Source organism: Arthrobacter sp. C152 (assembly GCF_054890965.1).
This window is the reverse complement of the sequence record NZ_JBTZSU010000006.1, coordinates 57672-113738: the sequence shown is the minus strand read 5'-3', so window position 1 is coordinate 113738 and position 56067 is coordinate 57672. Positions and strand designations below refer to the sequence as shown.

Sequence of the window (56067 nt, the reverse complement as noted above, 5' to 3'; positions counted from 1 at the left end):
ATCAGGTTTTCGTGGTCCGCGCCAAGCTTGGCCCGCAGCCGCCGGACATGGACGTCCACCGTGCGGGTGCCGCCGTAGTAGTCATAGCCCCAGACTTCGGTGAGCAGCTGCTGGCGGGTGAACACCCGGCCGGGATGCTGGGCCAGGTATTTGAGGAGCTCGAACTCCTTGAAAGTCAGGTTCAGCGGTGCCCCGTTGACGCGGGCCGTGTAGCTTGCCTCGTCGATGATGACGCCCGCGGCGCGGATTTCGCTGGGAGCGTCCTCCTGCTCGGGGACGGCCCGGGCCACGGAAAGACGGATGCGGGCTTCCACTTCGGCCGGGCCGGCTGAATCCAGGACGATGTCGTCGACGGCCCAGGCCGAGGAAACGGCGGCCATGCCGCCTTCGGTCAGGATCAGCACCAGGGGGGCGCTGAGGCCGGTGGCCTTCAGGAGCTGGGTGAGCGAGCGGGCCCCCACAAGGTCCTTGCGGGCGTCCAGCAGGACGATGTCGCAGGGGTCCGTTTCCAGGAGGGCGGTGGGTTCGGCGGGGAGGATGTGGACCCGGTGGTTCAGCAATTCCAAGGCAGGCAGGATGTCCACCGAAGAACCGGTGCTGTTGGTCAGTAACAGGATGTGCGACATTGTTCCTCCAAGGGCCGTCCGCGCATCATTGGGCGACTGAACCGGATTTCCACCGGCCGGTACTGGCTTCCCGCGGGAGGTTTTCGGCCGCTGGCCGGGACGCCTCCGCAGGGAGCTTAGCTGAACCTTGAGTATACCCGGCAGTGCGTTCCGGACCACAGATCCACGCCCGGGCGGAGGCCGTTTTGCGACATATGCCGTTCACATAAGGCAGGATTGGACCAGGGCGGACCAGCCCTGCCATGAGGGGGCCGACCACCCTTCGGGCCGACGCGAGGATGGGAAACCAGCGCAGTGAGTGCACAGACGAAGCACAGGCCGGGCCCCGCATGACGGCGGAATTGCAGGCCCCAGTGCGTTCGCTCGGCTCATGGGCGGTCGGCGTCGTCGGGATCGCCGGACTCATCGCCATCATCGCCGGCGTGTACGCCTCGCCGCAGGTCCTCGCCGGGGTGGGCGTTCTGATCGCCGCGGCCGTGGGCCTCGGCTGGCCGCACTTCCTGAGGATTCCGGCCAAGAAGACCCTTGCCGCGGTCATCGCCCTGCCTGGTGCAGGTGCCGCCGTCGCCGCCGCCGTGGTCCCGGCGCCGGGCTACCTCAACTGGACCCCTGCCTTCGTGGCACTGGGAATGATGGCCGTCTTCGTGGTGCAGCTGATCCGCGGCACCGGCCAGGCGCAGCGCCTCGAATCGACCCTCGGATGCTGCGTGGGCGTGCTGCTGTCCTGCCTGGGGGCCGGCTGGATCGCCGGCGTCCGCTTTAACGGGGTCCGCGAAATGCTGCTGGTGGCGGCCATCAGCGCCGCGGTGGCCCTGCTGGCCGGGCTCATCCGGTGGCCGGACAGTATTGTGGCGCCGCTGGGAATCGTCCTTGCCGGGCTGGCCGGCCCGCTCGCCGGGCTGGTGCTGTCGGATATCGCCGTCCTCCCGGCCGCCGTCTTCGGCGTGGTCGTGGGGGCGGTGCTGGCCAGCTTCCGCAGGCTCGCAACTCTTCGCGGCGCGCCGCTGAACATCCTTGCCGCCCTGGGCATGGGCCTGGCGCCTGTCTCGGCGGTGGGATCCCTGGCCTACTTCATAGACAAACTACTCATCTACTAACGGTTAGGATGGCATCATGTCCGTACTTGCATTTGAAATTTTCTTCCTTGTCCTGCTCGGCATTGCGAGCCTGTCCATGGCCTGGTTCGCCGGTTTCGTGGTCTACCGCCTTTTCAAGGGCCAGAAGTAGACAACCCTCTTCCGGAGCACCCGGCAGTATCTCGAGGTAAGACCAATGCCCATTGAGATTCCTACGGATCTGACCCCTGAACTCGTCCCCCTTTCCTGGCTCATTGGTGAGTGGGAGGGCCGTGGCCGGCTTGGCAGCGGTGACGAGGACTCCGAGCACTTCGAGCAGCACGTCTCCTTCACCCATAACGGCCTGCCGTACCTGCAGTACCGCGCCGAAAGCTGGCTGACCGACGACGAAGGAACGCGCCTGCGGCCGCTCACCGTTGAGACGGGCTTCTGGGCTTTGGAGCGCAAGCAGTTGGATGCCGACGGCGGCCCCGGCCTGGTGCCCGCAGACATCGTTCCGGTGCTGAAGAGTGCCGACGAGGTTGAGGCCCTGCGCAACAAGGACGGCGGGTTCGACATCTCCGTCTCCATTGCCCACCCGGGCGGTATCAGCGAGCTCTACTATGGCCAGATTAAGGGCCCGCAGATCCAGCTGACCACCGACATGGTCATGCGCGGCAGCCATTCCAAGGATTACAGTGCCGCCACCCGGATCTTCGGGCTGGTGGACGGGAACCTTTTGTGGCGGTGGGACGTCGCAACAGGAGGAGAAGCCGGGAAGGGGCTGGAGGCCCACGCCTCGGCCTTCCTGAAGAAAGTCTCATAACCCCAAAGGAGCGGTGCCGTGGACGATGCAGGGAAACCCGGGAACTACAGCGACCTTAAGGCCGTGTTTTTCAATGGCACGCTGAAGAAGTCGCCGCAGACATCCAACACGGAGGGCCTGATCCGGATCAGCCGCCGCATCATGGAAAAACAGGGTGTCACCACCCGGGTGATCCGCACGGTCGACCACGACATTGCCAGCGGCGTCTACCCGGACATGACCCAATACGGCTGGGCCACCGACGAATGGCCGGACCTCTATCCCGCGGTCCAGGAGGCCGACATTGTGGTGGTGGCAGGCCCCATCTGGATCGGGGACAACTCCTCCCAGACGAAGAAGCTGATCGAACGCCTCTACGCCCATTCCGGGGAACTGAACAGCAAGGGCCAGTGGGCGTTCTATCCCAAGGTGGGCGGCTGCCTCATCACGGGAAACGAGGACGGCATCAAGCACTGCTCCATGAACGTCCTTTACAGCCTGCAGCACATCGGCTTCAGCATCCCGCCGCAGGCGGACGCCGGCTGGATCGGACCCGTTGGTCCCGGTCCCAGCTACCTCGATGAAGGCTCCGGCGGCCCCGAGAGCGACTTCACCAACCGGAACACCACCTTCATGACCTGGAACCTGCTGCACCTGGCCCGGATCCTCAAGGACGCCGGCGGCTACCCCGCCTACGGAAACCTGCCCAAGGAGTGGTCGGCCGGAACCCGTTTCGATTTCGAAAACCCGGAATACCGCTAGCCACTGGAGACTTCTACTTCATATGACAACCCCCAGCCCTCTCTTGTCGCGTCCCGGCGCCGTCGAGGCCGCAGGCCCGGACGCCGGTGTCGCCGCCCACTACGGTGAGCCGCTGCGCGAGCAGCGCGCCCTCGCCGCCGGAACCGCCGTCGTCGACCTTTCCCACCGGGGCGTGGTCACAGTGAGCGGGCCGGACCGGCTGAGCTGGCTGAACACCCTGTCCTCGCAGCAGGTCGCGGCGCTCAAGCCGGGCGAGTCCAGCGAACTGCTGCTCCTGAGCGTGCAGGGCCGGATCGAGTTCGACGCCCGCGTGGTCGATGACGGGGAAACCACCTGGCTGATCGTGGAGGCAGCAGAGGCTACACCGCTGGCCGAGTACCTCAACCGCATGAAGTTCATGCTGCGGGTGGAGATCGCCGACGCTTCCGCGGACTGGGCAGTGGCGGGCAGTACGCGGGCCGTGCCCGAATGGTCCGGCTACCTCGCATGGCAGGACCCGTGGCCCCACGTTTCCGCGGGCGGCTACTCCTACGCCACCGTCCCGGAAGAGTCCCACCCGGGGATCGAACGCCCCTGGTTCGAATACCTGATCCCGGAAGGGGAACTCGCGGACGCCGTCGCGGGGCACGCCCTGGCCGGCGTGCTCGCCGCCGAAGCCCTGCGCATCGCCGCGTGGCGTCCCCGGATCGGCGCCGAAACCGATGACAAGACCATCCCGCACGAGCTGGACCTGCTGCGCACCGCCGTGCACCTGGCCAAGGGCTGCTACAAGGGCCAGGAAACCATTGCCCGGGTGCACAACCTGGGGCACCCGCCGCGGCGGCTGGTGTTCCTCCAGCTGGACGGATCCCAGCACACGCTGCCCCAGGCAGGAAGCCCGGTGATGGCGGGGGAGCGGAAGGTGGGGACCGTGACGTCCGTGGCCCAACATTACGAGATGGGACCCATCGCGCTGGCGGTCATAAAGCGTTCGGTGGCCCCGGATGACATACTGACGGTCCTGGACGGGGACGAGCCGTATCCTGCCGTCCAGGAACTCATCGTTGCCCCGGACGCCGGCCAGGTGGTGGGGCGCCAGACCGGATTCCTGAAGGGGCCACGCTGATGACAGACACCACCGGTACCGCCGCGGACGCCACGGAACAGGGCGCCACGGAACAGCACGACGACGACGCCGTCGCCTTGGCGCACACGCTCTTCCAGGCCGCCCGCGAGGGCGACGACGCGATGCTGGGTGCCTACCTCCAGGCCGGAGCACCCGCCACTTTGACCAACGCCGCCGGTGATTCGCTGCTCATGCTCGCCGCCTACCACGGCCACGCCGCCACCGTGCAGCTGCTCCTGCAGCACGGTGCCGACGCCAACACCGCCAACGACCGGGGCCAGACCCCGCTCGCCGGGGCGGCATTCAAGGGCTACACGGACGTGGCCCGTGTCCTGCTGGACGCCGGCGCCGATCCGGACGCCGGTGCACCGTCCGCCCGGGCCGCAGCCCAGATGTTCGCCCGCACGGAGATCCTGGACCTGCTCGGCTAGCAGTTCCCGGGTCCAGCCGGGCCTCCACCACCACCTCCGAAGGATGATCGAGTGGAAAACGTAGCGAAGCCCTGGCCGGCCCTGTGGTCCCTGGTGATCGGGTTCTTCATGATCCTGATCGACACCACCATCGTGTCCGTGGCCAACCCCCGGATCATGGAAGGCCTGCACGCGGACATCAACTCGGTCATCTGGGTGACCAGCGCCTACCTGCTGGCCTACGCTGTCCCGCTGCTCATCACCGGCCGCCTCGGCGACAGGTTCGGGCCCAAGAAGCTGTACCTCTCCGGCTTGGTGGTCTTCACGCTGGCCTCGCTGTGGTGCGGCCTGTCCGGCGACGTCCGCGTCCTGATCGCCGCCCGCGTGCTCCAAGGCCTCGGCGCCGCCATGATGACCCCCCAGACCATGGCGGTCATCACCCGGATCTTCCCGCCGGACCGCCGCGGCTCCGCGATGGCAGTCTGGGGCGCAACGGCAGGCATGGCGACCCTCGTCGGGCCCATCCTCGGCGGCGTCCTGGTGGACGGGCTCGGCTGGGAATGGATCTTCTTCATCAACGTCCCGGTTGGCCTGGTCGGCTTCATCCTGGCGTGGCGCAACGTGCCGGCACTGAGCACGCACCCGCACAAGTTCGACATCCCCGGGGTCCTGCTCAGCGCCGTCGGCCTGTTCCTGCTGGTTTTCGGCATCCAGGAAGGCGAGACCTACAACTGGGGCACCATCACCGGCCCCATCAGCGTCTGGGGCCTGATCATCGCCGGCATCGTGGTGCTGGGGGCCTTCGTGGCGTGGCAGCGCTTCAACAAGGGTGAGCCGTTGCTGCCCCTGGCGCTTTTCAAGGACCGGAACTTTTCGCTCGCCAACATCGGGATCACCACGGTGGGCTTCACCGTGACCGCCTTCAGCCTGCCGCTGATCTTCTACTACCAGCTGGTCCGCGGCCTGACTCCCACCCAGTCCGCCCTGATGATGGTGCCCATGGCCCTGATTTCCGGTGGACTCGCGCCCGTCGTGGGAAAGCTGGTGGACCGCGTCAACCCGAAATACATCACCGCCACCGGGCTCGTGCTGATGGCTGTGGCGCTGCTCTGGAACTCAGCCCTGATGCAACCGGACACACCTATCCTGATGTTCCTGCTGCCCAGTGCCGTCCTGGGCTTCGCCAACGCAGGCATCTGGGCCCCGTTGAGCACCACGGCCACCAGGAACCTGCCGCCGCGCCAGGCGGGCGCGGGCTCCGGCGTCTACAACACCACCCGCCAGTTCGGTGCGGTGCTCGGCAGCGCCGCCATCGCCGTCCTTATCCAGTCGCGGCTCGCAGCCGAGCTCCCGCAGGGCGGACCGGCGGCATCAGCCGGTGAAGGGATGGCCATGGGCGGCACGCTGCCGGAGTTCCTGCATTCCGGGTTCTCAGCCGCGATGGCACAGTCGATCCTGCTCCCTGCCGCCGTGGTGCTGGCGGGTGCGGCCGTGGCCTTGTTCTTCGCCAAGCCCAAGCCCGTCCAGGACTGGAGCCCGGCGTCACCGAAGGTGGACGCTGGTCTGGATTCCGCCGGCTGACAGGCCCAGCTTCCGCGCCAGCGCGAGGCAACCGGTGTTGCTGACATCGGCGCGCCACTGCAGCGTGAGCCCCGCCGCCAGCGCTTCGTGGGCGGCGATGGACGCGGCCAGGGAGCCCAGGCCGCGGCGCCGCCATTCCGGGTCCACCAGGACGCCCATGTTCGCGAGCAGGCCCTCCCACTCCCCGTAGGCCCCGCAGGCCAGCGGCACCCGCCGGCCATCCACCTCGTGCACGATCGTGTAGCGGTTCTCCAGGTCCGACAGGCCCACCTCGTTGACGTCGTCTGGCGGGCAGCGGCCCTCCAGCTCGATCGCCTCGGGGTTCCCGTGCGACACCGTCAGCTCTTCGGAGGGCTGCTGCAGCGGGAGGTCGTCGGCGAAGAACAGTGCGGCCGCCCCGAGCCCGTGGCCGCCGCGGGACCTGGTGAGGGTCAGCAGGGTGACGTGCTGGGCCATTTGTTCGTCCGGGATGTCCGCCGCGGCGTCGATGACCTCTTGCGGACCCACGAGCACGGATGTCCCGAACAGCCGGACGAACTCCACGGTCCGGGCAGATTCGTCAGCCCGGACGATCCGTTCGCTCGAAGCCAGAGCCGGCCCGAACACGTCGTCGTCAAAGCCCAGCCGGCGCGCCCACGCCAGCTGGATGATGGCAGCGGAACCGGGATCGAGTGTCATGGTCCCAGCCTAGGGCGGCGCGGCGGCTTAGCCGAACAGCACCGCGGCTTCGTCGTAGCGCTTCTGCGGGACGGTCTTGAGCTGGCCCAGTGCTTCCTGGAAGCCGACGTGTTCGATGTCGGTGCCTTTCAGGGCGACCATGGTGCCCCAGTAGCCTTCCACCACCGAGTCGATGGCGGCCATGCCGAGGCGGGTGGCCAGGACGCGGTCGAAGGCCGACGGGACGCCGCCGCGCTGGATGTGGCCCAGGATGGTGGCGCGGGTTTCGATGCCGGTCCGGGCTTCGAGTTCGGGGGCGAGCTGGTCGGCGATGCCGCCCAGGCGGGGGCGGCCGAAGGTGTCCAGGCCGCGCTCGGAGTGCGGGGTCTCCATGTGCTCCGGGACGAAGCCTTCGGCGACGACCACCAGGGGCGCGCGGCCGCGGGCGTGGGCCTCGTTCACCCATTCGGTGATTTGCTCGATGCTGACCTTCTGCTCCGGGATGAGGATGGCGTGGGCGCCGGCGGCCATGCCCGCGTGCAGGGCGATCCAGCCCACGTGCCGGCCCATCACTTCGGCGATCATGCAGCGGTGGTGCGATTCGCCGGTGGTGCGGAGCCGGTCGATGGCTTCGGTGGCGATCTGCACGGCGGTGTCGAAGCCGAAGGTGTAGTCGGTGGCGTCGAGGTCGTTGTCCACGGTCTTGGGGACGCCGACGATCTTCAGGCCGGCGTCGGTGAGGCGCTTGGCGGCGGCCAGGGTTCCCTCACCGCCGATTGCGATGATGGCGTCGATGCCGAGGCGGTCCATGTGGGCCTTGATGGCCTCGGGGCCACCGCCGTTTTCGAACGGGTTGGTGCGGGAGGTGCCCAGGATGGTGCCGCCCTGCTTGGCGATGCCGCGGACCATGGTGCGGGGGATGTCGATAATGTCGCCCTCCACCACACCGCGCCAGCCGTCGCGGAATCCGACGAATTCCTGGCCGTGGACGGCGATGCCCTTCAATACTGCGCCGCGGATAACGGCGTTCAGTCCGGGGCAGTCGCCACCGCTGGTGAGGATTCCAATTTTCATGTTTTGCTCAAATCCTGGAGAGAAGGTTTACAGGCAGAGCGCCACGCTGAGCTCACCTAGAAGTGTAGTGCGGTGTGTGGGGTACGACACAAACTGGTTACATGACGGTCCTGCAGGCAGCCGAAAAAGGGGACGCAAAAGCCCCCGCGCGGTGAACGGATTCACCACGCGGGGGCTTGGGATCTGCCGGCGGGTCCCGGTCAGCGATTCAGCGACCGGCGGTCCAGGAATGTCTGCAGCGGGATCTCGTTGCGCTGGTCGGGGAGGACCACCCAGGCCAGGACGTAGAAAACGAAGGCCGGGCCGGGGAGCAGGGCAAAGAGCAGGAAGGCGATGCGGACAAAGGCTACGTCCACGTTGAGCTTCGCAGCGATGCCGCCGCAGACTCCGCCGAGCCAGCGTTCCGGGCCGCGTTTCAGGCCAAAGCCCCTGACGATGCTGAAGAACTTATCCATGGTTCAAGACTTCCCTGTAGTCGGTTCATTGTCACGTTTGCGGGCCGAGAGCAGCCCGCCGGCCACCAGGGCCACGCCGGCGCCGATCATCAGGCCGATCAGCACGTAGGTGCCGTTGAGCGATACGATGCCCAGCTGCGCCACGATGATCAGCGCCGCCAGCGCCAGGACGATGAGTCCCCACACGATGGTTCCCACGCGGGCGGGCGCCGGTGCGGACGGGTCCTGGCCCGCCGTCGTCGGGGTGTTGGTGTTGTCCATGTCAGTTGCCTTCCTGGATGGTGACGTTGCTGAAGGTCCCGTCGATCCGGACCACCAGGTGGCTGCCTGGCTTGCCGGTGTTGTAGCTGCTTTCACGGGTGGTGGTGCCGCCCCGCTGGCCGCTGGCCTCGTTCAGGTTCCCCATGGTCATGTCCGCCTTGATGTCCACGGGCACGTTGTCCGGGATCACCACGGTCACGTTGCTGGCTGTGATGTCGAGCGGAACCACGACGTCGGAGGTCAGCGGGGTGCCGGGGGAGACGTCGGTGAGGTCAACCGTGCCGCGCCCGGCCGTGATGTCGATGCCGGCGCGGGCCTCCTCGGCGCTTGCCGGGCTCCAGTCCACCTGCGTGAACCGCATCCGGCCGTCATCCACCACGTTGTATACGCCACCGGAGACCAGCGCGATCACGGCGAAGAGGCTCAGGACGCCCGAGGTCCTGCCGCGCAGCCCCGACACCAGGATGCCCAGGCCCAGGACAGCTGCGGCGCTGGCCCACACGACGGCGTTGCCGGAGCCGCCCAGGTCGACGATGTTGGCAGCGTCCAGGGCCTTGAGTCCGCCGCCCACCAGCAGCGCTGCCCCGGCCGAGATGGCTACGGCGGGCGCGCCGGGACCAGCCGGCCGGGGCTTGTGCGGCCGCGGCGGAACCCACGGTGCCGGGCTGCTGCCGCCAAAGGGAGTGCCGCCGCCCGGGCCGCCGGGCATGCCGCCACCCGGCACTCCGCTGCCCGGCAGTCCTGGAGCCGGGGCTCCGGTCCCCGTGCCCGGGGAACCTGCGCCGTAGCTGCCCCCACCCAAGGGTGCGGTGCCTGTGCCGCCCGGATAGCTGGCTCCATACGAAGGAGCAGCGGGGAAACCGGCGGCGGGCCAGGAATCCGTGCCCGCGGAGAAGGCGGACGTGGATTCCGCGCCCGGGCGTTCCGGGCCCGCAGGCCCGGCCGGTGACGGTGCGCCGGGGTTTGGGGTCGTGTGTCCGGCCACTGCCGGGTGGGCGGGCCCCCTGTTGCGCTGCGAGAGGTAGTAGACCAGGAAGATGGCGCCGGCCACCCAGAAGAGGGTCCACAGGAAGCCGCCGAAGCCATTCCGGTTCCAGCCCCAGAATCCGCCGCCGAGGCCGGTGAGCCCCAGTACCGTGGCGATCAGGGAGCCCGTCATGCCGCTGGACCAGCGGCCGGCCCCCGCCTCCTGGACATGGATCCTGCCGTCCGGTTCGGGCAGGAAGGCCCACGCCAGGCCGTAGAGCAGCACGCCGATGCCCGCGAGGATGGTCAGGACCACGAAGACACCCCGGATGATGATGGGATCAACGCCCAGCCGGTGCGCGATGCCGCTGGAGACACCGCCAATCCACCGGTCACTGCCCCGGTGGATGCCGTGGCCGCGGATCCAGCCGTAGAAGTCGGTCTGAGGGGGCGCCGCGGCAGGGGCGGCGGTCGCGGCCCGGAATGGATCATCCTGCCGGCCCTGCCCGGGGCCGGGCTGCGACGGGCCGGCCTGCGAGGAGCCGGAGGAGGATGCGGCAGGAGACGGCAGCGGCTCGGTGGGCTGCTGGTTCTCCCCGTCCGGGAGGGGCCCGGAGGGGGTTGCGTCGTCGGGGAAGGGGGTCTGCGAGTTCATACTTCGATCCTTCCGCCCGACGGGTCCGCGCTCTACTGGGGGAAACCCTGAACGGTCCCTGAACCGCCCCGGGTTGGCGCCTGGATGCGGTCCGGGGGACCCTGATCCGTGCTTGGATTGATCCATGACAACCCTCCAGGCACGCCCGCCCCTGGCGCGGGGCAGCGACCGCGTCATTGCCGGGGTGTGTTCCGGCCTGGCGCTGCACCTGGGGTTGCCGGTCCGGAATGTGCGGCTGGGCATGGTCCTGGCCTCCCTCGCGGGCGGCGCGGGCCTGGTGTTCTATGCGTGGCTGTGGGTCATGGTGCCCACCGCGGACGAGGCGGCCCGGCGCACTGCCCGCCGCCCGGCGTCGCCCATTGCCCCGGCGGTGAGCGCGGGCGCAGGAAACGCCCACGACGACGGCGCGCCCGCACGTGCCGCCGGTCCGGTGGCTGCCGGGCCGGGACAGCCCGGCACCGTGCCCTGGTTCCGCGCGGGGGGTGTGCGGTACGGCAAGGAAATCCTGCTGGGTTGCGGGCTGCTGCTGGTCGCCGGCATCATGATTGCCCAGATGCTTGGCGTGGACGTCTCCCTCGGCACCCTGATTCCGGCCGCCGCTGTCCTGGGCGGTGCCTCCATCGCCTGGATGCAGCTGGACGAGACGCGGCGGGCGGGGCTGGTGGACAAGACCAAGGCGGACCAGGCCGGCGGTTGGGGACGCCTGGCGGCAGGCCTGGCCCTGGTGGTGGCCGGGGTCCTGGTGATGGTCTCGGGCTCCGGCTCCTGGGAGCAGACCTGGCTCGCGTTGCTCGCCTCGGTGGCCGTCCTCGGCGGCGTGGTGCTGGTCCTCCTGCCCTGGGCCCTGAAATTCTGGCGGGACCTGGAAGCCGAACGCGCCGGCCGCATCCGGGAGACCGAACGGGCCGAGATCGCCGCCCATCTCCACGATTCCGTGCTGCAGACCCTCGCCCTGATCCAGCGCCGCGCAGGCAACGAACACGACGTCGTCCGCCTGGCCCGCGCGCAGGAACGCGAGCTTCGCGGCTGGCTCTTCCAGGACCACGGCCGCGAAACCGGCCAGCTGTCGGACCGGATCAAAGCGGTGGCCGCCGAGGTGGAAGACCTGCTCGGCAACGCCGTCGACGTGGTCAGCGTCGGCGACGCCGCCATGACCGAAGCCCATGAGGCGCTGGTCCAGGCCTGCCGGGAGGCCATGCTCAACGCGTCGCGGCACGGGGGCGGAACCGTTTCGGTCTACCTTGAAGCGTCCGACGGGCAGGCCGAGGTCTTCATCAAGGACCGGGGCCCGGGCTTTGACCTGGCGGACGTGCCGGCGGACAGGCTGGGCGTCCGGGAATCGATCATCGGCAGGATGGGCAGGCACGGCGGCTCGGCTGAAATCCTCAGCACGGGCGACGGTACGGAGGTGCGCCTGCGGCTGCCCGCGGCCGCAGCCCACAGCACGGAAGGGAAATCATGACCATGACGCAAGGGACCGGAACGGCCCGGCCTGCGGGCCCGGTCCGGGTGGTGATCGTGGACGACCACGCCATCTTCCGGTCCGGACTGAAGGCCGACCTCGACGCCAGCATCCAGGTCGTGGGTGAAGCGGCGACCGTGGAACAGGCCATCGCCGTGATCGCCCAGCAGCGGCCCGACGTCGTCCTCCTGGATGTGCACCTGCCCGGCGGCCTCGGCGGGGGCGGCCGGGAAGTCATTGCCGGCTCCGCCGCGCTCCTGGCCACCACGCGGTTCCTGGCGCTGAGCGTCTCGGACGCCGCGGAGGACGTGGTGGCCGTGATCCGCGCCGGCGCACGCGGCTACGTCACCAAGACCATCTCCGGGGCCGAGATCACCGATGCCGTCTTCAGGGTGGCCGGCGGGGACGCCGTGTTCTCGCCCCGGCTCGCCGGTTTCGTCCTGGACGCGTTCGGGACCGCCCCGGCGGACATCGCCGACGACGAACTGGACAAGCTCTCGGCCCGCGAACTGGAAGTCATGCGGCTCATTGCGCGCGGCTACAGCTACAAGGAAGTGGCCAAGGAGCTCTTCATCAGCATCAAGACCGTGGAAACCCACGTGTCAGCGGTGCTGCGCAAGCTCCAGCTCTCCAGCCGGCACGAGCTGACCAAGTGGGCCGCGGAGCGCCGCCTCCTCTAAACGCCCGCCCACTTCCGGCAACTGTTTCCCCAACGCCCCATCACCTTTGGCAGCTTTTCTCCAAACGCCCCATCAGCTCTTGCGCCTTAAAGCCAAACGCCCGCTCACTTTCCCTCAGGAAGTGAGCGGGCGTTTGGTTTGCGTCTGCCAGTGGTGAGCGGGCGCCTACTGGGCCTTGCCCAGGAACTCCTGCAGCCGCTGGACGCCGGTGGCCAGGTCGTCGTCGCCAAGCGCGTAGGAGAGGCGCACGAAGCCGGACGGGCCGAAAGCCTCGCCGGGCACCACCGCAACCTCCACCTCGTCCAGGATCAATGCCGCCAGCTCAGCGGACGTCTGCGGCGTCGCGGTGCCGGTCGCCGTCGGGAATTCCTTGCCCAGCAGCCCGCGGACGTCCGCGTACACGTAGAAGGCGCCCTTCGGCGTCGGGCATTCCACGCCTTCGATCGCGTTCAGGCCCGCGACGATGGCCTTGCGGCGGCGGTCGAAGGCCACCTTCATTTCGTCGACGGCGGTCAGCGGGCCGGAGACTGCGGCGAGGGCTGCGATCTGCATGATGTTGGAGACGTTGGAGGTGGCGTGCGACTGCAGGTTGGTGGCGGCCTTGATGACGTCGGCGGGGCCGATCATCCAGCCCACGCGCCAGCCGGTCATGGCGTAGGTCTTGGCGACACCGTTGAGGATGACCACCTTGTCGCCCAGCTCCGGAGCGGCGGTGGCGATGGAGGTGAAGGGCACGCCGTCGTAAGTCAGGTGCTCGTAGATCTCGTCCGTGACAACCCACAGGCCCTTGGCGGCAGCCCACTTGCCGATCTCCGCCACCTGCTCCGGAGAGTACACCGCGCCGGTGGGGTTGGACGGCGAGACGAAGAGCAGGATCTTGGTCTTGTCCGTGACGGCTGCCTCCAGCTGCTCAACGGTCACCAGGTAATCCTGTTCGGGCCCGGCAAAGACCTCCACGGGAACGCCCCCGGCCAGCCGGATGGCCTCCGGGTAGGTGGTCCAGAACGGGGTGGGGACAATGACCTCGTCGCCCGGGTCCACCAGGGTGGCGAACGTGTTGTACACGGCCTGCTTGCCGCCGTTGGTCACCAGCACCTGGGAGGGGTCGACGGCGTAACCGGAGTCCCGGAGGGTCTTTTCCGCGATGGCCTTCTTCAGCTCGGGCAGTCCGCCGGCAGGGGAGTAGCGGTGGTACTTGGGCTGCCCGGCTGCCTCGATGGCCGCCTGGACGATGTAGTCCGGGGTCGGGAAGTCCGGCTCGCCCGCCCCGAACCCAATCACCGGCCGGCCAGCAGCCTTCAGCGCCTTAGCCTTGGCATCAACGGCAAGGGTTGCGGATTCGGCAATTGCGGATATGCGCTGGGAAACGCGGGCGGCAGACATGGCAGGTCCGTTCTTCGCTTGCAGCCTGGCGGCTGGAATGTGGGATTCGACGAGTTCTACTCTATGCTGTTCACCGGACCCTCCGGGGAGCCGGTTTTGATTTGTGACTGCCCGTGCAGTGCAACCCAGGCCGCGCCCAGGAAGGTGCGGAGCGGGCCGGTTTTACCTACGCGGACTTCTTGCGTAGACTGGTTCACCGGTGTTGAAACACGGATGATGGCGTGCGCCCCAGTGCAAACTGGCGGCAGGCCGTAGAATGTGGAATTCACTCCATAGGGTAGTGGCGCAATTGGTAGCGCAGCGGTCTCCAAAACCGCAGGTTGCAGGTTCGAGTCCTGTCTGCCCTGCGCAAGGTGCCCCGGGCGAAAGCCCGGGGGCACGCGCAGCAACCATGGTTCTGATCAGGGCCGGGTAATCCACCATTGCAAGGATGAGCGAGGATCAGGTGACCGAAACAGCTGCCAGCAGCTCCAAGGGCCGCCCAGCTAAGAAGGAAGCCAAGGCAAGCTTCTTCGCCCGCATTGCACTCTTTGTCCGCCAGATCATCGGCGAACTGAAGAAGGTCGTTGCCCCCACCCGCAAGGAACTGATCAACTACACGCTCGTGGTGCTGGTGTTCGTGGCCATCATGATGGTCATCGTCAGCCTGCTGGACATAGGTTTTGGAACCGCCGTCAGCTGGATCTTCGGCGGCACCGGCTCCAAGGACAGCTAAGGCTGCACGGTCCGCAGGCCGCGTATTCCGCCCGGGAATCCGGAACGGGACGCGGCGTGCGGAATTGAGCCATTTAAATAGGCATGTTAGGCAATGAGGAAGCAGGAGACCAAGTGTCTGAGCAGGAGCTCGAGGTAACCGAGACTGGGCTGGAAGAGTCCCAGGACGTCACGGCAGAAGCCGGTGAAGAGTCCGAGGTTGAGTCCTCCGCGCCCGAATCCGACGACGCCGCCTCCGACGTTGACGCAGACGCCGCTGACGCTTCAGAAGCCGGCGACGAAGAGCCCGCCGACGCCCTCGCAGCTGCCGCAGCCACCGCGGCAGCAGACCCGGCCGAGGAATTCAAGGCCAAGCTGCGCCGCCAGGAGGGTGACTGGTACGTCATCCACTCCTACGCCGGTTACGAGAACCGCGTGAAGGCCAACCTTGAAACCCGCATCCAGACCCTGGACATGGAAGATTACATCTTCGAGATCCAGGTGCCCATGGAAGAAGTCGTGGAGATCAAGAACGCCCAGCGCAAGGTGATCAACCGCGTCCGCATCCCCGGTTACGTCCTGGTCCGCATGGACCTCACGGACGCCTCCTGGGGCGCCGTCCGGCACACCCCCGGCGTCACCGGCTTCGTGGGCAATGCCCACAACCCGGTTCCGCTGCGCCTCGATGAGGTCTTCTCCATGCTCGCCCCGGTCTTCGAGGAAGAGCAGGCCGAGAAGGGCAAGCCGGTCAACAAGCAGAACCAGGCTCCCGTGGCCGTCGACTTCGAAGTCGGCGAGTCCGTCATCGTCAAGGAGGGCCCCTTCGAGACCCTCCCGGCCACGATCTCCGAGATCAAGCCCGAGTCCCAGACCCTCGTGGTGCTGGTCTCCATCTTCGAGCGCGAAACGCCTGTCACCCTGGCGTTCAACCAGGTCACCAAGATCTGACAACCCTAGATTTCGTCCCGGCACCGCCCGCTTAGCGGCTCCGGAACGGCCGGCCGCCTTGCCATGGCGGCCACAAACCTGAGGCACGCTCCTGTGCCCCAGGACGTTATTGAGAGAAGGACCCTACATTGGCTCCCAAGAAGAAGGTCACCGGCCTCATCAAGCTGCAGATCCAGGCAGGTGCCGCCAACCCGGCCCCGCCGATCGGTCCTGCGCTTGGCCAGCACGGTGTCAACATCATGGAATTCTGCAAGGCGTACAACGCTGCGACGGAAGCCCAGCGCGGAAACGTCATCCCCGTGGAAATCACGGTCTACGAGGACCGTTCCTTCACGTTCATCACCAAGACCCCGCCGGCTGCGGAACTGATCAAGAAGGCTGCAGGCGTTGCCAAGGGTTCCTCCACCCCGCACACCGTCAAGGTTGCCAAGCTGACCCAGGCCCAGGTCAACGAGATCGCCTCCACCAAGATGGAAGACCTCAACGCCACCAGCCTCGAAGGCGCAGCGAAGATCATCGCCGGTACCGCCCGCTCCATGGGCATCACCGTCGAGGGCTAATACCCCTGACCGCTGCCCAGCGCCGTGAAATCACGACGACGGGCTGCACCGCCGGGAACACCGGCACCATACACATTGAAATGTCGGGCATCCGGGCCGGATAACGAAACCGGATCACCGACTGTGGCAGGGCCCAGCGCGGTCCGCAGACCACAACTGCACAAGGAGAAATAAGCAGCATGGCAAAGCGCAGCAAAGCATATGAGGCAGCAGCCGCCAAGATCGACGCGGAGAAGCACTACGCACCGTTCGAGGCAGTGACGCTGGCCAAGGACACCAACCCGTCCAAGTTCGACGCCACCGTTGAGGTTGCTTTCCGCCTCGGCGTCGACCCCCGCAAGGCTGACCAGATGGTCCGCGGCACGGTCAACCTGCCCCACGGCACCGGTAAGACCGCCCGCGTCCTGGTCTTCGCCACGGGTGACAAGGCTGAGGCCGCAATCGCAGCCGGCGCCGACTTCGTTGGTTCCGACGACCTGATCGAGAAGATCGCCGCCGGCTGGACCGACTTCGACGCAGCCGTCGCCACCCCTGACCTCATGGGCAAGGTTGGCCGCCTCGGTAAGGTCCTGGGTCCGCGTAACCTGATGCCGAACCCGAAGACGGGCACCGTGACCCCCGACGTCACCAAGGCCGTCAACGACATCAAGGGTGGAAAGATCGACTTCCGCGTCGACAAGCACTCTAACCTGCACTTCATCATCGGCAAGGTGTCCTTCGACGCCGTCAAGCTGGCCGAGAACTACGCAGCAGCACTGGAAGAGGTGCTTCGCCTGAAGCCCTCCGCCGCCAAGGGCCGCTACATCCAGAAGGCCACCGTTGCCACCACGTTCGGTCCCGGCATCTCCGTCGACCCCAACGTCACCAAGGTGCTCATCGAGGCGTAGTCCCCGCTGAAGTTCCCGCCCCGGAGTGATTCCGGAGTTTTGAAAACCGCCCCGGCGCCAACGCGCCGGGGCGGTCTTGTTTTCTGCGCCATGTCTTTTGCGCCGTGCCTTTGCCTAAGCTGGCTGGATGAACCAACCCGGGCAGCCTGCCGGGGCCCTTCCGGAGCCCGATGCCTTGGCGATTGCCGCCGTCGTTATCCCGCCGCGCGGCAACCATGGCCGGCACGCCGTCGAATTGTCCGGTGACCTGCGCGAATGCCAGGCCATGGCGGAGGCTGAGGCCCGCGCCGTGTGGGGGAACCTCGAGCGCTGCCTCACACCGGCGGAGGCGCTCGAATACTGGCGGGGCGACGCGTATGAAGAACGGCACCTGTTCCTGGCCCGGATCGCCGGGGAACCGGTGGGATTGTGCTCGGTCACGCTGCCGCTGCGCGAGAACGTTGCCACGGCGGGCATCGACGTTCTGGTGGTTCCCCGCTGGCGGCGCAGGGGGCTGGGACGGGCCCTGCTGGACCATGCCGAAGCCGCGGCGCTGACGCGCGGCCGCTCGTCCCTTGATGCGTTCCACGAAATACCGCTCAGCGCCATGAAGGCGGGAGCGCGGGCCGTCACCGCCAAATCCGGGGCCGGCCAGCTGCCTGCGGACGACCCGGCCACCGCCTTTGCCTTGGCATCGGGGTACCAACTCGAACAAGTGGAGCGGTCCAGCCGGCTCACCCTGCCTGCGCCGGCCGACGTGCTGGCGCTGCTGGAGGCTGACGCCCGTGCCGTGTCCGGCGACTACGCGCTGGCGGCATGGGACGATCACTGCCCGGAACGACTCGTGGCGGGCTATGCCGGCCTGCGGGAGTGGATGAGCACAGACGCGCCCACCGCGGGAATGGACTGGGAGCGCGAGCACTGGGACGCGGCCCGGGTGCGGGACGACGAACGAAGGCTCATCCGAAGCGGTGTGCAGTCCTCGGTAGCGGCAGCGCTGCACCGCCCCACGGGTGGGCTGGTGGCCTACACCGTCCTGGCGTGGCGTCCGCAGGTGCCGGGGACACTCATCCAGCAGGACACCCTCGTCGCGGCGGCGCACCGCGGGCACCGGCTGGGCATGCTGGTCAAAGCGGCCAACCTTCGCCGCGCCCAGGAAAAATGGCCGCTGGCACGCTCGGTTTTGACATGGAATGCCAGCGAAAACCAGCATATGCTGGCGATAAATACCGCCCTTGGATTCAGGCCTGCTGGCTATGAAGGTGAGTGGCAGAAACGGCTGGGATGATGCCCGAATGGCAATAGACGTGAAGATCGAGCAGCTCTGGATCCCCGACTCACTGGACTCGCCTGACGCGGCGGACTTCCTGGCCGCCGTCGAAGTGGGCCGGAAGGTCCGGATGCAGACGTGGGGCAGTGACGACCTCGCCTACGGCCCGCTGGAGAAACTCCTCGAGTTCGAAGACCCCTATGAGCGCCAGCTCATTCTCGTGGCCAAGGTGGACGGCGCCATCGTGGGTACGGTCGACGTCGCGCTGCCCCTGACCGACCATCTGGACCTTGCCGAGTTCACCCTGGACATCCTGCCCGAGTTCCAGCGCCAGGGCGTGGGCCGGCGGCTGCTTGAGGCCGCCGAACACCTGGCCCGCGGCGAAGGCCGCACCATGATCCTGGTGGACACCAACCACCCCGGGGCGTCCCTGCACGAGTTCGAGCAGGCCCTGCTTGTCCCCGGTTCGGGCCAGGGCTTCGTGCCCCTGGAAAGCCGCGAGGTGGAATTCGCCCGGAAGATGGGTTACACGCTGCAGCACATCGAGCAGTTCAGCGCCTGCACCCTTCCGCTGGACACCAAGCTCGTGGCCGACCTCCAGGCCGAGGCGGAGGAGGCCAACCACGGCAGGTACCGGCTGCACCATTGGACGGACCGCTGCCCCGATCTTTGGCTGGAAGCGGTGGCCACCCTGGAGAACCAGGCGGGTGCCGACGTCGACCCCTCCCTGGATGTGCCGGTGGAGCAGGACATGGTGTTCGACGGCGGCATCCTGCGTGAAGCGGAGGACGTCGCCATTGCGCAGGGGAGGCGGACGGTGGTCACCGCCGTCGAACACCTCGCCACAGGATCCCTGGTGGGGCTGACCACCATCACCGTGTTGGCGCACCGCGCCGACGTCGTGTTCCAGGACGACACCCTGGTCCTGCAGGAGCACCGGGGCAACAAGCTGGGCCTGCTGATCAAGGTGGCCAACATGGAGCGGCTCACCGAGCAGTTCCCGGACGCCAGGATCATCTACACGTGGAATGCGCCGGAGAACCGGTACCTGCTGACCGTGAACAAGCAACTGGGTTTCCAGACGGCCGGGGTGACGGGCATCTGGCAGAAGGAGCTTCCCAAGCTGCACACCAGCACCAGCTGAGCCGCCGATTTGGTGGACGGGTGCGCCCTCGCGTAAGCTGGACGTACCAAAGACCGTCGGTTGTTGGAAATCCACTCTCCTGTTCATGGCTCAATTCTGCAGTTGTGCGCAGGGGACTCCAGTGGTTTTCCGGACGAAGGACCCTCAACGCAGGGCGGCCGGCGCAGGTGAACGAAGCAAAGCTCCGCGGTCAAGCCGTGTTGAGCCAAGCCCCGTGCATCTGCGCGGGGCGTTTTTAGTTTTAGCTCTCTTGAGCGGGGACCGTCGAATACCGGCACTATCCCCGGAAGGAGGGTTATGGCAACGCCTACCAAGGTTTCAGCAGTAGCTGAGATCACTAACGATTTCAAGGAATCGAACGCCGCTGTCCTGACCGAATACCGCGGGCTCACCGTTGCACAGCTCAAGCAGCTGCGTGTTTCTCTCGGCCAGGACACCAAGTTCACGGTCGTCAAGAACACCCTGACCGCCATTGCAGCCAAGGAAGCCGGCGTCGAAGCATTCGACGGCCAGCTTGCCGGCCCCACTGCAATCGCGTTCATCAAGGGTGACGCAGTTGCCGCTGCCAAGAGCCTGACGGATTTTGCCAAGGCCAACAAGCAGCTGGTCATCAAGACCGGTTACTTCGAGGGCAAGGCACTGGACGCCACTGAGGTTGCCGCACTGGCTGCCCTCGAGTCCCGCGAGCTGCAGCTCGCCAAGGTTGCAGGCGTCCTCAAGGCACCGGCCGCCGCAGCTGCACGCATCATCGACGCACTGCGCCTCAAGCTTGAAGAAGAGAACGGTGCACCGGCAGCTGCCGAAGCGCCCGCCGCTGAAGAAGCTCCCGCCGCTGAAGCTGAAGCTGCCGCTGAAGCTCCCGCTGCCGAAGAGAACTAATTCTCTTACCCCCACCAGACTCCGGTATCCGCACGGCCCCGCGCCGTACGGACACCACAACAGGAAGGACGCCTACCATGGCGAAGCTCAGCAACGAAGAGCTCATTGAAGCTTTCAAGGAACTGACCATCATCGAGCTCTCCGAGTTCGTCAAGCTCTTCGAAGAGACCTTCGAAGTTACCGCTGCTGCTGTAGCTGTTGCCGGCCCCGCTGCCGGTGGCGCTGCTGAAGAGGCTGAAGAGAAGACCGACTTCGACGTCATCCTCGAAGCTGCCGGCGACAAGAAGATCGCAGTCATCAAGGAAGTTCGCGCCATCACCTCCCTCGGCCTCAAGGAAGCCAAGGACCTGGTTGACGGTGCCCCCAAGGCTGTCCTCGAAGGCGCCAACAAGGAAGCTGCCGAGAAGGCCAAGGAGCAGCTCGAGGCTGCAGGCGCCACCGTTACCCTCAAGTAACAGCGCTTTTCCTCCGGGAAACCCCGTCCACATTGGTGGGCGGGGTTTCCTGCGTTTCAGGCGGGGTCCGAAATATAAGCGACGACGGCGTCCAGGGCTGCGGTCAGCGCGTCGGCGTCCACGAATGCACTGTAGCCGTGGGCACCGGCGCCCATGGAGATCCGCCGCCCCGTGATGGTGGAGTCCGCGTAGACCGGCCAGGCGGTGGTGCTGCCGAGCGGGGTGATGGTGCCGCGCTCGTACCCTGTTGCTTCCAGCGCGGCATCGGCCGGCGGCAGGGACAGCTTGTTGACGCCCACCAGCGCCCGCAGCTTGGGCCAGGAGATCTGGCGGTCCCCGGGAACCAGGGCAAACAGGAATGTCCCGTCCTTGTGTTTGACCACCAGGGACTTGACGATGTCCGCCGGGCGGATGCCCAGGATGCCGGCCGCCTCCGCCAGGCTCTTCGCCGCCGGCCGTTCCACCACGTCCACCTGCAGGCCACGCGCCGCGGCGTCGGCCAGGAAACGTTCCCGTCCGACGCCGTCCGCAGCGTTTCCGGTACTGCCCGCCATCAGTCGCGGTACAGCAGGAGGGCTTCGCCCTGGCCGCCGCCGCCGCAGAGGGATACCGCGGCCTTGCCGGTTCCGCGGCGCTTCAGTTCATGGGCGGCGTGCGCTGCCAGCCGGGCGCCGGAAGCGCCGATCGGGTGGCCCAGGGCAATGGCTCCGCCATGGATGTTGCACTTTTCCAGCGGGTAGTCCAGGTCCTTGAGCGACTGGACCGCCACCGACCCGAAGGCCTCATTGATCTCGATGAAGTCGAGGTCGCCGGTGCTCCACCCGGCCTTTCCCAGGGCGTTCATGATGGCGTTCGACGGCTGGGAGTGCAGCGAGTTGTCCGGGCCCGCAACCTGGCCCGGCTTGCCCACCACTGCCAAGTAGTCCAGGCCGTGCTGCTCCGCGTAGCCGCGGGACGCGAGGACCAGGGCGGCGGCGCCGTCGGACAGGGGAGAGGAGTTGCCTGCCGTGATGGTGCCGTCGGTGACGAAGGCCGCGCGAAGTCCGGCCAGCGACTCCACCGAGGTGTTCGGGCGGACGCCTTCGTCGGTGTCCACCACCACCGGGTCGCCCTTCCGCTGCTTAACGCTGATCGGCGCGATCTCGCCGTCGAACGTACCGTTCTTTGCCGCCAGGGCGGCCCGCTGGTGCGATTGCGCCGCCACGTTGTCCTGGGACGTCCGGTCGATGCCCAGGGTGAGGTTCCGGGTTTCGGTGGACAGGCCCATGGACTCGCCGTCGAAGGCATCGGTCAACCCGTCGTGTGCCGCGGCGTCCAGCGCCTGCACCGTTCCGTACGTCCAGCCCTGCCGGGATCCCGGCAGCAGGTGCGGCGCCCGCGTCATCGACTCCTGGCCGCCGGCCACCACCACCGACGCCTCGCCGGCGCGGATCATCCGTGCCGCGTCGATCACGGCGGTCAGGCCCGAGAGGCATACTTTGTTGACCGTCACCGCGGGGACGTTCCATCCGATTCCGGCTCCAATGGAGCTCTGCCGCGCCGGGTTCTGGCCCGCGCCGGCCTGGAGGACCTGGCCCATGATCACGGCTTCGACGTCGGAGGCGTCAACGCCGCTGGACGCCAGGGCGGCCTTGATCGCATGGGCGCCGAGGTCCACCGCCGTCAGGCTGGCCAGCTGCCCGTTGATTCGGCCCTGCGGAGTCCGCGCCGCCCCAAGGATGACAACGTCGCTGCTGTCAGGAGAGTTGCCCATGGTTATCTCTTTCAATCCGGTTCCGGTGTAAGCCACCAAGGCTATCGTGACCCTGGTCACCCATCTATTCAAACGCGTTGGGCGCCGGCGGCATTCCGTCCCGCAGGCGAGGGGAGAACTCCCCATGGCGGCGTTATGCACGACGGCGGCGGCTTGCGTAGGGTGGACGGCGGAAGCATTTGCAGGGGGACGCCAAGTCCGCAGCCTTGACGGACGGAGCACAACGATGAAGAAGAGCCTGGCCACGGCGGCCGTTGCCGCGATCGCAGCACTGACGGGTTGTTCGGTGTCCACCCCGGCTCCGGCGGACCCCAGCCAGCCGGCGGCCCCTTCCGCGGCTGCTGAAGCCAGCGGCCGTGCTACGCCCAGCTCCGGTGCGCAGGCGGCCGGTACCAAGGAAGCCTGCGAGCTGTTCAACAAGCTGGTGGCCGACTACGCCGCCGTGGCGCCCAACGACGCCAAGGGCTACGAGGACGTGTACCTGAAGGCCCAGGACGCCAAGGACACCGTCTCCGGCGACCTGGAGGGGCTGTTCGCCTCGTTGAGCCTGCTGGCCATCGACCAGTCCTCTGCTGCCGAGTCGGGCGGCAAGCCCGCACAGGAGTCACAGGATGCTGTCCGGGACGCCGTCTTCGCGAACTCCTCCGCATGCACGGCCGAAGGCGTCACCCTGCGCCTGTAGCAGGGCCCCGGAAAATAGGTGCTTGCATTCCGGGCGGATGTGGGGTAGACACGAAGGTTGTTTTGCCGTATCGTAGATATTTGCGTCTTCCCTGTTTACCTTCAGCCTTCATATAGCGGTGGGCTTCGCCTGGCAGCTGACATTCAACGTGCCGTGACAACGTCACAGCATAGTCGGTAAGGGCCCCGGGTCATATAGCGGAACCGGATGGTAGCGCTGCGGATGTCAGTCCGCAGGGTGCACAGCGGGGGAGATCTGAAAACGCCTGAAGGTCTGTGGAAGGATCCCTCTTGGTCGCCTCGAGCACCTCTAATAACGAAACCGCTAACACCGCCGACAGCACTGATGGTGCCACTCGCCGGCTTTCATTCGCAAAGATTCACGAACCTCTTGACGTTCCGAATCTGCTTGCCCTGCAGACGGACAGCTTTGACTGGCTGGTCGGCAACGAGCGCTGGCAGGCACGCGTAGCAAAGGCCGTCGAAGAAAACGATCTCAGCGTCGCCACCACGTCCGGCCTGTCGGACATCTTCGAAGAGATCTCCCCGATCGAGGACTTCCAGGGCACCATGTCCCTGAGCTTCTCCGATCCGGAGTTCGCCGACCCCAAGTACACCATGGCCGAGTGCAAGGACCGGGACGCGACGTACTCCGCCCCGCTGTACGTCAAGGCCGAGTTCATGAACAACAACACGGGCGAAATCAAGCAGCAGACCGTGTTCATGGGCGACTTCCCGCTGATGACCGAGAAGGGCACCTTCGTGGTCAACGGCACCGAGCGTGTCGTCGTCTCCCAGCTGGTCCGTTCACCGGGCGCCTACTTTGAGCGCGCCGCTGACAAAACCAGCGACAAGGACATCTTCACCGCCAAGATCATCCCGTCCCGCGGCGCCTGGTTCGAGCTCGAGATCGACAAGCGCGACCAGGTGGGCGTGCGCCTTGACCGCAAGCGCAAGCAGTCCGTCACCGTCCTGCTGAAGGCCCTCGGCTGGACCGAAGGTCAGATCCTCGAAGAGTTCGGCCAGTACGACTCCATGCGGGCAACCCTGGAGAAGGACGCCACCGAAACCCGCGAAGACGCCCTGCTGGACATCTACCGCAAGCTGCGTCCGGGCGAGCCGCCCACCGTCGAGGCTGCCCAGTCCCTGCTGGACAACCTGTACTTCAACTCCAAGCGCTACGATCTGGCCAAGGTTGGCCGCTACAAGATCAACCGCAAGCTGGGCATCGACCGCTCCCTTGGCGACAAGGAAGCCTCGGTCCTGCACGTTGAAGACATCGTTGCCATGATCAAGTTCCTCGTCGCGCTGCACGCCGGCGAGAAGACCATCAAGGGCACCCGCGACGGCCAGGAAGTGGACCTGCGCGTCGAAATCGACGACATCGACCACTTCGGCAACCGCCGCATCCGCGCCGTCGGCGAGCTCATCGAGAACCAGGTCCGCACCGGCCTGTCACGCATGGAGCGCGTTGTCCGCGAGCGGATGACCACCCAGGACGTCGAGGCCATCACGCCGCAGACCCTGATCAACATCCGCCCCGTGGTTGCAGCCATCAAGGAGTTCTTCGGAACCTCCCAGCTGTCGCAGTTCATGGACCAGAACAACCCGCTTTCGGGCCTGACCCACAAGCGCCGCCTGTCCGCGCTTGGCCCCGGTGGTCTGTCCCGTGACCGCGCCGGCATGGAAGTCCGTGACGTGCACCCGTCCCACTACGGACGCATGTGCCCCATCGAAACCCCTGAAGGCCCGAACATCGGCCTGATCGGTTCGCTGGCATCCTACGGACGCATCAACCCGTTCGGCTTCATCGAGACCCCGTACCGCAAGGTCAAGGACGGCGTCGTGTCCGACGACGTCCAGTACCTGACGGCCGACGACGAGGCTGAGGTCCTGATCGCCCAGGCCAACGCACCGCTGGACGAGAACAACCGGTTCTCCGAAGACACCGTGCTGGTCCGTGCCCGCGGTGGTGGAGGCGAGCCCGTGCTCGTGCCGGCCGCGGACGTTGAGTTCATGGACGTTTCCCCGCGCCAGATGGTGTCCGTGGCGACCGCCCTGATCCCGTTCCTCGAGCACGACGACGCCAACCGCGCACTCATGGGTGCCAACATGCAGCGCCAGGCCGTGCCGCTGGTCCGTTCCGAGGCCCCGTTCGTGGGCACCGGCATGGAACGCGCCGCAGCCGTCGACGCCGGTGACGTTGTCATCGCCAAGAAGGCCGGTGTGGTTACCGAGGTCTCCGCCGAGCTCGTCATCATGCTCAACGACGACGGCACGGAAACCAACTACCGCATCAACAAGTTCGCCCGCTCCAACCAGGGCAACTGCTACAACCACCGCGTCCTGGTAAACGAAGGCCAGCGCCTGGAAGTCGGCGGCATCATCGCCGACGGCCCGGCAACGGACCAGGGTGAACTGGCACTCGGTAAGAACCTGCTCGTGGCATTCATGTCATGGGAAGGCCACAACTTCGAGGACGCCATCATCCTCTCGCAGCGCATCGTTGCCGAGGACGTCCTTTCCTCCATCCACATCGAGGAGCACGAGATCGATGCCCGCGACACCAAGCTCGGTGCCGAGGAAATCACCCGTGACATCCCCAACGTGTCCGAGGAAGTCCTCGCAGGCCTGGACGAGCGCGGCATCATCCACATCGGTGCCGAGGTTGAGGCAGGGGACATCCTGGTTGGAAAGGTCACCCCGAAGGGTGAAACCGAGCTGACCCCGGAAGAGCGCCTGCTGCGCGCCATCTTCGGTGAGAAGTCCCGCGAAGTGCGCGACACCTCCCTGAAGGTGCCCCACGGCGAGTCCGGCACCGTCATCGGCGTGCGCGTCTTCGACCGCGACAACGACGACGAGCTGCCCCCGGGCGTGAACCAGCTTGTCCGCGTCTACGTGGCCGCCAAGCGCAAGATCACCGACGGCGACAAGCTCGCCGGCCGCCACGGCAACAAGGGTGTCATCTCCAAGATCCTCCCCGTCGAGGACATGCCGTTCCTGGCCGACGGCACCCCCGTTGACATCGTCCTGAACCCGCTGGGTGTTCCGGGCCGTATGAACGTGGGCCAGGTGCTCGAAACGCACCTCGGCTGGGTTGCCAAGACCGGTTGGAAGATCGAAGGCGAGCCCGAGTGGGTCAAGCAGCTGCCGAACCTGCCGCGCGAGAGTGGTCCCACCACTGTTGCAACGCCGGTGTTCGACGGTGCCCGCGAAGAGGAAATCACGGGCCTGCTGGATTCCACGAACGTGACCCGCGACGGTGACCGCCTGATCAACTCCTCCGGCAAGACCCGCCTGTTTGACGGCCGCTCCGGCGAGCCGTTCCCGGATCCGATCTCGGTCGGCTACATGTACATCCTGAAGCTCCACCACCTGGTGGACGACAAGATCCACGCACGCTCCACCGGTCCGTACTCCATGATCACGCAGCAGCCGCTGGGTGGTAAGGCGCAGTTCGGTGGCCAGCGCTTCGGTGAAATGGAAGTGTGGGCGCTCGAAGCTTACGGCGCCGCTTACACGCTCCAGGAACTCCTCACGATCAAGTCTGACGACATCCACGGTCGTGTGAAGGTCTACGAAGCCATCGTCAAGGGCGAGAACATCCCCGAGCCGGGCGTTCCCGAATCCTTCAAGGTCTTGATCAAGGAAATGCAGTCGCTGTGCCTGAACGTGGAAGTTCTTTCCACGGACGGAACCACGATTGAAATGCGTGACTCTGATGACGCAGTCTTCACGGCTGCGGAGGAACTGGGCATCGATCTGTCTCGTGCAGAGCCCAGCTCCGTAGAAGAGGTCTAGAAGGTAAGCGTTCGACGGCGGGTGCGCACCCGCCGTCGAACGCCACCTCCCTCATCCCGCACCTAAGACTTCAGAATTTAGAGAACAAGAGAGAACAGGGACCATATGTCCAGCGAATCCTCCTTCGGCCTCATGCAGATCGGCCTCGCCACCGCGGAAGACATCCGCGGCTGGTCGTACGGCGAGGTTAAGAAGCCGGAAACCATCAACTACCGCACGCTCAAGCCCGAGAAGGACGGACTCTTCTGCGAGAAGATCTTCGGCCCGTCCCGCGACTGGGAATGCTACTGCGGCAAGTACAAGCGCGTGCGCTTCAAGGGCATCATCTGTGAGCGCTGTGGCGTTGAAGTCACCCGCGCCAAGGTCCGCCGTGAGCGCATGGGCCACATCGAGCTGGCCGCTCCCGTCACGCACATCTGGTACTTCAAGGGTGTCCCCTCCCGCCTGGGCTACCTCCTTGACCTGGCACCGAAGGACCTCGAAAAGGTCATCTACTTCGCTGCCTACATGATCACCAGTGTCGACGAGGCTGCCCGCCACGAGGAACTGCCCAACCTGCAGGTTGAGCACGATATCGAGAAGAAGCAGCTGATTGACAACCGCGACGCCGACATCGCCGCGATCGCCCGCGACCTCGAAGGCGAAATCGCCCGCCTGGAGGGCGAAGGCGCCAAGGCTGCCGACAAGAAGAAGGCCCGCGACTCCGCCGACCGCCAGATGGCAAACGTGCGCAAGCGTGCCGACGCCGACATCGAGCGCCTCGAGCAGGTCTGGGACCGCTTCAAGAACCTGAAGGTCGCCGACCTCGAAGGTGACGAAGGCCTGTACCGCGAACTGCGCGACCGCTACGGCATGTACTTCGAAGGCTCCATGGGTGCCGAAGCCATCAAGAAGCGCCTTGAGAACTTCGACATGCAGGCCGAGTCCGAAGCCCTGCGCGACGTCATCGCCAACGGCAAGGGCCAGCGCAAGACCCGCGCCCTCAAGCGCCTGAAGGTGGTCAACGCATTCCTGACCACCAACAACAGCCCGCTGGGCATGGTCCTGGACGCCGTCCCGGTGATCCCGCCGGAACTGCGCCCCATGGTCCAGCTGGACGGTGGCCGCTTCGCGACCTCCGACCTGAACGACCTGTACCGCCGCGTGATCAACCGCAACAACCGCCTCAAGCGCCTGCTTGACCTGGGTGCTCCGGAGATCATCGTCAACAACGAGAAGCGCATGCTTCAGGAAGCTGTTGACAGCCTCTTCGACAACGGCCGCCGCGGCCGTCCGGTCACCGGACCGGGCAACCGTCCACTGAAGTCGCTGAGCGACATGCTCAAGGGCAAGCAGGGCCGTTTCCGCCAGAACCTGCTCGGCAAGCGCGTCGACTACTCCGGCCGTTCGGTCATCGTCGTCGGCCCGCAGCTGAAGCTGCACCAGTGCGGCCTGCCCAAGCAGATGGCGCTGGAGCTCTTCAAGCCGTTCGTGATGAAGCGCCTGGTTGACCTCAACCACGCCCAGAACATCAAGTCGGCCAAGCGGATGGTGGAGCGTTACCGCCCGCAGGTGTGGGACGTGCTCGAAGAGATCATCACCGAACACCCGGTGCTGCTCAACCGTGCACCTACCCTGCACCGCCTGGGCATCCAGGCGTTCGAGCCGCAGCTTGTTGAAGGCAAGGCCATCCAGCTTCACCCGCTGGTTTGTGGCGCCTTCAACGCCGACTTCGACGGCGACCAGATGGCAGTGCACCTGCCGCTGAGCCCCGAGGCGCAGGCCGAGGCCCGCATCCTGATGCTGTCCTCGAACAACATCCTCAAGCCCTCCGACGGACGTCCGGTCACCCTGCCTTCGCAGGATATGATCATCGGCCTGTACCACTTGACCACCAAGCGCAAGGGTTCTGCCGGTGAAGGCCGCATCTTCGGTTCGGTGTCCGAGGCCATCATGGCGTTCGACGCCCGCGAGCTGCACCTGAACTCGCAGGTCAAGATCCGCCTCGAAGGCTTCGTGCCCTACGCCGGCTGGGAAGCTCCGGAAGGCTGGGAGCAGGGTCAGCCGGCCCTCGTCCAGACCTCCCTGGGCCAGGTCCTCTTCAACGAGACCCTGCCCGAGGACTACCCCTGGGTTGAGGCTGTTGCCGACAAGGGCGAACTGTCCCGCATCGTCAACGACCTCGCCGAGCGTTACCCGAAGGTCGTCACGGCGGCCACGCTGGACAACCTGAAGGATGCCGGTTTCTACTGGGCCACCCGTTCGGGCGTCACGGTCGCCATTTCCGACATCGAGGTCCCGGCCGCCAAGCCGGAAATCCTTGCCGGGTACGAAGAGCGCGCCGCCAAGATCCAGGGCCAGTACGACAAGGGCCTGATCGACGACGACGAGCGCCGCCAGGAACTGATCGAGATCTGGAACAAGGCCACCAACGACATCGCCTCCGTGATGCGTGAAAGCCTGTCCCCGATGAACACCATCAACCGCATGGTGTCCTCCGGTGCACGTGGTAACTGGATGCAGGTCCGCCAGATCGCGGGTATCCGTGGCCTGGTGGCCAACCCGAAGGGTGAGATCATCCCGCGCCCCATCAAGTCCTCCTACCGCGAGGGCCTGTCGGTGCTGGAATACTTCATCGCCACGCACGGTGCCCGTAAGGGCCTGGCCGACACCGCCCTGCGTACCGCCAACTCGGGTTACCTGACCCGTCGTCTGGTGGACGTCTCGCAGGACGTCATCGTCCGTGAAGAGGACTGCGGCACCGAGCGTGGCCTGGTCACGCCGATCGCCGTCGCCGACTCCAACGGCGAGCTGGTCCTGGACGAGAACGTCGAGAACAGCGCCTACGCACGTACGCTGGCTGTCGACGTCGTGGACTCCGAGGGCAACGTCCTCGCAGCTGCCGGTACCGACTGCGGCGACGTGGTCATCGACGAGCTCTTCAAGGCAGGCATCACCGAGGTCAAGGTCCGCTCCGTACTCACCTGTGAGTCCAGCGTCGGCACCTGCGCCCTGTGCTACGGCCGCTCGCTGGCCACCGGCAAGACCGTTGACATCGGCGAGGCCGTCGGCATCATCGCCGCACAGTCCATCGGTGAACCCGGTACCCAGCTGACCATGCGTACGTTCCACACCGGTGGTGCTGTCTCCGCCGGCGGCGGCGACGACATCACCCAGGGTCTGCCCCGTATCCAGGAGCTCTTCGAAGCACGTACTCCGAAGGGTGTTGCCCCGATTGCTGAAGCAGCCGGCCGCATCACCATCGAAGAGTCCGAGCGCCAGATGCGCCTGGTCATCACCCCGGATGACGGGTCGGAAGAGATCGCGTACCCGGTCCTGCGCCGTTCACGCCTGCTGATCGAGGATGGCGACCACGTCACCGTCGGCCAGAAGCTGATCAACGGCCCCGTCGATCCCAAGCAGGTCCTGCGCATCATGGGTCCGCGTGCGGCACAGAAGTTCCTGGTGGACGAGGTCCAGGGCGTGTACCGCAGCCAGGGCATCGGTATCCACGACAAGCACGTCGAGGTCATCGTCCGCCAGATGCTGCGCCGTGTCACGGTCATTGAGTCCGGCGAATCGGACCTGCTGCCCGGCGAACTCGCCGAGCGCAGCCGCTTCGAGGAGGCCAACCGCCGCGTTGTGTCCGAGGGCAAGACTCCGGCTTCCGGACGTCCCGAGCTCATGGGCATCACCAAGGCGTCGCTGGCCACCGAGTCCTGGCTGTCCGCGGCATCCTTCCAGGAGACCACCCGCGTCCTGACGCAGGCGGCCATGGAGGGCAAGAGCGATCCTCTGCTGGGCCTGAAGGAAAATGTCATCATCGGTAAGCTGATCCCGGCCGGCACGGGCCTCCCGCGCTACACCGAGGTCACCGTCGAGCCCACTGAAGAAGCGAAGGCCAACCTGTTCACCGGCCCCAGCGCTTTCAGTGACTTCTCGTACGACACCCTGGGCGGCGACGGGGCTCCTGAGTTCCACGCCATCCCGCTGGATGACTACGACCTGGGCAACGACTTCCGCTGACCAGCCGAAGCCGGCCTGGCCGAAGGGATGGTCCCGCACCGCACGGTGCGGGGCCATCCCCGTTTAACCCGCCGATTAAGGCATGGAGCCCGTCCATGCTAGACTTGTTACCAATTGTTATTGTGGCAGTGGATGAGAGCGCGAGCCTTAGCTGAAAAGCTTGGCATGAGCGACGTTTCCGGTTTGCAGGGTTCTTGTGCAACGTATGCCACATTTTTGCATGCCTAGGGAACATTGGTCCTGAACCGGTCCCAAGCGCATGTGATCCGACTATTAAGGCTTCGCCTTCGCCGCCTGGAGATCGTCTTCATGGCACCGGGCGGCGAGGCAACCAACAAGAGAGCGGCCGGCAGCGGCTGCTCCGGATAAAACGGAGAACACGAGAGTGCCTACGATTAACCAGCTGGTCCGCAAGGGCCGCACGCCTAAGGTCTCAAAGACCAAGGCTCCCGCGCTTAAGGGAAGCCCGATGCGCCGCGGTGTCTGCACCCGCGTCTACACCACCACCCCGAAGAAGCCGAACTCGGCTCTGCGTAAGGTGGCCCGTGTGCGCCTCAACGGCGGCGTGGAAGTTACCGCCTACATCCCCGGTGTTGGCCACAACCTGCAGGAGCACTCCATTGTGCTCGTTCGCGGTGGTCGTGTGAAGGACCTCCCGGGTGTCCGCTACAAGATCGTCCGTGGCGCCCTCGATACCCAGGGTGTGAAGAACCGTAAGCAGGCCCGCAGCCGCTACGGCGCAAAGATGGAGAAGAAGTAATATGCCTCGCAAGGGTCCGGCCCCCAAGCGGCCGCTCGTTTCGGATCCGGTATACGGTTCCCCGCTGGTCACCCAGCTCATCAACAAGGTGCTCGTTGACGGCAAGAAGTCCACGGCAGAGCGCATTGTCTACGGTGCCCTCGAAGGCGCACGCGCCAAGTCCGGCGGCGACCCCGTTGCAGCCCTGAAGAAGGCCATGGACAACGTCAAGCCTTCCCTCGAGGTCCGTTCCCGCCGCGTCGGTGGCGCCACCTACCAGGTTCCGGTTGAGGTTAAGCCGGGCCGCTCCACCGCACTCGCCCTGCGGTGGCTGGTTGGCTACTCCAAGGCCCGCCGTGAAAAGACGATGACCGAACGTCTCCAGAACGAAATCCTGGATGCGTCCAACGGTCTCGGTGCCGCTGTGAAGCGTCGCGAAGACACCCACAAGATGGCCGAGTCCAACAAGGCCTTCGCACACTACCGCTGGTAATACTCCCCGGACGCCGCCGGCTCAACCGAGCCGGCGGCGAACGTGTAGTCCATCCCAAAAGGAGACCCCGTGGCACAGGACGTGCTTACCGACCTTAGCAAGGTCCGCAACATCGGCATCATGGCCCACATCGATGCCGGCAAGACCACCACCACCGAGCGCATCCTGTTCTACACGGGTGTGAACCACAAGATCGGCGAAACGCACGACGGCGCTTCGACCACTGACTGGATGGAACAGGAAAAGGAACGCGGCATCACCATCACGTCTGCCGCCGTGACCTGCTTCTGGGAGAACAACCAGATCAACATCATCGACACCCCCGGCCACGTGGACTTCACGGTTGAGGTTGAGCGCTCCCTGCGCGTCCTCGACGGTGCAGTCGCTGTCTTCGACGGCAAGGAAGGCGTTGAGCCGCAGTCCGAGACCGTGTGGCGGCAGGCTGACAAGTACAACGTTCCGCGTATCTGCTTCGTCAACAAGATGGACAAGCTCGGTGCTGACTTCTACTTCACTGTAGACACCATCATCAGCCGCCTCGGTGCCAAGCCGCTGGTCATGCAGCTGCCGATCGGTGCCGAGAACGACTTCATCGGCGTCGTGGACCTGCTCTACATGCGTGCCCTGGTTTGGCCGGGCGACGCCAAGGGCGACGTGACCATGGGTGCCAAGTACGAGATCCAGGAAATCCCCGCGGACCTCCAGGCCAAGGCCGAAGAGTACCGTGCAGCGCTCGTTGAGACCGTTGCCGAGTCCTCCGAGGAACTCATGGAGAAGTACCTCGAAGGCGAAGAGCTCAGCATCGACGAGCTCAAGGCCGGCATCCGCAAGATGACCATCAACTCCGAGCTGTACCCCGTGTTCTGTGGCTCCGCCTTCAAGAACCGCGGTGTCCAGCCGATGCTCGACGCTGTGGTGGACTACCTGCCGAACCCGCTCGACGTTCCTCCGATGATCGGTCACGACCCGAAGGACGAAGAGAAGGAACTGACCCGCAAGCCTTCCGCCGACGAGCCGTTCTCGGCCCTGGCGTTCAAGATTGCGGCCCACCCGTTTTTCGGCCAGCTCACCTTCATCCGCGTGTACTCCGGTCACGTCGAGTCCGGCGCCCAGGTGGTCAACTCCACCAAGGGCAAGCGTGAGCGCATCGGCAAGCTGTTCCAGATGCACGCCAACAAGGAAATGCCCGTCGAGGCAGCAACCGCCGGCCACATCTACGCAGCCATCGGCCTGAAGGACACCACCACCGGTGACACCCTGTGCGACTCGGCCAACCAGATCGTCCTGGAGTCCATGAGCTTCCCCGAGCCCGTGATCTCCGTGGCCATCGAGCCGAACACCAAGGGTGACCAGGAGAAGCTCTCCACGGCCATCCAGAAGCTGTCCGCTGAGGACCCCACCTTCCAGGTGTCCCTCAACGAAGACACCGGCCAGACCATCATCGCCGGCATGGGCGAACTCCACCTGGACATCCTGGTGGACCGCATGCGCCGCGAATTCAAGGTCGAAGCCAACGTGGGCAAGCCGCAGGTTGCTTACCGCGAAACCATCAAGCGGGCAGTCGAGAAGCACGACTACACGCACAAGAAGCAGACCGGTGGGTCGGGCCAGTTCGCAAAGGTCCAGATTGCCATCGAGCCGCTCGACACCGCCGAAGGCGAGCTGTACGAGTTCGAGAACAAGGTCACTGGTGGACGCGTTCCGCGTGAGTACATCCCGTCCGTTGACGCTGGTATCCAGGACGCACTGAACGACGGTGTCCTCGCCGGCTACCCGGTTGTCGGCATCAAGGCAACGCTGCTTGACGGCGCTTACCACGACGTTGACTCCTCGGAAATGGCGTTCAAGATCGCCGGCCGCATGGCTTTCAAGGAAGCCGCGCGCAAGGCGAACCCTGTCCTGCTTGAACCGCTGATGGACGTCGAGGTGCGTACCCCTGAGGAATACATGGGTGACGTTATCGGCGACCTCAACTCCCGCCGTGGCCAGATGCAGTCCATGGAAGACGCAGCAGGCGTCAAGGTTGTCCGTGCCCACGTGCCGCTGTCCGGCATGTTCGGCTACATCGGCGACCTGCGCTCCAAGACCCAGGGCCGCGCTGTGTACTCCATGACGTTCAACAGCTACGCCGAGGTCCCGAAGGCAGTTGCCGACGAGATCATCCAGAAGTCCCGCGGCGAGTAGTCCTTCACGGACTTTCAAAGCGAACACCCTCGGCTGTGCTGGCCGGAAGCGGACAGCACAGCCGGTGCAGGCGGCCGGCGCCGGCCGGACCTGTCCGGCAATGCCGGTTCCGGCCCCTGCACGAACAGGCTCAGGGGATTAGTATTAGTTCCTGAATCTGCAATTTCACCAATCCAAAGCCCCCAAGTAGACTTGCCTGAGTTCTACCGCGACAAGCGCGGCTGGAGGGCAAGTTATTTGAAAACGTTCTAGGAGGAACCTGTGGCAAAGGCAAAGTTCGAGCGGACTAAGCCGCACGTCAACATCGGCACCATCGGTCACGTTGACCACGGTAAGACGACGCTGACGGCCGCCATTTCCAAGGTGCTGTACGACAAGTACCCCACCCTCAACGAGAAGCGTGACTTCGCGTCGATCGACTCTGCACCCGAAGAGCGTCAGCGCGGTATTACCATCAACATCTCCCACGTGGAGTACCAGACCGAGAAGCGTCACTACGCACACGTTGACGCCCCCGGCCACGCTGACTACATCAAGAACATGATTACCGGTGCTGCCCAGATGGACGGCGCAATCCTCGTGGTTGCCGCTACCGACGGCCCGATGGCTCAGACCCGCGAGCACGTTCTGCTCGCCCGCCAGGTTGGTGTTCCCTACCTGCTGGTCGCGCTGAACAAGGCTGACATGGTTGAGGACGAGGAACTCCTCGACCTCGTTGAAATGGAAGTTCGTGAGCTCCTGAGCTCGCAGGGCTTCGACGGCGACAACGCTCCCGTCGTTCGCGTTTCCGGCCTGAAGGCCCTGGAAGGCGACCCCGAGTGGGTCAAGTCCGTTGAGGACCTGATGGCTGCTGTCGACGAGTCCGTTCCGGACCCCGTACGTGACCGCGACAAGCCGTTCCTGATGCCGATCGAAGACGTCTTCACCATCACCGGCCGTGGCACCGTTGTTACGGGCCGCGCCGAACGTGGTACCCTCGCCATCAACTCCGAGGTCGAGATCGTCGGTATCCGCCCGGTCCAGAAGACCACGGTTACCGGTATCGAGATGTTCCACAAGCAGCTCGACGAAGCATGGGCCGGCGAGAACTGTGGCCTCCTGCTCCGCGGTCTGAAGCGCGACGATGTCGAGCGTGGCCAGGTTGTCGTCAAGCCGGGTTCCATCACCCCGCACACCGACTTCGAGGCCAACGTCTACATCCTCTCCAAGGACGAAGGCGGACGTCACAACCCGTTCTACTCGAACTACCGCCCGCAGTTCTACTTCCGTACCACGGACGTGACCGGCGTTATCACCCTGCCCGAGGGCACGGAAATGGTTATGCCTGGTGACAACACCGAGATGACCGTTGCGCTGATCCAGCCCATCGCTATGGAAGAGGGCCTCGGCTTCGCAATCCGCGAAGGCGGCCGCACCGTTGGTTCGGGACGTGTTACCAAGATCATCAAGTAGTATTTGCTGATCACGGACTTGCCAGGCCCAGGCCGCAGGCAGTCCACAGAAAACCCCGCTGCAATGTGCAGCGGGGTTTTCTTTTGCTAACTTTATTCCAGTCAATGGATTTATTGCGGCTGGTGCCGCTGTGCCGTGGGAGGCGAAGGCGTGACCGACGAAGCGTACGAGGCGGGGTACCGGGCGGGCCACCTCCAGGGCTGGCTGGATGCGATGGCGAGGATGGACCGGCTCCAGGGTGGGATACCTGCTCCCGGGGAGCCGTATCCCACAGCAGCCCAACCTCCAGCCGCAACCATGCAGGCCCCGCCGTGGCTGCGCCCTCCTGCGCAGCCGCGTCCTGCTGTGCAGCCTCGGGAGGCGCGTGCTCACCGTATGCAGCCTCAGCCGGCCCCGGGACGTGCACCGGGGGTTGGCGCGGTCCGGCCTGCAGCGTCCACGGCAGGACGGGTTTTGTCTCCAGCAGAGCAGCAGGAGCGCCGGGAGCGCCGGGACAGGCAAAACATCAACCTGACTCTGTACGTGGCAAGCCTGCTTCTGGTCGCGGCGGCGGCGCTGTTCATAGGAACAGGGCTCCCGCCGGCGCTGCGGTTCGCTGGTGTCACCGGCATGTCCGGAATGTTCTATGGCGTTGGCCTGGTGCTCCATGCCCGGGTGGCCCGCCTTCGGCCTGCCGCTGTTGCCTTCGCCGGCACCGGGCTTGCGCTCGTACCCGTCGCGGGGCTGGCGCTGTACACCTTTGCCTGGCACGACGGCCGTGGCGCCTGGCTTGCGACGTCTCTCTTCGGAACGGCCGCCTATATCGTCGCGGCGCTGCGCCTGGAGAGCCGGGTCCTGGTCTACCTGTCTTTGACGCTTGTTCTCTCCTCGGCGTGGTCGGGGGTGGCGGTGCTCGGTGCGGCGCTGGTTTGGTACTTCGTCGCCGTCATTGCCGCGGCGGTGGTGCTCACGGCGTTTTCCCTGGCCCGGCCCCGGTGGCTGCCGCCGGTCTATGTCCAGCCACTCGCCACTCTCCACCCTTACCTCGTTCCAGCAGTGGCCGTAGTGGCGACGCTCTTCCCGACGCCCTTGGGCAGGGCGGAGTACGCGCTCGTCCTTGGACTGTGTGGCGGCTATTTCGCATTGTTGTCCGTGGGCTCGACCGGCGTGGCACGCGTCCGCTGCTTTTATGGAGCGCGGGCTGCGCTTACCGTGTCGGGGGCTGCCGGTGCGTGGGCGGTGACTGGCCGGGGGAGCGACGCGCTGCTGGCTGCGGCAGGTTTGCTTGCCGTTCAATCATGCGCCGTGGCTTTCAGCGCCGGCCGCCTGGATGTTTGGTTTGCGCGCAGGTCGGACCAGCCGGCTGCCGCGTCCCGGCGCTCAGGGAGATGGTGGCGGGCCGATGCTCTCTTGACATACGCGGGCCAGCTGGTGGCCACCGCTTCGTACGCCGTGAACGTGATGTTCGCCGGGAACGTGATGTTCGCCGGCGTGTTCCCGTTCGATCTTCAGGACGGGCGGTTGCCCCTGCCCGCCGTGTTCTTCCTGGCGCTTGGCACCGCGGCCCTGATCGCCGCCAGGCTGCGGGGAGCGGCTGAAGCGGCTCCCGCCGCAGCCCTGGCCCTGGCCGCGGTCTTCAGTTACCAGGTGGGGGAGGGAGCCGTCGCCGTGATGCTCGCGGCCGGGGCTGTGTACTGGCTGGTCCGCGGCGGCCTGGCTGATGGGCCGCGCCGGCGGCTCATGGTGTTCAATGCCAGGGCGGCAGCCACCCTGGTTGTTCCGGCGGTGGCCGCCGCAGTGACGGACGGGCCGGCCCAGGACAGTGCCGTATGGTTCAGCCTGGCCACTGCGGCGGCCGCCCAGCAGCTGCTGTCCGCAGCGCTGGAAAAGTCCGGACGGCACACTCTCGCCCCGCAATCGACGCTGGCAGGTTACCTTGTCCTCGGCACGTCCAGCCTTTACAGCCTTGGTGCTGTCCATGCGGACCGCTCTCTGGACGCGGCGCAAGGCGCCGGCCCTGTCTGGACGGCAACCCTGATCCAGCTGTTGGCAGTGCTGGCAACAGGTCTGCTGTTGCTGCCGCGCGGCGGCGGCACATGGCGCCCCACCGTGGGGGAAGTCCTGCCGCCGTTCGTGGCAGCACTGCAGGTTGCCTTCGCCTTCCAGTTCCTGGGCCTGGGGCAGGGCAACCTCGCCTTGCTGATGTTGATGGCGTACTTGGCTGTCGCGGGGCTCCGGCTGCAGGCCCTGCAGCACCGCTGGAGCTATTGGTGGTTGTGCCGCTCTGCCGGCACCATCCTGGTGCTGACTGCCTATGACCAGTTGGAGGCGGCGTCCGGCCGGCCCGTTGTTGCCGGTGAGGCTCTGGACCCTGCGGTGCTGCTGACGGCCGTTCTGGCCAGCCAGCTGGTCCTCCCGCTGCGCGCCGTCGTCCGCGGCCATACGCCCCGCGGCGTCCGGGAAGACGCCGGATTGGTCGTCCTCCTACAGCTGGCATCCTGTGCCGCTGCAGGACTGTCCGGTGGTCACCTGTCCGGCAGCCACGCGAACGCCGCCACGTGGCAATACCCTTTCATCATTGCCCTGGTCGCTGCCTGCGCCGCCGCGGCCGGGTACGTGCTGCGCCGCATGCCGGGTGCAGCGTACTTTGCGCCGGCGTCGTTCCTTGTCCTGACTGGCCTCTCCGCAAACGATGCGCTGCCGCTGGAAGTCTTGCTGGGCATCTACTCCCTGTTTGCCGCCACCATGGTTGTGGCGTCACCCGGGCGTGCAGCCAAGGGCTGGTACTTTGTAGCCGCCCGGGTCCTCACTGCAGCCTTGGCTGTTGTTTTCAGTTATGACGTGACGGCCTCTCCCACGGCCGTGTCTGTCACCTTCGCCCTGGTTCTTGCCTGCCAGCATGTTGTCCGGTGGGCGATGCGGTCGCGGTTGGCCGACGTGCCGTTCCAGCAGGATGCTGTCTGGATCACGTTGGCCGGCCAGGCTCTGCTTCCCCTGGCGTATGCCGCCCACCACGCGGCAGGCCGCCACGCCGGGGGTATCGACGGCGGCCGCTGGGTGCTCTATGTGGAATTCGCCCTGCTGCTGGCATCGGCCGTCGGCGCCCGCAGTCTCTTTGCGGCACGGGGTGCGCTCTACTTTGGCGTCTTCGCGGTGCTGGGCGGCGTGCTCGCGTTGAGTCCCCTGGTACCGTTCGGCGACGCGCCTGTCCTCTCGCACACCGGTACGGCGGCGGCGTTGCTTTCGCTGGGCATGGCGGCAATGGGAGCAGGCGTGCTGCAGCAGCAGGGTGCCAAGGGCGGGGACGGCGAGGACGCCGGCGCGGAACACTGGATGTGGCTGGTTTCCGCGTCCGCCTTCATGGCTGCCGCGCTGGTGATCTCGCCGCTTGCCGCGCAATGGGTCCCCGGGGCAGCCGTCCTGGGGCTGGCGGCAGTCTGCTTCACCGCCTCCCATGTTGAACGGTGGCCGGTGCTCTACGTTCCGGCAGTAATGGCTGTCCTGGCGGGGGCCCTGATGGCTGCCTCGGCTACGTTCGGCGACTACCAGGGTGCCTGGCGGCACTATCTCCCCTGGCTCGCCGGCCCAGGTACTGCGGCTGCGGTGATGTACAGCGCCAGGCTTCTCCTGGCGGAAAAGCTGGAAACCCTGGACCTGCGCGACGGATCTTTGCGGGCCCGGTCGCTGGGGGCGGCCGCCTTCGTGGGCCTCGGTGCGGCGGCCTTCGCCGGCCTGCCGGGGGATGCCACGGCGTGGACGGCGGCTGCCTTCCTCTCCCTCGTCGTCGGGGTTGCCGTCCGGGAAGCGCCGCCAAGAGCGCGCCGGGCCACGGCGGAGGCGGGCGCCGTCGTTCTCGCAGCGTTCATCCAGCGCGCGGCAATCTTCCAGCTTGATGCAGCGGCCGGAGAGCCGGCGTGGTTCGGTGCATACCTTCCGGAGGGCTTCTGGGTGGCCCAGTGGTACGTCGTGCTTGGTGCTGTCCTTGCCTGTCTCCGCTACGTGACCGGCCACGCGGCGGTGGGCCGGGTACTGGCAGCAGGGTCCGCCGGACTGCTCACGCTCACGGGGCTGGGTACTCTGTTCGGGGGCAGCGGAGCCCAGCAGCTGTGGGTCCTGGGAAGCCTGGCGGTATTGCTCGCCGGGGGCCTGGCTCTCGGGGACCGGGTCTTCGTCCGCTGGGGTGCCGCGGGCGTGACCGCCTGCGTTCTGTGGGCCTTGCGGCAGTACACCTTCGCACTGCTGGCGCTCATCGCCGTCGGCCTCATTGCCTTCGCCGTCTGGCGGCTAAACCGCAGCCCGGGCAGCTCCGGCCGGCAGGACAGCCGGGGCCGTCCCGGAACCCTCCCCTGATACTGTTGCAGCACTGAGAGGAGCTCATCATGGGATGGCTGATTTTCCTGATTATTGCGGTTGCCGTGGTGGCCGGTGTCTTCTGGGCAAGGAGATATTTCCGCCACGAGATTGACCGGGCAAAGCGGATCAACAGGGCCAACAAGAACCTGTAGCGCACCGGCCGCCCGCACATTTGCCGGCGGACCTGCAACAGACTTTTCGGTATACCTAAATTAACGGTATCCTCGTCATATCACCGCCCCCCGACGACGAGGACCACTCATGGCTGTTTCGACGATGCCGGCCCGCCCGGCCACCTCCAAGGCATGGTCCCGGCTCCTGTTGCTCGGGCCGGCCTTTGTGGCGGCCATTGCCTATGTGGACCCGGGCAACGTTGCCGCCAACCTGACGGCCGGAGCCAGCTTCGGCTATCTGCTCGTCTGGGTCCTGGTTGCTGCCAACGCCATGGCTGTGCTGGTGCAGTACCAGTCGGCGAAGCTGGGGCTTGCCACCGGTATGAGCCTCCCGGAGATCCTCGGCAAACGCCTGGGCTCCCGCGGCCGCCGCGCTTACTGGGCGCAGGCCGAACTCGTGGCCGGGGCCACGGACATGGCCGAGGTCATCGGCGGAGCCGTAGCGCTCAACCTCCTGTTCGGGCTGCCATTGCTGACCGGCGGCGTCATCATTGGCGTGGCATCAATGCTGTTGCTAACCCTGCAGTCCCACCGCAGCCAGAAGTCGTTCGAACTGGCCATCCTGACCCTGCTGGGGGTCATCGCGGTCGGGTTCGTCTCCGGATTGTTCGTCAGCCCCCCTGACGGCGGCAGCGCCCTGGCAGGCCTCGTGCCGCGGTTCGAGGGAACGGACACCGTCCTGCTGGCCGCCAGCATGCTCGGCGCCACCGTCATGCCGCACGCGATCTACCTGCATTCAGCCCTGGCCCGTGACCGGCACGGCTTTGCGGAGGACCCCGCCGTCAGGACACGCCTGATCCGGGCCACCCGCTTTGATGTCGCCGGAGCCCTGCTGCTCGCTGGCGTCGTCAATATCGCCATGCTGCTGCTGGCCGCCTCAAGCCTCCGCGGCGTCGAAGGCACCGACACCATCGCCGGGGCACACGCAGCCGTCACGTCGGCACTCGGTCCCGTCATCGGCGTCGTATTTGCCATTGGCCTGCTGGCCTCCGGGCTGGCCTCAACCTCTGTGGGATGCTACGCCGGCGCCACCATCATGGGTGGACTCCTGAAGCTGCGGGTGCCGCTGCTGACCCGCCGTCTCGTCACCCTGATCCCGGCGCTGCTGGTGCTCGGGGCCGGCGTCGAACCTACCCTGGCGCTGGTCCTCAGCCAGGTCCTCCTCAGCTTCGGCATCCCGTTCGCGCTGGTGCCCCTCATCCGGCTGACCGGTGACCGCAAGATCATGGGAATCCACGTGGACTCCAGGCCCCTGCGCGTTGCAGGATGGACCAGCGCCACGCTGATCGTCGGCCTGAACTGCGTCCTGATCTTCCTTACCGTGCTCGGGCATTCCTGACCCGCGGCCCTGACCCGCGGACGCAGGGCTACTCCGCGGCCGGGCTCCTGAAGCGGGCTCGGGCATTCCTGGCGCGGGACAGCGCCTGGTACCAGTAGAACGACCGCTTGGGCGTCCGGTCCAGGGTCTCAAAGTTCACGTGCACCAGGCCGAACCGCTGGGAATAGCCGGCAGCCCACTCGAAGTTGTCCATCAGGGTCCACACGTAGTAGCCCCGCAGGTCCACGCCCTCGGCCGCCCCGCCGGGTGCGGTGGAGTCCAGCGCAGCGCGAAGGTGCGAGGCCAGGTAGCCCACCCTGTCGTCATCCTCCAGCGTGCCGGAAACCCGGTCGGGCTCCGGGAAACTCGCCCCGCCTTCGGTGATGTACACGGGGGGAAGGGCGCTGCCGTACCGGTCCCGCATTTCGGCCAACAGCGTCCCAAGGTACTCCGGCGCCACCGGCCAGCCGAACCCGGTGCTGCCGTATTCGGGGTACCCCACTTCGTGGAAGGGCAGCCGGGCCAGCTCCTGGTGCGTATCCGCAGGTATCGGGGTGATGCCCGGACCCAGCGCGACCTTGACCGGAAAGTAGTAGTTCAGCCCGTAGAAGTCCAGCGGCTGGTGAATGGTGCGCAGGTCGGCGTCGGAGATCCTGCCCATGGACCGCAGCCATGGGCGTGCATACAGCGGCAGGGAGGGGTAGCGTCCCAGCAGCACCGGGTCGGCGTAGAGCCTGTTCATCAGCAGGTCGTATAGATGGGCGACCAGCCTGTCGCCGGGTTTCCGGGTGGCGGGCCGGATGGGGGCGTGCAGGTTGGTGATGCCGACGCCCCCGGTAACCCCGGCGGCGCGCAGCGCCTGGACACCGAGTCCGTGGGCAAGAAGCTGGTGGTGGATCGCCGGGAGGGCGTCGAACATGAGTTTCCGGCCCGGGGCGTGGACCCCCAGGGCATAGCCGTTCAGGGTGACGGAGACCGGCTCATTCAAGGTCACCCACTGCGCCACCCGGTCGCCGAAACGCCCGGCTGCCGCACGCGCGTAGTCGCCGAACCGCTCGGCCGTTTCCCGGTGCAGCCAGCCGCCCCGGTGCTCCAGCGGCAGCGGAGTGTCCCAGTGGTAGAGGGTGGCCATGGGGGAGATGCCCGCCTCGAGCAGCTGGTCTATCAGCCGGTCGTAGAAATCCAGGCCCTCGTTGTTGAGGCTGCCCTGGCCGTCAGGCTGGATCCGTGGCCACGACAGGGAGAACCGGTAGGAGTCAACGCCGAGCTCCTTGAGCAGGGCCACGTCCTCCGGCAACCGGTTATAGTGGTCGCAGGCGACGGCGGGGGAGTGGCCGCCAACAATCGCCCCCGGCTTTTCGGCGAAGGCGTCCCAACCTGACGGCCCGCGCCCGCCGGCTTTGACGGCCCCTTCTATCTGGAACGCCGCTGCCGCGACGCCCAGCGTGAACGACGGCGGCACGCGCCCGGCCAGTTCCGTCACCGATTCGGTGCTTTCCAGGGTCATCCCCCTATCATCCGGCGGGTTTGGGGCCGCGGCAATGGCCCCTGTGGAGCCGCTGCGGGCCCCGACCAGCGCCAATTCGCATCTGCCGGGGATTTCCGGCATACTAGATGAGTTGTTCAAGCGCTTCTTCGCGTCCCGATCCGGATAATGCCGGATGCAGGGTCCAAGTTGAAGACCAAACATAACCCACCCCAATGGATTTGCGGATTTGTATGCGTGTTGAACGCGACACGCCCGACCGCGGGGGTCGGTTGCGCCGGCAGGTTGAGGAACCCGGATTCATCCGGATTCAGCTTGTGCGGCGGATGGTGGTTACGACCTCAAATGCTTCGGCAGCCATACAACGAGAAAGTGAACAGGGCAGCCCTAAACCGGGGAAGCACAGACTGAAAGAGAGTCAGGCGACATGGCGGGACAAAAAATCCGCATCCGGCTGAAGTCATACGACCACGAGGTCATTGACGTTTCAGCACGGAAGATCGTTGAGACGGTCACGCGCGCAGGCGCAACGGTAGTGGGCCCCGTGCCGCTGCCGACGGAGAAGAACGTGTACTGCGTTATCCGCTCTCCGCACAAGTACAAGGACAGCCGCGAGCACTTCGAAATGCGCACGCACAAGCGTCTTATCGACATCATCGATCCCACGCCGAAGGCTGTGGACTCGCTCATGCGTCTCGACCTGCCGGCTGACGTGAACATCGAAATCAAGCTGTAGGGAGGTGCTGAGAAACTATGACCGCAACCCGTAACGTAAAGGGCCTGCTGGGCACGAAGCTCGGCATGACCCAGGTCTGGGACGAGAACAACAAGCTCATCCCCGTCACTGTGGTCCAGGCAGACTCGAACGTCATCACCCAGCTGCGCAACGCTGAGACCGATGGCTACGTCGCCGTTCAGATCGGCTACGGCCAGATCGATCCCCGCAAGGTCACCAAGCCGCTGGCTGGTCACTTTGAAAAGGCAGGCGTCACGCCTCGCCGCCACGTCGTCGAACTCCGTACCGCAGATGCTGCCGAGTACGAGCTGGGCCAGGAACTCTCCGTGGAGCTGTTCGAAGCCGGCCAGAAGATCGACGTCATCGGCACCACCAAGGGTAAGGGCTTCGCCGGTGTTATGAAGCGTCACGGCTTCTCCGGTGTCGGCGCTTCCCACGGTGCCCACAAGAACCACCGTAAGCCCGGTTCAATCGGTGGCGCATCCACCCCGAGCCGCGTCTTCAAGGGCATGAGAATGGCCGGCCGCATGGGCGCCGTTCGTCACACCACGCTGAACCTCACCGTTCACGCGGTTGACGTCGAGAAGTCGCTGCTCCTGATCAAGGGTGCCGTTCCCGGTGCCCGCGGCCAGGTCGTCTTCGTACGTACCGCCGTGAAGGGAGCCTAGTTCAATGGCTAACACTGTCCAGGTTGACCTGCCTGCAGAGATCTTCGACGTCCAGACCAACGTGCCGCTGCTGCACCAGGTTGTCGTTGCCCAGCTCGCTGCTGCACGCCAGGGTACCCACAAGACCAAGACCCGCGCTGAAGTTTCCGGTGCAGGACGCAAGCCGTTCAAGCAGAAGGGCACCGGCCGCGCCCGCCAGGGTTCGATCCGCGCTCCGCACATGACCGGCGGTGGCATCGTCCACGGTCCCACCCCGCGTGACTACAGCCAGCGCACCCCCAAGAAGATGATTGCTGCTGCACTGCGCGGCGCACTGTCCGACCGGGCACGCAACGGCCGCATCCACGTTGTCTCCGAGCTGGTGGCAGGCGAGAAGCCGTCGGCCAAGACTGCTCTGGCAACGCTCAAGGGTGTTTCCGAGCGCAAGAACCTGCTGGTCGTCATCGAGCGCGACAACGACGTGGCTGCACTGTCCGTGCGCAACCTCGCCGGCGTTCACGTTCTGTACGCAGACCAGCTGAACACCTACGACGTTCTCGTCTCTGATGACGTTGTCTTCACCAAGGCTGCCTACGACGCATTCGTAGCCGCTAAGGCAGCTAAGAACGAGGAGGATGCCAAGTGAGCGCAGCCACCATCAAGGATCCCCGCGACGTCGTGCTTGCACCCGTCGTGTCGGAAAAGAGCTACGGCCTGATCGACGAGGGCAAGTACACCTTCCTGGTGGACCCCCGTTCGAACAAGACCGAGATCAAGCTGGCCGTGGAGAAGATCTTCTCCGTCAAGGTCGAATCGATCAACACCATCAACCGTGCCGGTAAGCGCAAGCGCACCAAATTCGGATGGGGTACCCGCAAGAACACCAAGCGTGCGATTGTCACCCTCAAAGAAGGCACCATCGACATCTTCGGCGGTCCGCTCGCGTAGCGGAGACCACTTTAACGAGGAAATAAATTATGGGAATCCGTAAATACAAGCCGACTACCCCGGGCCGCCGCGGCTCGAGCGTAGCGGACTTTATCGAAATCACGCGGTCGACGCCGGAAAAGTCGTTGGTACGTCCGCTGCCCAAGAAGGGCGGCCGTAACAACACCGGTAAGATCACCACCCGCCACAAGGGTGGTGGGCACAAGCGCCAGTACCGTCTGATCGACTTCCGTCGCCACGACAAGGACGGCGTCAACGCCCGCGTTGCCGAAATCGAGTACGATCCGAACCGCACGGCTCGCATCGCCCTCCTGCACTACGTTGATGGCACCAAGCGTTACATCATTGCCCCCAACAAGCTCTCCCAGGGTGACGTTGTCGAGGCAGGTGCCGGTGCTGACATCAAGCCCGGTAACAACCTGCCCCTGCTCAACATCCCGGTGGGTACCGTTGTCCACGCAGTGGAACTGCGTCCGGGCGGCGGCGCCAAGATGGGCCGCTCCGCCGGTGCATCCATCCAGCTTGTTGCCAAGGAAGGCCGCTTCGCCCAGCTGCGCCTGCCCTCCGGTGAAATCCGCAACGTTGACGTGCGCTGCCGCGCAACCGTCGGCGAGGTGGGCAACGCCGAGCAGTCGAACATCAACTGGGGCAAGGCCGGCCGTATGCGGTGGAAGGGCGTCCGCCCGACCGTCCGTGGTGTCGCCATGAACCCGGTTGACCACCCGCACGGTGGTGGTGAGGGTAAGACCTCCGGTGGTCGTAACCCCGTGAACCCCAACGGTAAGCGCGAAGGCCGCACCCGCCGCCCCAACAAAGAGAGCGACAAGCTTATTGTTCGTCGCCGTCGTACTGGCAAGAACAAGCGATAGGAGCCTGGACACATGCCACGCAGCCTGAAAAAAGGTCCTTTCGTTGACCAGCACCTCTTTGTGAAGGTCGCCAGGGAAAACGAAAAGGGCACCAAGAACGTCATCAAGACCTGGTCCCGCCGTTCGATGATCATCCCCGACATGCTCGGACACACGATCGCCGTACACGACGGACGCAAGCACATCCCGGTGTTTGTCACTGAGTCGATGGTCGGGCACAAGCTCGGCGAATTCGCTCCCACGCGGACATTCCGCGGCCATGTCAAGGACGACCGTAAGGGCAAGCGCCGCTAGGCGCCTGCGTTTACGTCAAAGACGAGAGAAGGAAAGCAATGGAAGCCAAGGCAATTGCGCGCCACATCCGCGTAACGCCTATGAAGGCCCGGCGCGTCGTCAACCTTGTTCGTGGATTGCAAGCGAATGAGGCTCTGGCAATTCTGAAGTTTGCCCCGCAGGCAGCTTCGGAGCCGGTATTCAAGGTAGTTCAGTCGGCAATCTCCAACGCCCGGGTCCTCGCGGACCGCGACGGCGTGGCGTTTGACGAAGGTGACCTCATCATCAGCGAAGCGTTTGTTGATGAAGGCCCGACCATGAAGCGGTTCCAGCCGCGTGCCCAGGGTCGTGCATTTCAGATCAAGAAGCGCACCAGCCACATCACCGTGGTAGTCGCTACCCCGGAGAAAGAGGAGGCTCGCTAAGTGGGACAGAAAGTAAACCCGCACGGGTTCCGACTCGGCATCACCACCGATCACGTATCGCACTGGTTCGCTGACAGCACCAAGGCCGGCCAGCGGTACAAGGACTTCGTCCGCGAAGACATCCGCATCCGCCAGCTCATGTCCACGGGCATGGAGCGCGCCGGCATCGCCAAGGTCGAGATCGAGCGCACCCGCGACCGCGTCCGCGTGGACATCCACACGGCCCGTCCCGGCATCGTCATCGGCCGCCGTGGAGCTGAAGCAGACCGCATCCGCGGCGAGCTCGAAAAGCTCACGGGCAAGCAGGTCCAGCTGAACATCCTCGAGGTCAAGAACCCCGAGATGGAAGCCCAGCTCGTGGCCCAGGGCGTTGCAGAGCAGCTGACTTCCCGTGTGGCGTTCCGCCGTGCGATGAAGAAGGCCATGCAGTCCGCACAGCGTGCCGGTGCCAAGGGCATCCGTATCGCCTGCTCGGGCCGCCTCGGTGGCGCTGAAATGTCCCGCTCGGAGTTCTACCGCGAAGGCCGTGTGCCCCTGCACACCCTGCGTGCGAACATCGACTACGGCTTCTACGAAGCCAAGACCACCTTCGGCCGCATCGGTGTGAAGGTCTGGATCTACAAGGGTGACGTCACCGCCAAGGAGCTGGCCGCACAGGCTGCTTCCGCACCGTCCCGCGGTGGCCGTGGTGAGCGTCCGGGCCGCCCGGGTGGCGCTGACCGTGGTGACCGCCGCCGTCGCAACGACCGCCCGGCCGCTGACGCAGCTCCTGCTGCCGAAGCACCGGCAGTTGAAGCAGCACCTGCTGCTGCAGAAGGAGGACAGGCTTAAATGCTTATCCCACGTCGAGTAAAGCACCGTAAGCAGCACCACCCGGGTCGTTCCGGCGCTGCTACGGGCGGCACCCAGGTCTCCTTCGGTGAGTACGGCATCCAGGCCCTGAGCCCGGCATACGTCACCAACCGTCAGATCGAGTCCGCTCGTATCGCGATGACCCGCCACATCAAGCGTGGCGGTAAGGTCTGGATCAACATCTACCCGGACCGTCCGCTGACCAAGAAGCCGGCCGAAACCCGCATGGGTTCCGGTAAGGGTTCACCGGAATGGTGGGTCGCCAACGTCAAGCCGGGACGGGTTCTCTTCGAACTCTCCGGTGTCAATGAAGAGGTAGCTCGCGAGGCCCTGCGCCTGGCAATCCACAAGCTGCCGTTGAAGGCACGCATTGTGCGTCGCGAGGGTGGTGAATAGAAATGGCAGTAGGATCCAAGGATCTGGCTCCCGCACAGCTGGACGGTTTCGACAACGAGCGTCTCGTTGAAGAACTCCGCAAGGCCAAGGAAGAGCTGTTCAACCTGCGTTTCCAGTCCGCCACCGGCCAGTTGGAGAACCACGGTCGCCTGCGCGCGGTAAAGAAGGACATCGCCCGCATCTACACCGTTCTCCGCGAACGCGAGCTGGGCATTCGTGCCGAGGTTGCCGCACCGGTTGTGGAAGCCAAGGAAGAGAAGAAGTCCAAGAAGGCTTCAACCAAGAAGGCCGACAAGGCTGAAAAGGCTGAGACCGAGGAGGACGCCAAGTGAGTGAAAAGGACCAGAACGTGACCGAATCTGCTACCGAAGCCAAGGCTGGGCAGCGCGGTTACCGCAAGACCCGTCGCGGCTACGTGGTCTCCGACAAGATGGAAAAGACCATCGTTGTCGAGGTTGAAGACCGCGTGAAGCACGCACTGTACGGCAAGGTCATCCGCCGCACCTCCAAGGTCAAGGCACACGACGAAGAGAACACCGCCGGCATCGGCGACCTCGTTGTCATCGCCGAGACCCGTCCGCTGTCCGCCACCAAGAACTGGCGGCTCGTGGAAATCCTCGAGAAGGCCAAGTAGCACCTGCTGCTTCGCTTGTGGCCCCTGCTCCCTTCCGGGAGCGGGGGCTTCCTCGTTTAACACGCCCCGTCACCCTGGGCAGGCTTTCCCCGGGTTCGACGACGGCATTCCGCGGTTTCGCGGGGGAGCGGCACCTTTGGTGGGCCGAAAGGCTGCCCCGCGTGGCGCCGTCGTCCGCCCCGCCCTGACGCCCGCTCATGTTTGACGGCTTTTCCCGGGACGCCCGCTCACTGTCTTCAAAGGAGTGAGCGGGGGTTTCGCTGGGACGTGCCAAAGGTGAGCGGGCGTTCGACGGCGGGCCCAGGCCTGCCGGGGGAGCGGCACCCGGGGTGGGGCGAAAGGCTGCCGCGCTTGACGCCGTCGTACGCCTTGCGGAGCGGGGGAGGGCGGTGATATGGGGGCCAGCGGAAGACGTGCTAGGATATTGAGTTTGTATGGCGCCTTTTGCGCGCCGTCATCAACCTCGTAAACAAGCGTGCCACAGCATAGTGCTTCCTTGCGCCTGGGATCCGTCCCGGACCGGATGGGGGCAACTGCTTCTGGCACGGGCGTTTAGGCCTGGTCTGGCAAAATCCAGGCAGGTCAAGAGACACCCCGATCAACCGTTCCGCAAGGCTCATTCCGTAGCAAGACCACGGCCTGAGAACCGGCGCGACGCAAGGAGTAAATAGTGATTCAGCAGGAGTCGCGACTGAAGGTCGCCGACAACACGGGTGCTAAGGAAATCCTTACCATTCGCGTTCTCGGTGGATCCGGCCGTCGCTACGCAGGCATCGGTGACGTCATTGTCGCCACCGTCAAGGATGCAATCCCGGGCGGCAACGTAAAGAAGGGCGATGTCGTCAAGGCTGTCATCGTCCGTACCAAGAAGGAACGCCGCCGTGCGGATGGTTCCTACATCAAGTTTGACGAGAACGCAGCTGTGATCCTGAAGAACGACGGTGACCCCCGCGGTACCCGTATCTTCGGACCGGTTGGTCGTGAACTGCGTGACAAGAAGTTCATGAAGATCGTTTCTCTGGCTCCGGAGGTGCTCTAGTCCATGGCTAAGATCAAGAAGGGTGACCTGGTTCAGGTCATCACTGGCGCCAAGGCTGAGCGCGGCGGCGACCGCGGCAAGCAGGGCAAGGTTCTGCGCGTGTTCCCCGACACCAACCGCGTGCTGGTTGAAGGCATCAACCGCGTCACCAAGCACACCCGGGTTGGACAGTCGCAGCGCGGCACCAAGACCGGTGGCATCGAGGTCGTAGAGGCCCCGATCCACGTTTCCAATGTGGCCCTGGTTGACCCGTCGACCAAGAAGCCGACCCGTGTGGGCTTCCGCCTCGACACTGTGGAGAAGAACGGCGTCAAGAAGACCGTCCGTATCCGCGTGTCCAAGAGCACCGGGAAGGACATCTAATGACTGAGACCATTGAGACCCCGGCAACGAAGATCGTTCCTCGTCTGAAGACCAAGTACGCCGAGTCCATCAAGGCTGCGCTGCAGGATGAATTCAAGTACGAGAACGTGAACCAGGTACCCCGCCTGGTGAAGGTTGTTGTGAACATGGGTGTTGGAGACGCCGCCAAGGACTCCAAGCTGATCGACGGCGCTGTCCGCGACCTCACCCAGATCACCGGCCAGAAGCCGCAGGTTACCAAGGCCCGCAAGTCGATCGCACAGTTCAAGCTGCGCGAAGGCATGCCCATCGGTGCGCACGCAACCCTGCGTGGCGACCGCATGTGGGAATTCGTCGACCGCCTGGTCACCCTGGCACTGCCCCGTATCCGCGACTTCCGCGGCCTGAGCGGCAAGCAGTTCGATGGCAACGGCAACTACACCTTCGGTCTGACCGAACAGGTTATGTTCCACGAAATCGACCAGGACAAGATCGACCGCGTCCGCGGTATGGACATCACGGTCGTGACCACCGCCAAGACCGACGACGAAGGCCGCGCGCTGCTCAAGGCGCTTGGTTTCCCGTTCAAGACCGAAGCTTAATTACTACGTAAAAGGTCCGGCCGCTTCGCTCCCCGTGGGCAACGGCGGAAACCGTTACGAGGAAGGGCAAGAGCCCACCATGACAATGACAGATCCTGTCGCAGACATGCTTACGCGCCTGCGTAACGCAAACTCGGCATACCACGACTCCGTGACTATGCCTTACAGCAAGCTCAAGGCACGCGTTGCCGACATCCTCAAGGCCGAAGGTTTCATCGCCGGCTGGAAGGAAGAAGACGCGGAGGTTGGCAAGAAGCTGACCCTCGAGCTGAAGTTCGGTCCGAACCGCGAGCGTTCCATCGCTGGTGTTCGCCGCATTTCCAAGCCGGGTCTCCGCGTTTACGCGAAGTCCACCAACCTGCCGCACGTGCTCGGTGGCCTGGGTATCGCAATCCTGTCCACCTCTTCCGGCCTCCTGACTGACAAGCAGGCCGGCAAGAAGGGCGTGGGCGGCGAAGTCCTCGCGTACGTCTGGTAACGGGAAAGGAAGAGAATAATGTCACGTATTGGACGTCTCCCCATCACCGTTCCTGCCGGCGTTGAGGTCAAGGTTGACGGCTCTGTCGTCAGCGTCAAGGGTTCCAAGGGAGAGCTGACCCACACTGTGGCCAGCCCGATCGAGGTTGCCCTCGAGGAGAACACCCTGACCGTAACCCGCCCGAACGACGAGCGCGCCTCCCGTTCGCTGCACGGCCTGACCCGCACCCTGATCGCCAACATGATCCAGGGCGTCACCGCAGGCTACGAGAAGAAGCTTGAAATCGTTGGTACCGGTTACCGCGTTCAGGCCAAGGGCTCCGACCTGGAGTTCGCCCTCGGCTACAGCCACCCGGTCAACGTTTCGGCTCCTGCCGGGATCACCTTTGCAGTAGAGGGTCCGACCAAGCTCTCTGTCTCAGGCATCAACAAGCAGCAGGTCGGCGAAGTTGCTGCAAACATTCGCAAGCTGCGCAAGCCTGACCCCTACAAGGGCAAGGGCATCCGTTACGCCGGCGAAGTCATCCGCCGCAAGGTCGGAAAGGCTGGTAAGTAACCATGGCCATCGCCATTAACAAGAAGCGTACGAACAAGAGCAAGGCAGCTGCCCGCAGCCGCCGCCAGCTTCGTATCCGCAAGCGCATTGCCGGTACGGCTGCCCGCCCCCGCTTGGTGGTCAACCGCTCCGCACGCCACGTATTTGTCCAGGTTGTCGACGACAGCATTGGCCAGACCGTAGCAAGCGCGTCCACTCTGGAAGCCGACCTCCGTGCATTCGACGGTGACAAGACCGCCAAGGCCAAGCGCGTTGGCGAGCTCGTCGCCGAACGGGCCAAGGCTGCCGGCATCGAGGCTGTCGTCTTCGACCGTGGTGGCAACAAGTACCACGGCCGCATCGCAGCCGTCGCCGACGGCGCACGCGAAGGTGGGCTGTCACTGTGACCGAAGCAAACAAGGAAAAGGACACTGTGTCTGCAGATCAGAAGGCTCCCGAGGCCGCAGCTGCTGAGACCACTGCCCCCGCTGCCGAGGACCGCCGTGGTGGCGCCCGTCGCGGCGAGCGTGGCGACCGCGGCCAGGGCCGCGGCGACCGCGGTGGCCGTGGCGGCCGCGACGGTGGCCGTGAAGCCGAAAAGAACCAGTTCGTAGAGCGCGTTGTCACCATCAACCGCGTTTCCAAGGTCGTCAAGGGTGGTCGTCGCTTCAGCTTCACCGCACTGGTCGTCGTTGGTGACGGTAACGGCATGGTCGGCGTCGGCTACGGCAAGGCCAAGGAAGTTCCCGCTGCTATCGCCAAGGGCGTTGAAGAGGCCAAGAAGTCCTTCTTCCGCGTTCCCCGCGTTGGCAACACCATCCCGCACCGCGTCCAGGGCGAGGCCGCTGCAGGCGTCGTCATGCTGCGTCCGGCTTCCGCCGGTACCGGTGTTATCGCCGGCGGTCCGGTCCGTGCAGTACTGGAGTGCGTGGGCATCCACGACATCCTCTCCAAGTCGCTGGGTTCCTCCAACGCCATCAACATCGTTCACGCGACCGTTGACGCCCTGAAGCGCCTCGAAGAGCCGGCATCCGTGGCAGCACGCCGCGGCCTGCCGCTGGACGAGGTTGCTCCCCAGGCACTGGTGAAGGCCCTCCTGGCCCCGAAGGCAGGTGTTTAGTCATGGCTAAGAACCTGGTCCCCTCCGACGCTCAGTTGGAGATCACTCAGATCAAGTCCGCCATTGGCGGCAAGCAGAACCAGCGCGACACCCTGCGGTCACTCGGCCTGAAGCGGATCGGACACACCGTTGTCCGCACCGCCGACGCCGTGACCGTTGGAATGCTCAACACGGTTCCGCACCTGGTAAAGGTAGAGGAGGCGAAGTAAATGGCAGAGAACACTGCTGATAAGGCTCAGGCTGCTGAGAAGCAGAACGCCCTGAAGGTTCACCACCTGCGTCCCGCTCCGGGTGCCAAGACCGCCAAGACCCGTGTTGGTCGTGGTGAGGCATCCAAGGGTAAGACCGCCGGTCGCGGTACCAAGGGTACGGCAGCCCGCTACCAGGTCAAGGCTGGCTTTGCCGGCGGCCAGCTGCCGCTGCACATGCGCCTGCCGAAGCTGCGTGGCTTCAAGAACCCGTTCCGGGTTGAGTTCCAGGTGGTAAACCTGGACAAGCTCAACGAGCTGTTCCCGGAAGGTGGCGCAGTCACCGTGGAGAACCTGGTCGAAAAGGGTGCAGTTCGCAAGAACCAGCCCGTCAAGGTGCTGGGCACCGGCGACATCACCGTCAAGGTTGACGTCACCGCCCACGCATTCTCGGCCAGCGCCGCAGAAAAGATCGCCGCAGCAGGCGGAAGCACCACCGCCCTCTAAGGACGGCGCCAGCTGTAAAACTCCCGGTATCCGCGGGCTTCGGCCCCGGATACCGGGAGTTTTTCGCATCCGCCGGGCGATTATTTCCCGCCACCGGGCGCAGGATCCCGCCCGCGGATTGTTCGCATGGCGCATCCAACCGTTAGACTCGGTTGTCGGGATCTATCGAATCCCCTCACCCCAACTCTTTATTGACACCACAGGAGGACGCTTGCTTAGCGCATTTGGCCGGGCCTTTCGCACGCCTGATCTGCGACGCAAGTTGTTGTTCACGCTGGGAATCATCACCATCTTCCGCTTGGGTGCTTTCATTCCCTCGCCAGGTGTGAACTACCAGAATGTCCAGCAATGCTTGCAGAACGGTCAGACCGCCGGCGGGCTCTACCAGCTCGTTAACCTCTTCAGCGGCGGCGCGTTGCTCCAGGTGTCCATCTTCGCCCTGGGCATCATGCCCTACATCACGGCCAGCATCATCGTCCAGCTCCTGCGGGTGGTCATTCCCCGGTTCCAGCAGCTGTACGAAGAGGGCGCGTCGGGACAGTCGAAGCTGACCCAGTACACCCGCTACCTCACCATCGCGCTCGGCCTGCTCAACGCCACCACCCTGGTGTCCCTGGCCCGCTCCGGCCAGCTGCTGCCCGGCTGCCAGCTGCCGGTGATCCCGGATTCCAGCATCATCACCACCATCCTGATCATCATCACCCTCACGGCCGGTACCGGCCTGATCATGTGGATGGGCGAGCTCGTCACCGAGAAGGGCGTGGGCAACGGCATGTCGCTGCTCATCTTCACGTCCATCGCGGCGCAGTTCCCCACGTCGCTGGGTGCGATCTGGACTTCACAGGGGCCGGGAACGTTCTTCCTCGTCCTCGTGGTGGGCCTGCTGACCGTGGCGCTGGTTGTCTTCGTTGAACAGTCGCAGCGCCGCATCCCCGTCCAGTACGCCAAGCGCATGATTGGCCGGCGGACCGTCGGCGGCACCAGCACCTACATTCCCATCAAGGTGAACATGGCCGGCGTCATTCCGGTGATCTTCGCTTCCTCCATGCTCTACATTCCCGGGCTGATCGCGCAGTTCAACCAGCCCAAGAGTGGCGAGCAGCTCCAGCCGTGGGTTGAATGGATCAACAACAACCTGACCCGCGGCGACCACCCGATCTACATGGCGGTTTACTTCGTCCTGATCGTGTTCTTCACCTACTTCTACGTCGCGATTACCTTCAACCCTGAAGAAGTCTCCGACAACATGAAGAAGTATGGCGGCTTCATCCCAGGTATCCGCGCCGGCCGGCCGACCGCGGACTACCTGCAGTACGTGCTCTCCCGGATCACGCTCCCCGGCGCCCTGTACCTGGGCTTCGTGGCGCTGATTCCACTGGTGGCGCTCGTGCTGATCAACGCAAACCAGAACTTCCCGTTCGGTGGCACCTCGATCCTGATCATGGTGGGCGTTGGCCTGGAAACCGTCAAACAAATCGATGCGCAGCTACAACAACGTCACTACGAAGGGCTTTTGCGATGACGAGAATGCTGATTATTGGACCTCCCGGTTCCGGAAAAGGAACGCAGGCGGAGCGGATCTCAGAACGCCTCGGCGTTGTGGCCATCTCCACCGGCGACATCTTCCGGGCCAACGTGAAGGGCGAAACCCCGCTCGGCATTGAGGCCAAGAAGTACATGGACAACGGCGACTTTGTTCCGGACAGCGTGACCAACAAGATGGTCCGCGACCGCCTGAACGAGTCCGACGTCGAAAATGGTTTCCTGCTGGACGGCTACCCGCGCACTACCGCGCAGGTGGACTACCTCGACGAGATCCTCGCCAACGGCGACGAGAAGCTCGACGTCGTCCTGCAGTTGACTGCCGACGATGAGGAACTGGTGCACCGGCTCCTCGGCCGTGCGAAGGAGACCGGCCGGAGCGACGACAACGAAGCCGTCATCCGCCACCGTCTGGACCTCTACCACGAGCAGACCGAAGCCGTGGTGGCAAAGTACGCCGAGCGTGGCATCCTCACCCAGGTCGACGGGATCGGTCCCATCGACGAGGTCACCAACCGCGTGATGCAGGCCATCAAGGCGGCACAGGCAGCCTGACCAAGGCACCCCAATCCAGCGAGGCTCCTCCCGGCACCCGGGAGGAGCCTCAGCTATGTGAAAGGACAACACCATGGCCTTCGGCCAGCCCCGGATCGAATTCAAGAACAATGCCCAGATGCGCACCATGCACGAGGCCGGCCTGGTCCTGAGCCGCGCGCTGGACGCCGCCGTCGCAGCCGCGGTGCCGGGGGTCACCACCAAACACCTG

The 56067-nt window shown here is 65.3% G+C and carries 59 protein-coding genes and 1 tRNA gene (2 of these 60 running past the window's edge); 50 read left to right on the top strand and 10 right to left on the bottom strand.

Annotated features, from left to right (window positions below; genetic code table 11):
- Positions 1–626: the 5' portion of a winged helix-turn-helix transcriptional regulator gene (locus tag ACYSM9_RS06315; protein ID WP_018769102.1), read on the bottom strand. It extends 73 nt beyond the left edge of the window; 626 of the gene's 699 nt are visible here — the first part of the coding sequence; it begins with the start codon at positions 624–626; its stop codon lies beyond the left edge, outside the window.
- A gap of 329 nt (positions 627–955) precedes the next feature.
- Between ACYSM9_RS06315 and ACYSM9_RS06310 the strand changes: the two genes are divergently transcribed.
- The 6 genes from ACYSM9_RS06310 (at position 956) to ACYSM9_RS06285 (ending at position 6344) form a co-directional block, all read left to right on the top strand.
- On the top strand, positions 956–1723 hold the full coding sequence (locus ACYSM9_RS06310) for a permease (protein ID WP_461856130.1): 768 nt from the start codon (positions 956–958) through the stop codon (positions 1721–1723).
- Between the two features lie 175 nt (positions 1724–1898).
- Positions 1899–2507, top strand: a complete 609-nt coding sequence (locus ACYSM9_RS06305) for a nitrobindin family protein (RefSeq protein ID WP_461856129.1) — start codon at positions 1899–1901, stop codon at positions 2505–2507.
- A gap of 18 nt (positions 2508–2525) precedes the next feature.
- The gene (locus ACYSM9_RS06300) at positions 2526–3248 is read left to right on the top strand and encodes a flavodoxin family protein (protein ID WP_461856128.1); all 723 of its coding nucleotides are present in this window, start codon (positions 2526–2528) and stop codon (positions 3246–3248) included.
- A 22-nt stretch (positions 3249–3270) separates the two neighbouring features.
- Positions 3271–4353: a CAF17-like 4Fe-4S cluster assembly/insertion protein YgfZ gene (ygfZ, locus tag ACYSM9_RS06295; protein WP_461856127.1), complete on the top strand. Its 1083-nt coding sequence runs from the start codon at positions 3271–3273 to the stop codon at positions 4351–4353.
- The gene (locus ACYSM9_RS06290) at positions 4353–4784 is read left to right on the top strand and encodes an ankyrin repeat domain-containing protein (RefSeq protein ID WP_461856126.1); all 432 of its coding nucleotides are present in this window, start codon (positions 4353–4355) and stop codon (positions 4782–4784) included. Before ygfZ ends, ACYSM9_RS06290 begins: the two co-directional genes overlap by 1 nt.
- 51 nt (positions 4785–4835) lie before the next feature.
- Complete coding sequence (locus tag ACYSM9_RS06285; RefSeq protein ID WP_461856125.1) at positions 4836–6344, top strand: DHA2 family efflux MFS transporter permease subunit; 1509 nt, start codon at positions 4836–4838, stop codon at positions 6342–6344.
- Here ACYSM9_RS06285 and ACYSM9_RS06280 read toward each other — a convergent pair.
- From ACYSM9_RS06280 to ACYSM9_RS06260, 5 genes are all read right to left on the bottom strand, one after another.
- Positions 6306–7022, bottom strand: a complete 717-nt coding sequence (locus ACYSM9_RS06280) for a GNAT family N-acetyltransferase (RefSeq protein WP_461856124.1) — start codon at positions 7020–7022, stop codon at positions 6306–6308. The two genes, ACYSM9_RS06285 and ACYSM9_RS06280, sit on opposite strands and share 39 nt — an antisense overlap.
- A gap of 27 nt (positions 7023–7049) precedes the next feature.
- Positions 7050–8075 carry an ATP-dependent 6-phosphofructokinase gene (locus ACYSM9_RS06275; RefSeq protein ID WP_461856123.1) on the bottom strand — a complete coding sequence of 342 codons (1026 nt, stop codon included), beginning with the start codon at positions 8073–8075 and terminating at the stop codon, positions 7050–7052.
- A gap of 200 nt (positions 8076–8275) precedes the next feature.
- Positions 8276–8530, bottom strand: a complete 255-nt coding sequence (locus ACYSM9_RS06270; protein ID WP_461856122.1) for a PspC domain-containing protein — start codon at positions 8528–8530, stop codon at positions 8276–8278.
- A 3-nt stretch (positions 8531–8533) separates the two neighbouring features.
- Positions 8534–8791, bottom strand: coding sequence for a hypothetical protein (locus ACYSM9_RS06265; protein WP_461856121.1), 258 nt, complete (start codon positions 8789–8791; stop codon positions 8534–8536).
- Between the two features lies 1 nt (position 8792).
- The gene (locus ACYSM9_RS06260) at positions 8793–10412 is read right to left on the bottom strand and encodes a PspC domain-containing protein (RefSeq protein ID WP_461856120.1); all 1620 of its coding nucleotides are present in this window, start codon (positions 10410–10412) and stop codon (positions 8793–8795) included.
- 124 nt (positions 10413–10536) lie between these two features.
- On the opposite strand from ACYSM9_RS06260, the gene ACYSM9_RS06255 reads away from it, so the two are divergent.
- Positions 10537–11874 (top strand): ATP-binding protein, encoded by a 1338-nt coding sequence (locus ACYSM9_RS06255; RefSeq protein WP_461856119.1) that lies wholly within the window; start codon positions 10537–10539, stop codon positions 11872–11874.
- Positions 11871–12554, top strand: coding sequence for a LuxR C-terminal-related transcriptional regulator (locus ACYSM9_RS06250; protein WP_461856118.1), 684 nt, complete (start codon positions 11871–11873; stop codon positions 12552–12554). Before ACYSM9_RS06255 ends, ACYSM9_RS06250 begins: the two co-directional genes overlap by 4 nt.
- 165 nt (positions 12555–12719) lie before the next feature.
- On the opposite strand, the gene ACYSM9_RS06245 is transcribed toward ACYSM9_RS06250, so the two are convergent.
- Positions 12720–13937: a pyridoxal phosphate-dependent aminotransferase gene (locus tag ACYSM9_RS06245; RefSeq protein ID WP_461856117.1), complete on the bottom strand. Its 1218-nt coding sequence runs from the start codon at positions 13935–13937 to the stop codon at positions 12720–12722.
- A 274-nt stretch (positions 13938–14211) separates the two neighbouring features.
- Here ACYSM9_RS06245 and ACYSM9_RS06240 point away from each other — a divergent pair.
- From ACYSM9_RS06240 to rplL, 9 genes are all read left to right on the top strand, one after another.
- A tRNA-Trp gene (locus tag ACYSM9_RS06240) sits at positions 14212–14284 on the top strand.
- An 83-nt stretch (positions 14285–14367) separates the two neighbouring features.
- Positions 14368–14652: a preprotein translocase subunit SecE gene (secE, locus tag ACYSM9_RS06235; RefSeq protein ID WP_286398234.1), complete on the top strand. Its 285-nt coding sequence runs from the start codon at positions 14368–14370 to the stop codon at positions 14650–14652.
- A gap of 113 nt (positions 14653–14765) precedes the next feature.
- A complete protein-coding gene (nusG, locus tag ACYSM9_RS06230; RefSeq protein WP_461856116.1) occupies positions 14766–15578 on the top strand; it encodes a transcription termination/antitermination protein NusG in 813 nt (270 codons plus the stop codon).
- Positions 15579–15706: 128 nt separating this feature from the next.
- The gene (rplK, locus tag ACYSM9_RS06225; RefSeq protein WP_018760472.1) at positions 15707–16138 is read left to right on the top strand and encodes a 50S ribosomal protein L11; all 432 of its coding nucleotides are present in this window, start codon (positions 15707–15709) and stop codon (positions 16136–16138) included.
- A gap of 179 nt (positions 16139–16317) precedes the next feature.
- Positions 16318–17025, top strand: a complete 708-nt coding sequence (rplA, locus tag ACYSM9_RS06220) for a 50S ribosomal protein L1 (protein WP_461856115.1) — start codon at positions 16318–16320, stop codon at positions 17023–17025.
- A gap of 127 nt (positions 17026–17152) precedes the next feature.
- A complete protein-coding gene (locus tag ACYSM9_RS06215) occupies positions 17153–18292 on the top strand; it encodes a GNAT family N-acetyltransferase (protein WP_461856114.1) in 1140 nt (379 codons plus the stop codon).
- A 7-nt stretch (positions 18293–18299) separates the two neighbouring features.
- On the top strand, positions 18300–19418 hold the full coding sequence (locus ACYSM9_RS06210) for a GNAT family N-acetyltransferase (RefSeq protein WP_461856113.1): 1119 nt from the start codon (positions 18300–18302) through the stop codon (positions 19416–19418).
- A 297-nt stretch (positions 19419–19715) separates the two neighbouring features.
- Positions 19716–20297, top strand: a complete 582-nt coding sequence (gene rplJ, locus ACYSM9_RS06205; protein ID WP_461856112.1) for a 50S ribosomal protein L10 — start codon at positions 19716–19718, stop codon at positions 20295–20297.
- A gap of 77 nt (positions 20298–20374) precedes the next feature.
- Positions 20375–20752: a 50S ribosomal protein L7/L12 gene (gene rplL, locus ACYSM9_RS06200; RefSeq protein ID WP_009358316.1), complete on the top strand. Its 378-nt coding sequence runs from the start codon at positions 20375–20377 to the stop codon at positions 20750–20752.
- A gap of 56 nt (positions 20753–20808) precedes the next feature.
- Here the strand turns inward: rplL and ACYSM9_RS06195 are convergent, their stop codons facing one another.
- Both ACYSM9_RS06195 and ACYSM9_RS06190 read right to left on the bottom strand, forming a co-directional pair.
- On the bottom strand, positions 20809–21306 hold the full coding sequence (locus ACYSM9_RS06195) for an aminoacyl-tRNA deacylase (protein ID WP_461856111.1): 498 nt from the start codon (positions 21304–21306) through the stop codon (positions 20809–20811).
- Positions 21306–22505, bottom strand: a complete 1200-nt coding sequence (locus tag ACYSM9_RS06190) for an acetyl-CoA C-acetyltransferase (protein ID WP_461856110.1) — start codon at positions 22503–22505, stop codon at positions 21306–21308. Before ACYSM9_RS06190 ends, ACYSM9_RS06195 begins: the two co-directional genes overlap by 1 nt.
- A 226-nt stretch (positions 22506–22731) precedes the next feature.
- Between ACYSM9_RS06190 and ACYSM9_RS06185 the strand changes: the two genes are divergently transcribed.
- From ACYSM9_RS06185 to ACYSM9_RS06140, 10 genes are all read left to right on the top strand, one after another.
- A complete protein-coding gene (locus ACYSM9_RS06185; RefSeq protein ID WP_461856109.1) occupies positions 22732–23187 on the top strand; it encodes a hypothetical protein in 456 nt (151 codons plus the stop codon).
- Positions 23188–23477: 290 nt separating this feature from the next.
- Entirely contained in the window at positions 23478–26987 is a 3510-nt protein-coding gene (gene rpoB / locus ACYSM9_RS06180; RefSeq protein ID WP_461856108.1) for a DNA-directed RNA polymerase subunit beta, read from the top strand.
- A 105-nt stretch (positions 26988–27092) separates the two neighbouring features.
- The gene (locus ACYSM9_RS06175; protein WP_461856107.1) at positions 27093–30992 is read left to right on the top strand and encodes a DNA-directed RNA polymerase subunit beta'; all 3900 of its coding nucleotides are present in this window, start codon (positions 27093–27095) and stop codon (positions 30990–30992) included.
- Positions 30993–31377: 385 nt separating this feature from the next.
- Positions 31378–31752, top strand: a complete 375-nt coding sequence (gene rpsL, locus ACYSM9_RS06170; protein ID WP_009358312.1) for a 30S ribosomal protein S12 — start codon at positions 31378–31380, stop codon at positions 31750–31752.
- Position 31753: 1 nt separating this feature from the next.
- Positions 31754–32224: a 30S ribosomal protein S7 gene (gene rpsG / locus ACYSM9_RS06165; protein WP_003803829.1), complete on the top strand. Its 471-nt coding sequence runs from the start codon at positions 31754–31756 to the stop codon at positions 32222–32224.
- A 69-nt stretch (positions 32225–32293) separates the two neighbouring features.
- Complete coding sequence (fusA, locus tag ACYSM9_RS06160) at positions 32294–34408, top strand: elongation factor G (RefSeq protein ID WP_461856106.1); 2115 nt, start codon at positions 32294–32296, stop codon at positions 34406–34408.
- 261 nt (positions 34409–34669) lie between these two features.
- Entirely contained in the window at positions 34670–35860 is a 1191-nt protein-coding gene (tuf, locus tag ACYSM9_RS06155) for an elongation factor Tu (RefSeq protein ID WP_461856105.1), read from the top strand.
- Positions 35861–36313: 453 nt separating this feature from the next.
- The gene (locus tag ACYSM9_RS06150; protein WP_461856104.1) at positions 36314–40189 is read left to right on the top strand and encodes a hypothetical protein; all 3876 of its coding nucleotides are present in this window, start codon (positions 36314–36316) and stop codon (positions 40187–40189) included.
- Positions 40190–40218: 29 nt separating this feature from the next.
- Entirely contained in the window at positions 40219–40344 is a 126-nt protein-coding gene (locus ACYSM9_RS06145; RefSeq protein ID WP_461856103.1) for a hypothetical protein, read from the top strand.
- Between the two features lie 109 nt (positions 40345–40453).
- Entirely contained in the window at positions 40454–41704 is a 1251-nt protein-coding gene (locus ACYSM9_RS06140; RefSeq protein WP_461856102.1) for an Nramp family divalent metal transporter, read from the top strand.
- 28 nt (positions 41705–41732) lie between these two features.
- On the opposite strand, the gene ACYSM9_RS06135 is transcribed toward ACYSM9_RS06140, so the two are convergent.
- The gene (locus ACYSM9_RS06135; protein ID WP_461856101.1) at positions 41733–43190 is read right to left on the bottom strand and encodes a GH1 family beta-glucosidase; all 1458 of its coding nucleotides are present in this window, start codon (positions 43188–43190) and stop codon (positions 41733–41735) included.
- A gap of 406 nt (positions 43191–43596) precedes the next feature.
- Here ACYSM9_RS06135 and rpsJ point away from each other — a divergent pair, with 406 nt between their 5' ends.
- The 23 genes from rpsJ to map all read left to right on the top strand — a co-directional run.
- The gene (gene rpsJ / locus ACYSM9_RS06130) at positions 43597–43905 is read left to right on the top strand and encodes a 30S ribosomal protein S10 (protein ID WP_003803825.1); all 309 of its coding nucleotides are present in this window, start codon (positions 43597–43599) and stop codon (positions 43903–43905) included.
- A gap of 17 nt (positions 43906–43922) precedes the next feature.
- Positions 43923–44573 (top strand): 50S ribosomal protein L3, encoded by a 651-nt coding sequence (rplC, locus tag ACYSM9_RS06125; RefSeq protein ID WP_377214667.1) that lies wholly within the window; start codon positions 43923–43925, stop codon positions 44571–44573.
- A 4-nt stretch (positions 44574–44577) separates the two neighbouring features.
- The gene (gene rplD / locus ACYSM9_RS06120) at positions 44578–45198 is read left to right on the top strand and encodes a 50S ribosomal protein L4 (RefSeq protein WP_461856100.1); all 621 of its coding nucleotides are present in this window, start codon (positions 44578–44580) and stop codon (positions 45196–45198) included.
- The gene (gene rplW / locus ACYSM9_RS06115; RefSeq protein ID WP_011692807.1) at positions 45195–45500 is read left to right on the top strand and encodes a 50S ribosomal protein L23; all 306 of its coding nucleotides are present in this window, start codon (positions 45195–45197) and stop codon (positions 45498–45500) included. The genes rplD and rplW overlap by 4 nt, the downstream gene beginning before the upstream one ends.
- Before the next feature lie 29 nt (positions 45501–45529).
- Entirely contained in the window at positions 45530–46369 is an 840-nt protein-coding gene (rplB, locus tag ACYSM9_RS06110; RefSeq protein ID WP_461856099.1) for a 50S ribosomal protein L2, read from the top strand.
- Between the two features lie 12 nt (positions 46370–46381).
- Positions 46382–46663 carry a 30S ribosomal protein S19 gene (gene rpsS, locus ACYSM9_RS06105; RefSeq protein WP_003803803.1) on the top strand — a complete coding sequence of 94 codons (282 nt, stop codon included), beginning with the start codon at positions 46382–46384 and terminating at the stop codon, positions 46661–46663.
- Between the two features lie 38 nt (positions 46664–46701).
- On the top strand, positions 46702–47067 hold the full coding sequence (gene rplV, locus ACYSM9_RS06100) for a 50S ribosomal protein L22 (protein ID WP_009358304.1): 366 nt from the start codon (positions 46702–46704) through the stop codon (positions 47065–47067).
- Positions 47068–47898, top strand: a complete 831-nt coding sequence (gene rpsC / locus ACYSM9_RS06095; protein ID WP_461856098.1) for a 30S ribosomal protein S3 — start codon at positions 47068–47070, stop codon at positions 47896–47898.
- Positions 47899–48315, top strand: a complete 417-nt coding sequence (gene rplP, locus ACYSM9_RS06090) for a 50S ribosomal protein L16 (RefSeq protein ID WP_043454603.1) — start codon at positions 47899–47901, stop codon at positions 48313–48315.
- A gap of 2 nt (positions 48316–48317) precedes the next feature.
- Positions 48318–48647, top strand: a complete 330-nt coding sequence (gene rpmC / locus ACYSM9_RS06085; protein ID WP_018769136.1) for a 50S ribosomal protein L29 — start codon at positions 48318–48320, stop codon at positions 48645–48647.
- A complete protein-coding gene (gene rpsQ, locus ACYSM9_RS06080) occupies positions 48644–48949 on the top strand; it encodes a 30S ribosomal protein S17 (RefSeq protein ID WP_221386470.1) in 306 nt (101 codons plus the stop codon). The genes rpmC and rpsQ overlap by 4 nt, the downstream gene beginning before the upstream one ends.
- 670 nt (positions 48950–49619) lie before the next feature.
- Positions 49620–49988 (top strand): 50S ribosomal protein L14, encoded by a 369-nt coding sequence (gene rplN, locus ACYSM9_RS06075; RefSeq protein ID WP_003803789.1) that lies wholly within the window; start codon positions 49620–49622, stop codon positions 49986–49988.
- 3 nt (positions 49989–49991) lie between these two features.
- A complete protein-coding gene (rplX, locus tag ACYSM9_RS06070; protein WP_454482561.1) occupies positions 49992–50351 on the top strand; it encodes a 50S ribosomal protein L24 in 360 nt (119 codons plus the stop codon).
- On the top strand, positions 50351–50932 hold the full coding sequence (gene rplE / locus ACYSM9_RS06065; RefSeq protein WP_454482559.1) for a 50S ribosomal protein L5: 582 nt from the start codon (positions 50351–50353) through the stop codon (positions 50930–50932). The genes rplX and rplE overlap by 1 nt, the downstream gene beginning before the upstream one ends.
- Positions 50933–51011: 79 nt before the next feature.
- Positions 51012–51410, top strand: a complete 399-nt coding sequence (gene rpsH, locus ACYSM9_RS06060) for a 30S ribosomal protein S8 (RefSeq protein ID WP_018760448.1) — start codon at positions 51012–51014, stop codon at positions 51408–51410.
- An 18-nt stretch (positions 51411–51428) separates the two neighbouring features.
- On the top strand, positions 51429–51965 hold the full coding sequence (gene rplF, locus ACYSM9_RS06055; protein WP_331324684.1) for a 50S ribosomal protein L6: 537 nt from the start codon (positions 51429–51431) through the stop codon (positions 51963–51965).
- A 2-nt stretch (positions 51966–51967) separates the two neighbouring features.
- A complete protein-coding gene (gene rplR / locus ACYSM9_RS06050; protein ID WP_461856097.1) occupies positions 51968–52351 on the top strand; it encodes a 50S ribosomal protein L18 in 384 nt (127 codons plus the stop codon).
- A complete protein-coding gene (rpsE, locus tag ACYSM9_RS06045; protein ID WP_141942667.1) occupies positions 52348–53064 on the top strand; it encodes a 30S ribosomal protein S5 in 717 nt (238 codons plus the stop codon). Before rplR ends, rpsE begins: the two co-directional genes overlap by 4 nt.
- A 2-nt stretch (positions 53065–53066) precedes the next feature.
- The gene (rpmD, locus tag ACYSM9_RS06040) at positions 53067–53273 is read left to right on the top strand and encodes a 50S ribosomal protein L30 (RefSeq protein ID WP_009358731.1); all 207 of its coding nucleotides are present in this window, start codon (positions 53067–53069) and stop codon (positions 53271–53273) included.
- Positions 53274–53759, top strand: a complete 486-nt coding sequence (gene rplO / locus ACYSM9_RS06035) for a 50S ribosomal protein L15 (RefSeq protein ID WP_013601817.1) — start codon at positions 53274–53276, stop codon at positions 53757–53759.
- Between the two features lie 211 nt (positions 53760–53970).
- Positions 53971–55281 (top strand): preprotein translocase subunit SecY, encoded by a 1311-nt coding sequence (gene secY, locus ACYSM9_RS06030; RefSeq protein ID WP_461856096.1) that lies wholly within the window; start codon positions 53971–53973, stop codon positions 55279–55281.
- Positions 55282–55286: 5 nt separating this feature from the next.
- A complete protein-coding gene (locus ACYSM9_RS06025) occupies positions 55287–55856 on the top strand; it encodes an adenylate kinase (protein WP_461856095.1) in 570 nt (189 codons plus the stop codon).
- A 73-nt stretch (positions 55857–55929) separates the two neighbouring features.
- On the top strand, positions 55930–56067 hold the start of the coding sequence (gene map, locus ACYSM9_RS06020; RefSeq protein ID WP_461856094.1) for a type I methionyl aminopeptidase. 690 nt of this gene lie beyond the right edge of the window; 138 of the gene's 828 nt are visible here — the first part of the coding sequence; it begins with the start codon at positions 55930–55932; its stop codon lies beyond the right edge, outside the window.

Bases quoted from the DNA above. Each gene is read 5' to 3' on its own strand.
- rpsS (WP_003803803.1), top strand. From the start codon at position 46,382: ATGCCACGCAGCCTGAAAAAAGGTCCTTTCGTTGACCAGCACCTCTTT.
- rpsG (WP_003803829.1), top strand. From the start codon at position 31,754: ATGCCTCGCAAGGGTCCGGCCCCCAAGCGGCCGCTCGTTTCGGATCCG.
- ACYSM9_RS06275 (WP_461856123.1), bottom strand. From the start codon at position 8,075: ATGAAAATTGGAATCCTCACCAGCGGTGGCGACTGCCCCGGACTGAAC.
- rplO (WP_013601817.1), top strand. From the start codon at position 53,274: ATGGCAGAGAACACTGCTGATAAGGCTCAGGCTGCTGAGAAGCAGAAC.
- ACYSM9_RS06190 (WP_461856110.1), bottom strand. From the start codon at position 22,505: ATGGGCAACTCTCCTGACAGCAGCGACGTTGTCATCCTTGGGGCGGCG.
- rplA (WP_461856115.1), top strand. From the start codon at position 16,318: ATGGCAAAGCGCAGCAAAGCATATGAGGCAGCAGCCGCCAAGATCGAC.
- ACYSM9_RS06310 (WP_461856130.1), top strand. From the start codon at position 956: ATGACGGCGGAATTGCAGGCCCCAGTGCGTTCGCTCGGCTCATGGGCG.
- ACYSM9_RS06250 (WP_461856118.1), top strand. From the start codon at position 11,871: ATGACCATGACGCAAGGGACCGGAACGGCCCGGCCTGCGGGCCCGGTC.
- rplP (WP_043454603.1), top strand. From the start codon at position 47,899: ATGCTTATCCCACGTCGAGTAAAGCACCGTAAGCAGCACCACCCGGGT.
- rpsH (WP_018760448.1), top strand. From the start codon at position 51,012: ATGACAATGACAGATCCTGTCGCAGACATGCTTACGCGCCTGCGTAAC.
- ACYSM9_RS06265 (WP_461856121.1), bottom strand. From the start codon at position 8,791: ATGGACAACACCAACACCCCGACGACGGCGGGCCAGGACCCGTCCGCA.
- ACYSM9_RS06270 (WP_461856122.1), bottom strand. From the start codon at position 8,530: ATGGATAAGTTCTTCAGCATCGTCAGGGGCTTTGGCCTGAAACGCGGC.
- ACYSM9_RS06305 (WP_461856129.1), top strand. From the start codon at position 1,899: ATGCCCATTGAGATTCCTACGGATCTGACCCCTGAACTCGTCCCCCTT.
- secE (WP_286398234.1), top strand. From the start codon at position 14,368: ATGAGCGAGGATCAGGTGACCGAAACAGCTGCCAGCAGCTCCAAGGGC.
- ACYSM9_RS06175 (WP_461856107.1), top strand. From the start codon at position 27,093: ATGTCCAGCGAATCCTCCTTCGGCCTCATGCAGATCGGCCTCGCCACC.
- rplC (WP_377214667.1), top strand. From the start codon at position 43,923: ATGACCGCAACCCGTAACGTAAAGGGCCTGCTGGGCACGAAGCTCGGC.
- ACYSM9_RS06210 (WP_461856113.1), top strand. From the start codon at position 18,300: ATGGCAATAGACGTGAAGATCGAGCAGCTCTGGATCCCCGACTCACTG.
- rplL (WP_009358316.1), top strand. From the start codon at position 20,375: ATGGCGAAGCTCAGCAACGAAGAGCTCATTGAAGCTTTCAAGGAACTG.
- ACYSM9_RS06195 (WP_461856111.1), bottom strand. From the start codon at position 21,306: ATGGCGGGCAGTACCGGAAACGCTGCGGACGGCGTCGGACGGGAACGT.
- rplX (WP_454482561.1), top strand. From the start codon at position 49,992: ATGGCTAAGATCAAGAAGGGTGACCTGGTTCAGGTCATCACTGGCGCC.
- ACYSM9_RS06140 (WP_461856102.1), top strand. From the start codon at position 40,454: ATGGCTGTTTCGACGATGCCGGCCCGCCCGGCCACCTCCAAGGCATGG.
- ACYSM9_RS06280 (WP_461856124.1), bottom strand. From the start codon at position 7,022: ATGACACTCGATCCCGGTTCCGCTGCCATCATCCAGCTGGCGTGGGCG.
- rplR (WP_461856097.1), top strand. From the start codon at position 51,968: ATGGCCATCGCCATTAACAAGAAGCGTACGAACAAGAGCAAGGCAGCT.
- rpmD (WP_009358731.1), top strand. From the start codon at position 53,067: ATGGCTAAGAACCTGGTCCCCTCCGACGCTCAGTTGGAGATCACTCAG.
- ACYSM9_RS06290 (WP_461856126.1), top strand. From the start codon at position 4,353: ATGACAGACACCACCGGTACCGCCGCGGACGCCACGGAACAGGGCGCC.
- rplJ (WP_461856112.1), top strand. From the start codon at position 19,716: ATGGCAACGCCTACCAAGGTTTCAGCAGTAGCTGAGATCACTAACGAT.
- ygfZ (WP_461856127.1), top strand. From the start codon at position 3,271: ATGACAACCCCCAGCCCTCTCTTGTCGCGTCCCGGCGCCGTCGAGGCC.
- ACYSM9_RS06145 (WP_461856103.1), top strand. From the start codon at position 40,219: ATGGGATGGCTGATTTTCCTGATTATTGCGGTTGCCGTGGTGGCCGGT.
- ACYSM9_RS06025 (WP_461856095.1), top strand. From the start codon at position 55,287: ATGCTGATTATTGGACCTCCCGGTTCCGGAAAAGGAACGCAGGCGGAG.
- rplV (WP_009358304.1), top strand. From the start codon at position 46,702: ATGGAAGCCAAGGCAATTGCGCGCCACATCCGCGTAACGCCTATGAAG.
- rplB (WP_461856099.1), top strand. From the start codon at position 45,530: ATGGGAATCCGTAAATACAAGCCGACTACCCCGGGCCGCCGCGGCTCG.
- ACYSM9_RS06215 (WP_461856114.1), top strand. From the start codon at position 17,153: ATGAACCAACCCGGGCAGCCTGCCGGGGCCCTTCCGGAGCCCGATGCC.
- rplE (WP_454482559.1), top strand. From the start codon at position 50,351: ATGACTGAGACCATTGAGACCCCGGCAACGAAGATCGTTCCTCGTCTG.
- rpsJ (WP_003803825.1), top strand. From the start codon at position 43,597: ATGGCGGGACAAAAAATCCGCATCCGGCTGAAGTCATACGACCACGAG.
- rplD (WP_461856100.1), top strand. From the start codon at position 44,578: ATGGCTAACACTGTCCAGGTTGACCTGCCTGCAGAGATCTTCGACGTC.
- rpmC (WP_018769136.1), top strand. From the start codon at position 48,318: ATGGCAGTAGGATCCAAGGATCTGGCTCCCGCACAGCTGGACGGTTTC.
- ACYSM9_RS06255 (WP_461856119.1), top strand. From the start codon at position 10,537: ATGACAACCCTCCAGGCACGCCCGCCCCTGGCGCGGGGCAGCGACCGC.
- ACYSM9_RS06260 (WP_461856120.1), bottom strand. From the start codon at position 10,412: ATGAACTCGCAGACCCCCTTCCCCGACGACGCAACCCCCTCCGGGCCC.
- ACYSM9_RS06185 (WP_461856109.1), top strand. From the start codon at position 22,732: ATGAAGAAGAGCCTGGCCACGGCGGCCGTTGCCGCGATCGCAGCACTG.
- ACYSM9_RS06245 (WP_461856117.1), bottom strand. From the start codon at position 13,937: ATGTCTGCCGCCCGCGTTTCCCAGCGCATATCCGCAATTGCCGAATCC.
- rplF (WP_331324684.1), top strand. From the start codon at position 51,429: ATGTCACGTATTGGACGTCTCCCCATCACCGTTCCTGCCGGCGTTGAG.
- ACYSM9_RS06135 (WP_461856101.1), bottom strand. From the start codon at position 43,190: ATGACCCTGGAAAGCACCGAATCGGTGACGGAACTGGCCGGGCGCGTG.